The organism is Telluria sp. PB2R4 (genome assembly GCF_059685695.1).
Map to the genome: position 1 here is coordinate 285,563 of NZ_JCASIC010000003.1, position 56,187 is coordinate 341,749.

Sequence of the window (56,187 nt, forward strand, 5' to 3'; positions counted from 1 at the left end):
AGGCGCGACAGGCGGTCGACCAGCTCGGTCATGCGCTGTTCGTCGCGCTGCAGGCGGTCGGCCTGCTTGCGCTGGTCGGTCAGGCGCGTGGACAGGTTCTGCAGCAGCGCAGTGCGCTTGGCCTTTTCGTTTTCCAGCGTTGCTTTTTGTTCCTGCTGCTCGTCGGCGATTTCCTGCAGCTCCAGCTGGGCGTTCTCGACCTTGTCGCGGTTGGCCTCGACCTCCGCCAGGTTGGCGCGCAGCGAGTTCAGCAGTTTCGCCTGTGCCTGCGACACGTAGGCCATCATCTGCAGGTCGCGGTTGATGCGGTTCGGATTGTCTCCGGACAGCAGCAGCTTGATGCGGTCTTCGTTGCCAGCCACATAGTGTTCGCGCAGCAGTTGCGACAATTGTTTCTTTTGATTAACAATTGTTTGCTGCAGCCGCTCGCCCTCGGTCGACAGCTCGTGCAAGCGGGTGCTGGTGCTGTCCTGTTCCTCGGCCAGGTCGCGCAGCGCGCGATTGGCGTCGGAAATGGCGGCTTCGGACGCCGCCAGCTCGTCGGCGGCGTCGGCGCGCGCGTCCTCGGTGCGGGCGATGTCGCGCTTGATCGCTTCCAGCTTTTGCTTGATACCGGTGCGCTGCTTCTCCGCAGTCGTTTTCTGGCGGCTGCGTTCGGTCTGGCGCTGGGCGTGGGCGGAATCGGGCAGCGCGAGGCACAGCAGCGCGAAGGCGAGCGCACCGAGGAGCGCGCCGCCGGAAGACTTCGTGAATGGCAAACGCAAGCTTACTTCGCCTTCCCTTGGTTGGCCACGGCCGCCATGGCGGCGGCGATCGCATCCTGGTCACCCAGGTAGTAATGCCTGATCGGCTTCAGGTTTTCGTCCAGCTCATACACCAGCGGCTGGCCGTTCGGGATGTTGAGGCCGACGATGTCGCTGTCGCTGATGTTGTCGAGCATCTTGATGATGGCGCGCAGGCTGTTGCCGTGGGCCGAAATCAGGATCTTCTTGCCGGCGCGGATGGCCGGGGCGATTTCCTCGTCCCAGGCCGGCATCACGCGGGCGACGGTGTCCTTCAGGCATTCGGTCAGCGGGATTTGTTCTTTCGACAGACCGGCGTAGCGCGGGTCATTGAAGGAGGTGCGGTCGTCGCCCTCTTCCAGTGCCGGCGGCGGGGTGTCGTAGCTGCGGCGCCAGACCAGCACCTGTTCGTCGCCGAATTTGGCGGCGGTCTCGCCCTTGTCCAGGCCCTGCAGGGCGCCATAGTGGCGCTCGTTCAGGCGCCAGTCGTTCTTGACCGGCAGGTACATCATGTCCATCTCGTCCATGGCCAGCCACAGGGTGCGGATCGCACGCTTGAGCACCGAGGTATAGGTCAGGTCGAAGGTGAAACCGGCTTCCTTGAGCACGCGGCCGGCGCTCTTCGCCTCCTTGATGCCCTTCTCGGTCAGGTCGACGTCGGTCCAGCCGGTGAAGCGGTTTTCGAGGTTCCAGGTGGATTCGCCGTGGCGCATGAATACGATTTTGTACATAAGCTCTTCTCAAGAAAAAATGCGATTGAAATCCGGTCCGGCATCTATTTTATAATGCGCCGATTCAGTTCAACCAACGGAACCCTTGTGAAATTCATTCTCGATAATATCTTCATCGTAGCGATCGCTGTGATTTCGGGCGGCGCCCTGCTCTGGCCGGCCCTGGCTCCGCGCGGCAAGCGCGCCACCCCGCTGCAGGCCACGCAGATGATCAACCGCGGCAAGAGCCTCGTGCTCGACGTGCGGACGGCCGAGGAATTCGGCGCCGGTCACCTGCGCGACGCGAAACACATCCCGCTGGCAGACTTGGGCAACCGGATCGGCGAGCTGGAGAAGTCGAAGAACCGCACCGTGATCGTCGTCTGCCAGAACGGCGCGCGCGCCGACAAGGCGGTGCGCCAGCTCCAGGCGGCCGGCTTCGAGGATGCGCATGCGCTCGAAGGCGGCCAGACGGCCTGGGTCGCGGCCGGCTTGCCGGTGACTAAGTAACATACAAGCAATCAGGAGGAAGCACCATGACCGCACACGTCGTTCTGTACCACACCGCCAGCTGCCCATACTGCGTTCGCGCCGAGCGCCTGCTCGAAGCCAAGGGCGTGACCGACATCGAACGTATCCGCATCGACCTCGATCCGGAGCAGCGCCAGATCATGATGCAGCGCACCGGCCGCCGCACCGTGCCCCAGATCTACGTGGGCGACACCCACGTCGGCGGCTTCGACGACCTGTACGCGCTCGAGCAGGCTGGCCGCCTCGATCCGTTGCTGGCCGGACAGTAAGTACATACTCAGCCCCGTTTGACGGACTTTGGCTACCCTGCCCGTGGGGGTATTGATTCAGAATTGATTTTGATACAATTACCCTCGCGTTTGACCAAAGTACCGGGACGGCGCGTCCGTCCACCATCATTTAAAAACGAAAGCGTTCCATGTCCGACGAAAACCTGCAACCAGTATTCCAAATCCAACGCGTCTACCTGAAAGACATGTCGCTGGAACAACCGAATTCCCCGGCGATCTTCCTCGAGCAGGAAGCACCGACCATCGAAGTGTCGCTGGACGTCGGCGCCGAGTCGATCACCGAAGGCATCTACGAGTCGACCGTGACCATCACCGTCACCGCCAAGCTGAAAGACAAGGTCGCTTTCCTGGTCGAAGGCAAGCAGGCAGGTATCTTCGAAGCCCGCAACATCCCGGCTGACCAGATGGATCCGCTGCTGGGCATCGGCTGCCCGAACATCGTCTACCCGTACCTGCGCGCCAACATCGCTGACGTGATCAGCCGTGCCGGCTTCCCGCCGGTGCACCTGGCCGAGATCAACTTCGAAGCCTTCTACCAGCAGCGTCAGCAGGCAATGTCGCAGGCTGCTGCAGCGCCGGCACAATAAGTCGTTCCCATTCACGGGTGCCGCAACGCGGCGCCCGTGCCTCCGGCGCCCCGGTCACTCCGTCCTTCGGCCCGCCATGATTCGATCCCGTCTCCTTGCAAGCGTGCTCCTGCTGGCAGCACCGGCTGCGTTCGCCTTCGCCTTCGACTTCAAGAGCGTCGGCGCGGCCCCGGTGATCCTGTACGACACGCCGACACTCAAGGGCGCCCGGATGTACGTGGCGCCACGCGGCATGCCGCTGCAGGTGGTGTCGAGCTACGGCGACTGGGTCAAGGTGCGCGACGCCAATGGCGAGCTGGCCTGGACCGAGGCCAAAGGCCTGAGCCCGCGCCGCAACCTGGTGGTGCGGTCGCCCGGCGCCAAGGTGTTTGCCGGCCCGGACGAAACCAGCCAGGTCTTGATGACGGCCGACAAGGGCGTCGTGCTCGAACTGGTCGACCCGACCGCGATTACCTGGATCCGTGTGCGCCACCGCGACGGCATCGACGGCTACATGCGGTCGACCGACGTCTGGGGCCTGTAATTCGTGGCAAAAGATATGCAAGAACAGAAAACACCCTCCAAGATCACCGTCCTGGGCGCCGGCGCCTGGGGCACGGCCGTGGCCATCGCCCTGGCCGCCCGCCACGATGTGCTGCTGTGGGGCCGCAATGCCGCACAGATGGCCGAGACGCAGGAGGCGCGCGAGAACCTGCACTACCTGCCGGGCTATCCGCTGCCGCCGTCCCTGGCAGTGAGCGCCGATTTCGACGCCGCACTGGCGCACGTCATCGACGCATCCCCTGATGAAGCACCGCTGCTGATCCTGGCCTGCCCGGTGGCCGGCCTGCGCCCACTGCTCGGTCAGCTGAAGGGCCACGCCGTTCCGAACGTGGTCTGGCTGTGCAAGGGCTTCGAAGCCGGCACTGGCCTGCTGCCGCACCAGGTGAAGGACGAGGTGCTGGGCGAATCGATGCCCGGCGCGGCCCTGTCCGGCCCCTCTTTTGCCCAGGAAGTCGCACGCGCCCTGCCCTGCGCCCTGAGCGTGGCCTCGACCTCGGAAGCCTTGCGCGAGCGCGTGGTCGCCGCGGCGCATGGCAACAACCTGCGCGTCTATTCCTGCGACGACATGGTCGGCGTGGAAGTGGGCGGCGCGGTGAAGAACGTGATGGCGATCGCCACCGGCGCCTCCGACGGCCTGGGCCTGGGCCTGAACGCACGCGCGGCCTTGATCACCCGCGGGCTGGCCGAAATCACCCGCCTGGGCGTGCACCTGGGCGCGCAGCCCGGCACCTTCATGGGCCTGACCGGCATGGGCGACCTGATCCTGACCTGCACCGGCGACCTGTCACGCAACCGGCGCGTCGGACTGGCGCTGGCCGAAGGCAAACAGCTCGATACCATCGTGGCCGAACTGGGACACGTGGCGGAAGGCGTGCCGTGTGCGAAGTCGGTACGCGCGCTGGCGCACCGGCTGGGGGTGGACATGCCGATTACCGAGGCGGTGGCGGCAGTGCTGTTCGACGGGGTGTCGGCGACCGACATGGTGCAGCGCTTGCTGGCGCGCGATCCGAGGGATGAACTGGCTTAAGTCATTGGCCTGAATGTCAGGCCAGTCGCTGTCCCCGCCACTCAGTTCCCGGAGCCGCGCGGATCATTCGTCGGCCCGCCCGTCCGCACCTTTCCCAGCAAGATCGTCAGCAAGGCCACCGCATCCTGGTTGGCGCGGATCGCATGCGGCTCGCCGCCCGCCAGGTAAACCATTTCGTTCGGCCGCAGGATCGTGGTGCGGCCGTGGGCGTCGAATGCGATCTCGCCTTCCAGGCACACCAGGGTCATCTCGCCCTCGACCCGGTGCGATGGCATGGGCTTTTCCTTGGGTAGCACCAGCCGGATCAGTTCCATGTGCTCGGTCTTGACGAGCGCAATCGACGTGAAATGGGCGATGTCGTCGTCGCCGCGCTGCAAGGCGATGCGCTCGCCCGAAACTGCGTGTTGCAAGGCCATGTCGCCCTCCTTTAATCGGTTGATTCTTCTTCTTCGCGTACCACGGGCACCGTCCGCAGCCAGGTGACCAGCGCAAACGCGTCCTTCATGCCGCTCGCCAGCTGCGGCACCAGCAATTCCGGTGCATTCAGCAGCAGCGGCACCTCGACCCAGACAAAATAGCTTTTCAGCTTCAGGTACTCGACCAGCGGATGATTCGGGTCGACGCCCTTCGGGGGCCGCTGCAGGACGTCCTCGAACTGCAGGTCGCCATAGGTCGCGCGAAGATGCTTATTCTTCAACATTTTGCTGAAGCCTGTCGCATCGTTGACCACGTGTGCGCGGATCGCCTTGAGGCGGTGGGCCGGCGGCAGGTACTCGCCGGCGCCGAACAGCAGGTTGCCGTTGGCCTCGATGTGGAAGTAATACGTCGGCCCGCCGGCCGCGCTCGGGCGGCGCTTGTCGAGCGGCGCAATGCCGGCCGAGAAATGGGTTTTGTAGGGCCGCTTGTCCTTGGCGAAGCGGACGTCGCGGTGGATGCGGAACAGCGCCTTTTTCGGGTCGCAGCCGGCCACCTGTTTGTCGAAGGTTCCCAGCTCCTGGATCAGTTCCGTGACCACCTGCAGGAATTCGGCGCGCAGGATGTCGTAGCGTGGTTTGTTCCAGAGGAACCAGGGGCGGTTGTTGTTCTCGCTGAGCTCGCTTAAAAATTGTGTCAGGTCACGCAGGTGCATGGAGGGTCCGGAAAAAGCTTACTTGGGCTGGCGCGGGCGCTTGCCGACGGTGACGTCGAGCGTGGACTCACGGTTCTTGCGCAGGACGCGCAGCGGCGCCTTTTCACCCGGTTCCAGCTGGGCGATCAGGTTGAGCATCTCGCCGGTGTTGGCAACAGGCTTGCCGCCGACCGCCACCAGGATGTCGCCGGGGCGCATGCCGGCGCGGTCGGCCGGGCCGCCGCGCACCACGCCGGCGATGATCGCGCCGCTCGAGCGCCCGAGGCCGAAGCTTTCGGCCAGCTCGGGCGTGATGTCCTGCGATTCGATGCCGATCCAGCCGCGCACCACCTGGCCGTTCTTGACGATCGAGTCGAGCACCATCTTGGCAGTGCTGACCGGGATCGCGAAGCCGATGCCGACCGAGCCGCCGGTCTGCGAATAGATCGCCGAATTGATGCCGAGCAGGTGGCCATTGGTGTCGACCAGCGCCCCGCCCGAGTTGCCGAAGTTGATCGCGGCGTCGGTCTGGATGAAGTTCTCGAAGTGGTTGATGTGCAGGTTGTTGCGCCCCAGCGCCGAGATGATGCCGAGGGTGACGGTCTGCCCCACGCCGAAGGGGTTGCCGATGGCGAGCACCACGTCGCCGACGCGGGCGGCTTCCGGGTCGCCCAGCACCATCACCGGCAGCTTGCGCTCATTGATGCGGATCACGGCCAGGTCGGTCTCCGGATCGGTGCCGACGATGCGGGCCGCCGCCTTGCGCCCGTCCGCCAGCCCGACCTCGATGATGTCGGCGCCTTCGATGACGTGGTTGTTGGTCAGGATGTAGCCCTCGGCGCTGACGATCACGCCCGATCCGAGGCTGGCCAGCTGCTCTTCGGGCGGCATGCGGTCCCCGAAGAAGCGGCGGAAGAACGGGTCTTTCAGCAGCGGATGCGTCTCGCGCGAGGCCTTGCTGGTGAGGATATTGACGACGGCCGGCATCGCGCGCCCGGCGGCGTCGCGGTAACTGCCGCTGGCCGGCAGCGCCGGGCCCTGCAGCACCGGCACCGCGTTCCCGCCCGAGCCGAGCGCGAGCAGGGTGGGCGCGCGTTCCAGCCACTCCGGACGCATCACGGACATCACGAAATACAGCGCCAGCGCAACCGTGACGGCCTGCGCGAACAGCAGCCAGAAACGCCTGAAGGCACCCGGCTGGCGCCGCGGGCGCAGGCCAGGGGGCTTGAGTTCGTGCACGCTGTCGTTCACTGGATTACTTTCTTAAAGGATCAGCTTTCAATGCATCGCGGATGTCGCGCAGCAGCAGGATCTCTTCCTTCTCTGCCGGGGTCGGCGCGTCGGCCGGGCCGCGCACGCGATTGACGATGCGTACCATCTGGAAAATGATGAAGGCGAGAATGACGAAATTCAGCAAAATGGTCAGGAAATTACCGTAGGCAAGCACGGCGCCGGCCTTCTGCGCTTCCACCAGCGGCAGCGCGGTGCCCTGGCCATTCAGCGGAACGTAGTAGTTGGCGAAATCGAGGCCGCCCAACAACATGCCGATTGGCGGCATGATGATGTCCTTGACCAGCGAATCGACGATGCGCCCGAAGGCCCCGCCGATGATCACCCCGACCGCGAGATCGACGACGTTGCCCCGCATTACGAACGTTTTGAACTCTCCCATCATGGACATGCTCTCTCCTTTACTTGTTAATGAGTCATCCGATTTGATGATACCCCAAGCGGGTATGCTGCGGATGCACACCCGAATATTCGTGCCAGATGTGTCCGCTTGATAATTTTTTTCCAATCGGTATTGCCGTTCACATATAATTTTGTGTTGCTGGAAGCTCTTTATTGATTCTTAGGTTTCGTATTTTCACGGAGTGGGGTTGGTATGAGTATTGAAAAACAGGTCGATTCAGGCCGCCGCGGACTGCTCGTCGCGACTTGCGCCGCAGGTGGCGTCGTCGGAGTTTCCACGGCGGGAGTTCTCGTCAGTACCTTCCAGCCGTCGGAGCGCGCGAAAGCCGCCGGCGCTCCGGTCGAGGTTGACATCTCCGACGTCAAGCCAGGCGATATGAAAGTGGTCGAATGGCGCGGCAAGCCGGTCTGGATCCTGCGTCGCACGCCTGAAATGATGGCGACGCTGGACAAGGCCGTGCCCGAGCTGGCCGACCCGAATTCCGAAAAAGAGTATCAACTGCCCACCCCGGAATACGCCAGGAATGCCTGGCGCGCCCGCGAAGACCACAAGGAAGTGCTGGTCACGGTCGGCATCTGCTCCCACCTGGGCTGCTCGCCGTCCTCGCGCCTCGCCTCCGGGCCGCAGCCCAACCTGCCGGACGACTGGCCGGGTGGCTTCCTCTGCCCTTGCCATGGGTCGACCTTCGACCTGTCGGCGCGCGTGTTCAAGAACAAGCCGGCGCCGACCAACATGGACGTCCCTCCCTACATGTACCTGTCCGATAACAAGCTGGTAATCGGCAAAGACGAGAAAGGCGAGGCATAACATGGGCGCTCCATTCAAGGAAACGCAGGTTCCCGCCAACGCACCGGTCGGCGCCAAGGCGCTGGCCTGGGTCGACGACCGCTTCCCGCTGTCGAAGCTGTGGAACGACCAGTGGGGCAAGTACTACGCCCCCAAGAACTTCAACGTCTGGTACCTGTTCGGTTCGCTGGCCATGCTGATCCTGGTGCTGCAGATCGTCACCGGCATCTTCCTGACCATGCACTACAAGCCGGACGCCAACCTGGCCTTCGGTTCGGTCGAATACATCATGCGCGAAGTACCGTGGGGCTGGCTGGTGCGCTACATGCACTCGACCGGCGCCTCGATGTTCTTCGTCGTGGTCTACCTGCACATGGCGCGCGGCCTGATGTACGGCTCCTACCGCAAGCCACGCGAGCTGATCTGGATCTTCGGTTTCGCGATCTTCCTGTGCCTGATGGCCGAAGCCTTCTTCGGCTACCTGCTGCCATGGGGCCAGATGTCGTACTGGGGCGCCCAGGTGATCGTCAACCTGTTCGGCGCCATCCCCGTGATCGGCCCGGACCTGTCGCTGTGGATCCGCGGCGACTACGTCGTCTCCGACGCCACCCTGAACCGCTTCTTCGCCTTCCACGTCATCGCCCTGCCGCTGGTGATCCTGGGCCTGGTGGCGGCGCACCTGATCGCGCTGCACGAAGTCGGCTCGAACAACCCGGACGGCATCGAGATCAAGGACAACATCGGTCCGGACGGCCACCCGGTGGACGGCATTCCGTCGCATCCGTACTACTCGACCAAGGACTTCTTCGGCGTGTCGGTGTTCCTGCTGATTTTCTCGGCGATCGTGTTCTTCGCGCCTGAGATGGGCGGCTACTTCCTGGAGTACAACAACTTCCTGCCGGCCGACTCGATGAAGACCCCGCCGCACATCGCGCCGACCTGGTACTTCACGCCGTTCTACTCGGTGCTGCGCGCTACCACCGCCGACTTCATGTACGTGCTGATGGCCGCCATTGCCGCCTACGTCGTGTTCATCTGGCTCAAGTCGCGCCTGGCCTTCAAGACCAAGCTCATCGTGGCCGTCATCGGCCTGGTCCTGATCGTCGGCATGCTGCCGCAGGTGCTGGACGCGAAGTTCTGGGGCGTGGTGCTGTTCGGTTCGTCGGTGGTGATCATCGCCTTCCTGCCGTGGCTCGACCACTCGCCGGCGCGCTCGATCCGCTACCGTCCGGACTGGCACAAGTGGGTGTACATCGTGTTCGGGCTGTGCTTCGTGGCCCTTGGCTACCTGGGCACCCAGCTCCCGACCCCGGCCTACACCATCATCTCGCAAGTGGCGACCCTGCTGTACTTTGCGTTCTTCCTGTTGATGCCGTGGTGGAGCACGATGGGCCGGTTCAAGCCGGTCCCGACGCGCCTGACCTATTCGGCACACTAAGCACAGACCAGAGCACAAGGACACAACATGAAATTTGCGAAGAAACTGATCGCGGTCCTGGCACTGCTGCCGGGACTGGCATTCGCCGCCGAGGGCGGCTTCCCGCTCGAGCCGGCACCGGAGCGCAGCGACATGTCGTCGCTGCAGAACGGCGCCAAGCTGTTCATCAACCACTGCCTGAACTGCCACTCGGCATCGAGCATGCGCTACAACCGCCTGCGCGACCTTGGCCTGACTGAAGAGCAGATCAAGAACAATCTGTTGTTTTCACAAGACAAGGTTGGCGGCATGATGACGACGTCGATGCGCCCGGATGACGCCAAGGCCTGGTTCGGCGCCGTGCCGCCGGACCTGTCGGTGATTGCGCGCGCCAAGTCCTCGCCTTCGGGCACCGGCGCCGACTACCTGTACACCTACCTGCGCACCTTCTACAAGGACGACACCCGCCCGACCGGCTGGAACAACATGGTGGTGCCGAACGTGGCGATGCCGCACGTGATGTGGCAGGAGCAGGGCGTACGCGTGGCCAAGTTCGCGGACGTGCCTGATCCGCACGAGGCCGGCAAGACCATCCACAAGTTCGTCGGCTTCGAAGCGGTATCGCCGGGGACGATGAGTCCGCAGGAGTTCGACACCGCAACCGCTGACCTGGTTGCCTACCTGAGCTGGATGGCTGAGCCAGCGCAAGACACGCGCAAGAAGTTAGGCGTTATTGTGTTGCTCTTCATGACGCTTTTTGCCTTCCTGGCTTGGCTCTTGAACAAATCGTACTGGAAAGAAGTGAAGTAAATTCGCTTTCATTGCCCGGTTGGCTATAATACGGGCAATCATTTTTCGGGGTGAATCGCTAGGGCTTCCCAATGCGCTTCACCCCATTGTTTCTGAAGGAACTATAAACCATGATGGTTCTCTACTCCGGCACCACGTGCCCGTTCTCCCAACGCTGCCGCCTCGTCCTGTTCGAAAAGGGCATGGACTTCGAGGTGCGCGACGTCGACCTGTTCAACAAGCCGGAAGACATTTCGACCATGAACCCATACGGCCAGGTGCCTATCCTGGTCGAGCGCGAACTGATCCTGTATGAGTCGAACATCATCAACGAATACATCGACGAGCGCTTCCCGCACCCGCAGCTGATGCCGGCCGACCCGCTGATGCGCGCCCGTGCCCGCCTGATGCTGTTCAACTTCGAAAAGGAACTGTTCGTCCACGTGCACATGCTGGAAAGCGAGCGCAACAAGATGAACGACAAGAGCCACGACAAGGCACGCTCGGAAATCCGCGACCGCCTGACCACGCTGGCTCCGCTGTTCCTGAAGAACAAGTACATGCTGGGCGACGAGTTCTCGATGCTGGACGTCGCGATCGCTCCGCTGCTCTGGCGCCTGGACCACTACGGCATCGAGCTGTCGAAGACCGCGGCCCCGCTGATGAAGTACGCCGAGCGCATCTTCTCGCGCCCGGCCTACATCGAAGCGCTGACGCCGTCGGAGAAGGTGATGCGCCGCTGATGCACTGACGGGCCGCGTTTGGCCCGTCTTGCACGTCTCGTGATTCGGTACGCGCCAGTTTTTCGGACGCCAGACAGGCGAATCCGTTAAACTGGCGCGCACGAACAAGTTTGCTTTTTTATCACGTCCATGTCCGAGATTTCCACCAAGCCCTACCTCCTGCGCGCCATCTACGAGTGGTGCACGGACAGCGGATTCACGCCCTACCTCGCGGTCAAGGTCGATGCCGCCACGACGGTACCGATGGAATACGTCCGCAAGGGCGAGATCATCCTCAACATCAGCTACGGCGCCACCTCGGGCCTGAAGATGGACAACGACGCGATCCACTTCCGCGCGCGTTTCAACGGCGTCTCGCGCGAGCTGTACATTCCGGTGCAGAACGTGTTGGCGATCTACGCCAACGAGAACGGCCAGGGGATGGCCTTCGAGGTGAATGCGACGGCGGCCGATACAGCGTCTGCGTCGCCGGCTGAGGAGGCAACTGCACCGCCGGCGCTGTCGGCAGTGCCTGGCAAGGCGGAGACGCCGGCTGAAACCGTGGCGGAGCCGGCCGGCGATGATGAGCCGCCGAAGAAGGGCGGACGCCCGACCTTGACGCGCATCAAATAGCGTATAATCGTTGTTCTTCAGTACATAGCCGACTTAGCTCATCAGGTAGAGCAGTTGATTTGTAATCATCAGGTGGCGGGTTCGAGTCCTGCAGTCGGCACCAGTATTTTGCGTAGAAGCCCAGCCTTTGGCTGGGCTTTCGCATTTTTGGCTGCGTGGAGGCTGGGCTTACGCGACCTGCCCGCCGGCGGACAAATACGACGACAGGAATTTTTCGAACTTCACATATCGTTGCGGCGGATAGTGGTTCTCCTGCCCCGGTCCTTTCGGCAGCGCAGCCCAGATTCTTGCTACCTTCGGCATCACCTCGACAATCCTGCCTTCCTTGACCGCATCGATGATGCCGAGACTACGCAGGAGCTCGGCCGCGATCAGGTCCTGGGTACGCGGCGAAAAGTCTCGCAAGCCAAGCTTGGCGCCGTGGTGCTGCCAGGTCGGCCGCGTGATCTGGTACATGCCCGCCGCAGTCGACCTGCCGTCGATGCCCGGCCCCGGATGGGTCGACATGTCGGTGAAGCGCCAGCGGTCATCCGCCCTTCCCTTGAGCGCGCCGTACTTGAAGTCGTAGCCTCCACCCTCGGCCGCGGCGATCGCCTTCAGGAAGGCGGTAACGTTCGGGTGGGCGAGGTGTTTCGCGTTGGCTTCCAGAAGTGCTTCGCTGCGGGATAGTGCCCGGGGTTCGGGGTCGGGCGAAGCCTTGCGTTTTGCGTCGGACATGATTCCTCCCAACGAGTGCTCTGAACTCATCATAGGAAGCGGGCGCGCCCGGCAGTTGAGCAGGCACAGACCAAAGACGGACTGCGCCCACATTCCTTGCGAAAACACCTTGCAGCCGGGTACAAAAATCTGGCAGGAAACTGTGGCAAAATCCTGACTGCAATATTTGTTTGACCCCCATTTCACCCGGTGCTATAGTCGGGCAAAGCCGATGGTAACGTTTCCAACTTACCGAAAATAACGGCGCACACGGAGACACGATGTTCACACCACGCACCCTGGCGACAGCCTGCGCATGCGCCTGGCTCGGCCTTGCCGTGACGCCTGCCGCGCCCGCGCATGCTGCGTCGGTGCAGGCCGCTCCCAAGGCGGAAGTCATCCACTGGTGGACCTCGGGCGGCGAATCGGCCGCAGTGAAACAGGTAGCCCAGGCCTACCGCAATGCCGGTGGCGTCTGGATCGATACCGCGATCGCGGGCGGCGACCAGTCGCGCGCCGTGACCATCAACCGCATCATCGGCGGCGACCCGCCCACCGCGGCCCAGTTCAACACCTCCAAGCAGTTCCTCGATGTGATCGAAGCGGGGATGCTCAACAACGTCGATGGCGTCGCCCGCGCCCAGAACTGGGACCAGATGCTGCCCGCGCCGATCATCGACGTCATCAAGGTGGAGGGCCACTACTACGCGGTGCCGCTGAACATCCACATGCAGACCTGGTTCTGGTATTCGAAGGCCGCCTTCCGGAAGGCCGGCATCACGAAGGAACCCACGAGCATGGCCGAGTTCTTCGCCGCGCTCGACAAGCTGAAAGCGGCCGGCATCATCCCGCTCGCCCACGGCGGCCAGTCGTGGCAGGAGACCGTGCTGTTCTCGGCGATCCTGGCCAATATGGGCGGCAAGGAGCTCTACCTCAAAGCCATGCGCGACCGCGACCAGGCGACCCTGCTCTCGCCTCAGTTCCGCAATGTGCTGCTGGCGTTCAAGCGCCTGAAATCGTATGTCGATGCCGGCTCGCCGGGCCGCAACTGGAACGACGCCACCGCCCTGGTCATCAGTGGCCGCGCCGGCTTCCAGGTGATGGGCGACTGGGCCAAGGGCGAGTTCACCAATGCGGGGCAAAGCGCGGGCCGGCACTACGGCTGCATGGCCGGCTTCACGTCCTCCACGCCCTACCTGATCCAGGGCGACGTGTTCGTCTTCCCGCGCACCGACGATAGCGGCGCGGTGCGCGCGCAGCAGCTGCTCGCCCATGTCGTCTCGCAGCCGGCCCTGCAAGTGGCCTTCAGCAAGCTGAAAGGCTCGATCCCGGTGCGTACCGACGTCGACGCGGCTGAACTGGACCTGTGTGCGCAGAAGGGCATCGAGATCATGAAGGACCGCGCGCGCCAGGCCGGCGTCACCGAGGTCTACCTGACGCCGGACCAGAACGGCGCCATGCAGGACGTGCTCACCGCCTACTGGAACACGAACATGCCGGTCGAGCGCGCCCAGAAGAGCATCGCCAACGCACTCAAATACTGACCCCATGCTCACGCTGCGCGCCCACAAGATCAGTCCACACCTCGCCCTGCTGCCGATGGCACTGACGGTGCTGGTCGCCTACATCGGTGCGGCGCTGTGGACCCTGCGCACCTCGTTCACCGCCTCGCGTACCTTCCCGTCGGATAACTTCATCGGCGCCGCCCAGTACGTGCGCCTGTTCGACAACGAGCGCTGGCTGATCTCGCTGAACAACCTGGCCGTGTACGGCGCCTTGTTCATCGTCGCCTGCATGCTGCTCGGCTTCCTGCTGGCCGCTTTCATCGACCAGGACGTGCGCGGCGAAGGTATCCTGCGCACGGTCTTCCTGTATCCGTATGCGATGTCCTTCGTTGCCACCGGCCTGGTGTGGCAATGGATGCTGGCGCCCGGCGCTGGCATCGAGGGTGCGGTGCGCCGGCTGGGCTTCTCGAATTTCAACTTCGACTGGATCATCGACCAGGAGATGGTCATCTACACCATCGTCATCGCCGCCGTCTGGCAGGCCTCGGGCCTGGTGATGGCGATGATGCTGGCCGGCCTGCGCGGCGTCGATCCCGAGATCTACAAGGCGGCGCGGCTGGACGGCATCCCGGCCTGGCGCGTCTATCTGCAGATCGTGCTGCCGATGCTGGGGCCGACCGTGGCCACCGTGTTCCTGTTGCTGTGCACCGCCGTCGTGAAACTGTACGACGCGGTGGTGGCGATGACAGGCGGCGGCCCCGGCACCGCCAGCGAGGTGCCGGCCAAGTTCATCATGGACCACCTGTTCCTGCGGTCGAACGTCGGGCTGGCCTCGGCCGGCGCGGTCACCCTCCTGATCCCGGTGCTGGTCCTGCTGGCGCCCTACGCCTATGCGCGCAGCCGGAGAAAACGCGCATGAGCGACACCGTTCTCGAGGCTCCCGCTCCCGTGATGACATTCGCCGCCCCCGTCGCCCGCCGCAAGCGATTCAGCCCTGCGCGCATCGGCGTCTACGCCTTCCTGTTCAGCGCCGCGCTGTACTTCCTGCTGCCGCTGTACGTCATGATCATCACGTCCTTCAAGTCGATGGACGAGATCAGGAGCGGCAACGTGTTCGCCCTGCCGCTGTTCGCCACCGTCGAGCCGTGGCAGAACGCCTGGAGCCAGGTCAGCGGCGGCTTCTGGAATTCGGTGGCGATCACGGTGCCGAGCACCATCATCCCGATCCTGCTGGGCGCCATCAACGGCTATGCGCTGTCGTTCTGGAAGCCGCGCGGCGCGAACGTCCTGTTCGGTGTGCTGCTGGCCGGTGCGTTCATCCCGGTGCAGGTCATGATTTATCCGCTGGTATGGATGATGGCGCGTGCCGGCGTGTTCGGGTCGCTGCCCGCCATCGTGCTGGTGCACGTCATCTTCGGCATGCCGATCATGACCCTGCTGTTCCGGAACTACTACGCCTCGGTGCCGCACGAGCTGTTCCAGGCTGCGCGCATCGACGGCGGCGGGTTCTGGCGCATATTCCTGCAGGTAATGCTGCCGATGTCGCTGCCGATCGTGGTGGTGGCCGCCATCATGCAGGTCACCGGCGTGTGGAACGACTACATCCTCGGCCTGGTGTTCGCGGGCCGCGACAATGCGCCGATGACGGTGCAGCTGAATAACGTGATCAACACCACCACCGGCACCCGCCTGTACAACGTCAACATGGCCGCGACCATGCTGACGGCCGCGCTGCCGCTGGCGATCTACTTCATCTCGGGACGCTGGTTCGTGCGCGGTATCGCCGCCGGCGCCGTGAAAGGTTAAGCACCATGTCGAACGTCCACCTGCGCAAGCTATGCATCACCCGCGGCAGCAACCAGGTCATCCGCGACCTCGACCTGCACATCGAGCCGGGCGAGTTCCTGGTGCTGCTCGGGCCTTCGGGCTGCGGCAAGTCCACCCTGCTGCACAGCATCGCCGGCCTGATCGACCTGGCCGACGGCAGCATCGAGATCGGCGGGGTCGATATGAGCTACGCCGATCCGAGCGAGCGCGGGATCGGCATGGTGTTCCAGTCGTATGCGCTGTACCCGACCATGACGGTCGAGAAGAACATGTCCTTCGGCCTGCGCATCTCGGGCGCGCCGAAAGCCGAGATCCATCGCCGCGTCCAGAAGGCGGCCGAGATGCTGCAGCTCGAATCGTTGCTGGACCGTAAACCTGCCCAGCTCTCGGGCGGGCAGCGCCAGCGCGTGGCGATCGGGCGCGCCCTGGTGCGCGAAGCCGGCGTCTACCTGTTCGACGAGCCGCTGTCGAACCTGGACGCCAAGCTGCGCGCCGAACTGCGGCGCGAGCTCAAGCTGCTGCACCAGAACCTCGGTTCGACCATGGTCTACGTCACCCACGACCAGGCCGAGGCGATGACCCTGGCCACCCGCATCGTCGTCATGCAGGGTGGGCGCGTCCAGCAGATCGGAACCCCGAGCGAAGTGTACGAACGCCCGGCCAACCGCTTCGTGGCGGGCTTCCTCGGCTCGCCCTCGATGAATTTCATTGACGGCCGGCGCGAGGGCGGCCGCTTCGGCGCAGGGACGCTGGTCGTAAACCTGTCTTCGGACGGCGCGGCGGCATCCGGCGCGGTCACGCTGGCGGTGCGCCCGGAAGACATCCATATCAGCCAGGACGGCTCGCTGCAAGCGACCGTGACACTGGTCGAACCGATGGGGAACCACCAGGTCGTCTGGCTCGACTGCGGCGGCCACCCCTTGTCCTGCATCGTGCACGACCCGCAGCCGCTGGCGACCGGGCAGGCGCTGCGCGTCGACATCGACGCGGCACGGGTATCGCTGTTCGACCCTGCCAATGGCAATCGCCTTTGAGACAGGTGCGAGTGTCAGATGGATGCAGTATGCTTCAGTGCTCAGCGAATAACCAAGCGAATAACTAGATAACAGGACAAGGATCGTCAGTGGCAACCATCAAGGACGTAGCGCGTCTCGCCGGCGTTGGCCTGGGCACCGCCTCGCGCGTGGTCAGCGGCAAGGGATCGGTCTCGCCGGCCACGCTGGAGCGCGTGCGCAAGGCGATCGACGAGCTGGGGTTCCGGCCTTCGCACGCAGCGCGCGCCCTGCTGTCCGGCACCAGCCGGATGGTGGGCGTCTACATCCCGGTCCTGAGCGGCACCTTCTACACGCCGATCCTGCAGATCATCGACACCGAACTGCGCGCCGCCGGCCTGCACATGGTGGTGGCCTTCGGCGTCGGCCTGGGCGACGCCCGGCGCCAGGCCATCGAGGGCATCGAGTTCCTGATCGAGCGCGGCTGTGACGGCATCGTCATGATGACCAGCGCCCTCACCGACGATGACCTGGCTGCCCTGGGCGGCAAGCAGAAGCAGATCGTGGCGCTGAACCACGAGTTCAGCCAGATCCCGGACCAATGCTTCACGGTCGATCACACGCTGGGCGGGCGCATGGCAGCGCGCACCCTGCTCGACTACAAGCACCGCGATATCGCCGTCATCTCCGGCCCGGTGGCGCTGGCCGACAACGTGGCCCGCGTGGACGGCTTCATGCGCGAGCTGCAAGCCGAGGGCATCGACCCCGGCAAGGTCTGGCTCCTGGAAAGCGACTTCTCGCCCCAAGGCGGCTGGTCCGCGGCCAAGGCGCTGATCGATTCCGGCACCAAGTGCACCGCCCTGTTCTGCGCCAACGACGAGATGGCCGTGGGCGCGCTGGCCTACTTCCAGGAAGCCGGCATCAGCGTGCCGCGCGACCTCTCCGTGATCGGCTACGACGACACGCCGAGCGCCGCGTTCTCGGCGCCGCGCCTGACCTCGGTGCACATGCCGTGGCGCGAAATGACGCTCAACGGCCTGAACGCCCTGCTCAACCGCTGCTACGACCTGCACCGTCCGGTGACGCGTACCTTCCCGGTCAGCGTCACGCTGCGCGCGTCGCTGGCAAAAGTGCCCGGCGCGACACGGGGCAAGAAAAAATAAGCGGGATGGCCGTTCGCGGCCTTTTTTTTAGATTGCAATTGGAAAGCTTTCCAAATATCCTTGCGTAACAGCTCAACATACATCAGACCATGACAAAAGCTAACCGTCCCGAGCCGAGCGCACCTTCGCGCGGCGATTTCGCCTCCGACTTCTTGTGGGGCTGCGCTACCTCGTCGTACCAGATCGAGGGCGCCGGCCAGGAAGACGGCCGGGTCGAATCCATCTGGGACCGCTTCGCCGCCACCCCGGGCAAGATCAAGGACGGCTCCAGCGGCCTGGTCGCCTGCGACCACTACCACCGCTGGCCGGAAGACTTCGACATCGGCCGCGACATGGGGCTGAACGCCTACCGCTTCTCGATCGCCTGGCCGCGCATCTTCTCCGAAATCGGGGGCAAGCCGAACGACAAAGGCCTGGATTTTTATTCTCGCCTGGTGGACGGCATGCTCGAACGCGGCCTGCAGCCCTGGGCCACGCTCTACCACTGGGACCTGCCGCAGTACCTGCAGGACCGCGGCGGCTGGAACGAACGCGCCACGGTCGACGCCTACCTGGCCTTCGTGGATGCGATGACGCGCCGCCTGGGCGACCGCGTGCAACACTGGATCACCCACAATGAACCCTGGTGCACCTCGATCATCGGCAACTTCGAGGGCTGGCACGCGCCCGGCAATACCGACTTCAAGACCGCACTGCAGGTGGCCCACCACGTGCTGCTCTCGCACGGCAAGGCAGTGCCGCTGATACGCGCGAACGTAGCCAATGCGAAGGTGGGCATCGCCCTGAGCCTGCATCCGGTGCGCGCGGCCAGCAACAGTGCGGAAGACATCGCCGCCACCGAGCGCCATGACGGCCTGCGCTATCGCTGGTTCCTCGATCCGCTGTACGGCCGCGGCTATCCGCAGGCGACGCTCGACGCCATCGGCGACGCGGCTCCCGTGGTGCTGCCGGGCGACCTCGACGCCATCGCGGCGCCGACCGACTTCCTGGGCGTGAACTACTACTTCCCCGAGACCATCCAGCACGCGCCCGGCCACGCTCCCTTGAATGCGCAGGTGCTGCCGCCTGCGCCGGGCGCCGAGACCACCTACATGGGCTGGGAAGTGGCGCCGCAGGGCCTGGCTGAACTCCTGCTGCGCATCGAACACGACTACCGTCCGGGTCCGATGTACATCACCGAAAACGGCTCCTGCTATGCGGACGAGGTGAATGCGGACGGCGAAATCGACGATGTGCAGCGCCGCCATTACCTGATGCGCCACCTGGCTTCGCTCAACTCCGCCATCAAGGACGGCGTGCCGGTGAAGGGCTATTTCGCCTGGAGCCTGCTCGACAACTTCGAGTGGGCCGAAGGCTACCTGAAGCGCTTCGGGCTGACCCACATCGATTACACGACCCAGCAGCGACTCCTGAAAGGCAGCGGCAAGTGGTACCGCTCCTTCCTGCGCGACGAGTAAAACGACACCTATAAAACAGCGAGACGACCCAATGAAACCCATGCTTCGCAACCCGGCACTGGCGCTTGCCATCGCCCTGGCCTTATCTGCCACATCTTCGGCAACCGCCGCGCCACTGACCGACTGGCCAACGGTGCGCAGCGCCATCGCCAAGGATGCCGCACTCGAGCAGCGCGTGCGCGATATCGTCGGCAGGATGACGCTGGCGCAGAAGGTCGGCCAGATGACCCAGCCCGAGATCAAGAGCGCCACGCCGGAAGACGTGCGGCGCTATTACCTCGGCTCGGTGCTCAACGGCGGCGGCAGCTGGCCGAACGGGAACAAGCACGCCAGGGCGGCCGAATGGCTGGCGTTGGCGCAGCGCTACCACGAGGCCTCGATGTCCACAGACATGGCGGTCAAGGTGCCGGTGGTGTGGGGCACGGACGCGGTCCACGGCCACAACAACGTGTTCGGCGCCACCCTCTTCCCGCATAACATCGGCCTGGGCGCGGCGCGCAATCCGAAGCTGCTGGAAGAAATCGGCGCGGCCACCGCGAAAGCCACGCGCGCGAGCGGCATCGCCTGGGTATTCGGCCCGACCCTGGCCGTGGTGCGCGACGACCGCTGGGGACGCACCTACGAAAGCTATTCCGAAAACCCGGAAGTGGTGAGCAGCTACGCCGGTGCCTACGTGCGCGGAATGCAGGGCATGCTGAAGGATGACGCCAACACCATCGCCACCGCCAAGCACTTCATCGGCGACGGCGGCACCGAACATGGCAAGGACCGCGGCGTCAACAAGTCGAGCAAGTCGCAGATGATCAACATCCACGGCGCCGGTTATTATCCGGCGCTGCAGGCGGGCGTGCAGACCGTCATGTCCTCGTTCAATTCGTGGAACGACGTCGCCGGCGGCACCAACTACGGCAAGATGCACGGCAGCCGCGCCATGCTCACCGACGTGCTCAAGACGAAGATGGGCTTCGACGGCTTCGTCATCACCGATTGGAACGGCCACGGCGAAGTGCCGGGCTGCAGCAACGACAGCTGCGCCGCGGCGATCAATGCCGGCAACGACATGATCATGGTGCCGGACGACTGGAAGGCGTTCATCGCCAACACCATCAGGCAAGTGGAAAGCGGCGCCATTCCAATGTCGCGCATCGACGACGCGGTGAGCCGCATCATCCGCGTCAAGCTGCGCGCCGGCCTGTTCGACAAGAGCCCGGCCCAGAACGCCTACGCCGGCAAGGACGACGTGATGCAGCCGCGCGAGCTGGCCCGCCGTGCAGTGCGTGAATCGCTGGTGCTGCTCAAGAACGATCAGCCAGTGCTGCCGATCGCGCGCGGCAAGAAGATCCTGGTGGTCGGCAAGAGCGCGAACGACCTGTCGAACCAGTCCGGCGGCTGGTCGATCACCTGGCAGGGCACGGCCAATACCAATGCCGACTTCCCGAATGCGGATACCGTGCTGGCGGGCATCCGCGAGGCCGCAGGAAAAGACAACGTGACGTTCAGCGCCGATGCCAAGGACGTGGACGTCTCGAAGTTCGACGTGGTGGTGGCCGTGATCGGCGAGCGCCCGTATGCGGAAGGCGACGGCGACATCGGCCCCAACGGCACCCTGCGCCACAGCGGCCGCCATCCGGAAGACCTCGCCGTGCTGCAGGCCGTCGCCGGCAAGGGCAAGCCGGTGGTGACCGTGTTCGTTTCGGGCCGCCCGCTGTACGTGAACGACCTGCTCAACCTGTCGGACGTCTTCGTGGCCGCCTGGCTGCCGGGCACCGAGGGCAAGGGCGTGTCGGACCTGTTGGTGGCAGGCAGCAAGCGCCATGAGTTCACCGGCAAGCTGCCGTTCTCGTGGCCGAAGTCGGCCTGCCAGACGATTCTCAATGTCGGCGACAAGAACTATGCGCCGCTGTTCGCCTACGGCTATGGCCTCAAGGCCACCACCCGTTCCAAGGTCGGCAAGCTGGACGCCACCTATCCGGCGGGCGGCTGCGGTATCAGCAATACCTTCCCGGTGTTCACCCAGGCCGACCGCGCCAGCTTCCCGCTCGTCATCCGCAGCGGTCAAGAGCAACTGGTGCTGGGCGCCGACCTCAATGCGAGCTTCAGCCTGCCCGGCGTGAGCGTGCAGACGTCGCAGGTGAATACCCAGCAGGATGCCAAGCTGGTGACCTGGACCGGCCCCGCTATCGTCGAGGCGAAGGGCAGCCGGCCGATGGTGCTGCCGGCCAGCGCCGGCGCCAACGCGGCGCTGCGCTTCGACACCATCGTGTCCGCTGCGCCGGCCGGCAAGGTCACGATGCGCATGGGCGCCGGCACCCTCGACACCACGGCCCTGTACATGCGCCTGGCCGGCAAGGGCAAGCAGACCGTCAAGATCCCGCTGGCCTGCTTCCAGGCCAAGGGCACGGACCTGACCAAGGTGGACACGCCGTTCAGCGTCACCAGCGACGCCGGCCTTGCCGCCGCCTTCACCAACATCGAGATCGCCGGCGGCGCCGCGGGCGAAGCGGATGCGGTGCGTTGCGGGGAACTGCAATGAAGCTGCTGGCCGACATCGGCGGCACCAATGCCCGGTTCGCCCTGCAGTCGGGCGAGGGCTTCGATGACATCGAAGTGCTGGCCTGTGCCGACTACCCCAGCCTGGGCGAGGCCATGCAGGCCTATCTCGGCAAGGCGGCCGGGCGCGGGCTGGCGGTGGAACGTGTGCGCCATGCGGCGTTGGCGATCGCCAATCCGGTCGAGGAAGACCGGGTCAGCATGACCAACCACCACTGGAGCTTCTCGATCGAGGAGTTGCGCCGGCAGCAAGGTCTGGACACCACGCTGGTGGTGAACGACTTTGCCGCGCTGGCGATGTCGCTGCCGCACCTGGCGGCGGATGGACGCGAGCGCATCGGCGGCGGCATCGAGCTGCAGAACCGCCCGATCGGGCTGATCGGGCCAGGCACGGGACTCGGCGTCTCCGGCGTCATCCCCGCGGGAGACCGCTGGATTGCACTGGCCGGTGAAGGCGGCCATGTCAGCTTTGCACCGTCGACGAAAGAAGAAGTGGCGATCCTGGAAGCGCTGTGGGGAGAATACGGCCACGTGTCGGCCGAGCGCCTGCTGTCGGGGATGGGCCTGGAGCTGATTCACTGGGCGCTCACCGGCAAGCGCATCGACGCGCCCGGCATCACCGGGGCCGCGCTCGACGGCAGTTCCGCCGATTGCGCGAAGACCGTCGAGACCTTCTGCGGGGTGCTGGGCAGCGTGGCCGGCAATGTCGCGCTGACCCTGGGCGCGACCGGCGGCATGTATATTGGTGGCGGTATCGTGCCGCGGCTTGGTAAGCTGTTCACCGATTCGAGCTTCCGCGCGCGTTTCGAGGACAAGGGCCGCCTGAGCCCCTACCTCGCACGCATCCCGACTTACCTCATCACCGAGCAGTACCCGGCGCTGCGCGGCGTGTCCGCGATGCTGTCGGATCGGATCGCGCAAAACCTCGCGACACCGCACTAACAACGGAGACATCATGCAGAACATGGCACCCAATCCAGCCCCGCCAGTGGCGCAAACACTCGATGCCGAGCGCAATCCGCATACCGGCGCGCTCGTCATCGTCACCATCCTGTTCTTCATGTGGGGCCTGCTCACGTCGCTCAACGACGTGCTGATCCCGCACCTGAAGTCGATCTATTCGCTCACCTACCTGAAGGCGATGCTGGTGCAGTTCTGCTTCTTTGGCGCCTATTTCATCGTGTCGCTGCCGGCCGGCGCCCTGATCCGCAGGATCGGCTACCAGAACGGTGCCGTCACCGGCCTGATGATCGCGGCCGCCGGCTGCGCCCTGTTCTATCCGGCCTCAAAAGGCGGCTACGGCCTGTTCCTGTTCGCCCTCTTCGTGCTGGCGAGCGGCATCACGATCCTGCAGGTGGCGGCCAATCCCTTCGTCACCGTGCTCGGGCCGGCGCGCACCGCCTCGAGCCGCCTCACGCTGACCCAAGCCTTCAATTCGCTCGGCACCACGGTGGCGCCGGCGCTGGGCGGCATCCTGATCCTGTCGACCGTCGCGCTGGGCGCCGACCAGCTGGCCGCACTGCCGGCCGCCGAGCAGGCCGCGCACAAGGCGCAAGAGGCGGCCGCCGTGCAGGGTCCCTACCTGGGCCTGGCCGCGGCGCTGGCGCTGCTGGCGGTGCTGTTCGCGGTGGCCAAGCTGCCGAAGATCAGCCATGCGGATGACGGCAGTCCGGCAAGTGACGGCAAGGGCGGCGCCATGGCCTACCGCCACCTGGTACTGGGCGCGGTCGCGATCTTCCTGTACGTGGGCGCGGAAGTCAGTATCGGCAGCTTCCTGATCAACTTCCTCGGCGAGGGCAATATCGCGGGCCTGAGCCACGCCGACGCTGCGCAGTACGTCAGCCTGTACTGGGGCGGTGCGCTGGTGGGCCGCTTCATCGGCTTCGCCGTGATGCGCTACGTCAGCCCGGGCAAGTCGCTGGCCGTCACGGCGCTCGGCTCGATCGCGCTGGTCTTGAGCGCGACCTTCGGCGAGGGCGCGCTGGCGATGTGGGCGATCATCGCGGTCGGCCTGTGCAATTCGATCATGTTCCCGACCATCTTCAGCCTGGCGCTGCACGGCCTGGGCAAGTTCACCGGCCAGGGCTCGGGCATCCTGTGCATGGCCATCGTCGGCGGCGCGGTGGTGCCTTTCGTGCAGGGCATGTTCGCCGACACCATCGGCCTGCAGCCGTCCTTCCTGGTGCCGGCCGTGTGCTACCTGTTCATCCTGTACTTCGGGCTGAAGTATGCGAACCTGCACAAGCAGCCGGTGGCCGCCTGACGTTTGACCATCCGGTAAAAAAATAATGCCCGCTGATGCGGGCATTATTCATTCAGGTTGCGCCATCTACTCGATCTCGCGCCACCACCGCTTGCCGGCATGCGGCTGGGTCAGGTCGAGGGCTTCGCCCATTTCCGGCGTCGTCAGGGTCGCGCCTTTCGCTGCCGCCAGCGCGGCGATACGTTCCAGCGGATCCTGCCAGCGGTGCAGCGCCAGGTCGAAGGTGCCGTTATGGACCGGCAGCAGCCACTTGCCCTTCAGGTCGAGGAAGGCTTGCAGGGTTTCTTCCGGCTGCATGTGCACGTCGGGCCACTGCTTGTCGTAGGCGCCGGTTTCCACCATCGCGACATCGAACGGCCCGAAGCGCTCGCCGATCTCCCTGAAACCCTTGAAGTAGCCGCTGTCGCCGCTGAAGAACAGGCGCAGCTCGTCGTGCAGGATCACCCAGGATGCCCACAGGGTCGTGTCGCGGTCGCCCAGGGTGCGGCCCGAGAAGTGCTGGGCCGGGGTGGCGACGAAGCGCACGCCGTCGATTGTCGCTTCCTGCCACCAGTCGAGCTGGCGCACTTTGCTCCCCTCGATGCCCCACTCGACCAGGCGGTCGCCCACCCCGAGCGGCGCCAGGAAGTGGCCGGTTTTCGCGCTGAGGGCCATGATGGCGGCGTGGTCGAGGTGGTCGTAATGGTCGTGCGACAGGATCACGGCCTTGATCGGCGGGAGCTCGGCGATGCTGATCGGCGGCGCATGGAAGCGCTTCGGGCCGGCCCACTGGAACGGCGACGCACGCTCGGAGAACACCGGATCCGTGAGGTAGAACTCGCCGCCCAGCTTGAGCAGCATGCTCGAGTGACCGAGGCGGAACAGGGTCTTGTCCGGCGCGGCCAGCAGCGCGGCCCGGGTCAGTGGGCGCACCGGAACCGCCCCCTTGGGCATGGTGCCGGCCGGCTTGTTGAGCATGGCGTTCCACCACAGCCCCACCATTTCGCCGAAGCTGTATTCGCGCATCTTGATCGCGTTGCGGAACTTACCGTCCGCGAACTGGGGTGAACCGGTGTGCGGCGGGGCCGCAAAAGCGAGGCTGCAATAGGTCATGATGGCGGCGGCTCCAAGAATCAGGGTGGCGAAAAGAAGGCGCATGTTGGCTTTTTCAATAAATGTACACTACACAGTGTAGTTTCTATTTTTGAGAAAGTAAACCAGTCAGTGTAAAATTTACGCATGAACGCTCTCCGCCTTACCGACCTCAAGCGCAAGGCCATCGTCGCGGCTGCCGCGGCCCAGTTCCGCGCCCACGGCTTCGAAGCCACCAGCATGGACAAGATCGCCCTCGAGGCGAACGTGTCGAAGCGGACGGTGTACAACCATTTCCCCAGCAAGGAAGAGCTGTTTGCGGAAACCATCGTGCAGCTGTTCGAGAGCAGCGCGGCGCTGCTGGAACTGCCCTACCGCAGCGATGTCGGCTTGCGCGAACAGCTCACCGAGCTGCTACGCCTGAAAATGCGCACCCTGGAAGACCGCGACTTCCTCGACCTGGCGCGGGTGGCGATCGCCGAGGTGATTCACGCGCCCGAGCGCGCGCTGCCGGTGTTCACGCGCCTGAACGAGCGCGAGGAAGGGGTGACGGCCTGGATCCGGGCGGCCCAGGCCGATGGCCGCCTGAAACCGGGCGACCCCGCCTTTGCCGCCACCATGCTGCAGGGCCAGCTCAAGGCCTTTGCCTTCTGGCCGCAGGTGGCGATGGGCGCCGCTCCGCTGGCTCGCGCGCAGCAGGGGCCCGTCATCGAGGCGGCAGTGTCGATGTTCCTGGCTTACTTCGGCGCCGCGCAGTAGCGCTCCACATAGGCTTGGTGCGCAGGTAGGCCCGCCACGGTGCGGTCGATCTGCCCCTTGATCGCGCCCAGGAACTGCGTCAGCTCCTCGTCGCCCATCAGGTCGGCCGTCTGGTGGTGGCGGTAAGGCATGATGCCCTGCCCCAGCATCACCTGGATCCACGAGTTCTCGGCGAACAGTTCGTTCGGGACGCGGAACACGCGGCCGGTTTCGCGGAACAGGTCGATGCGGTGCTGCAGCGAGGCCGGCACGTCCATGTTGCGCGCGTCCCGCCAGTACGGGTCGACGCGGTTGTTGACCTTGTAGTGCAGGATGATGAAGTCGCGGATGTGTTCGATCTCGGTCGCCGCCTGCTTGTTGTACTCGGCCACGTCGCTCTCGACGATGCCGCTGGTCGGGAACATCTGCATCAGGCGGATGATGCTGCGCTGGATCAGGTGGATGCTGGTCGATTCGATCGGTTCGAGGAAGCCGCTCGACAGGCCCACCGCGACCACGTTGTTCTTCCAGACCTGCCTGCGCTGGCCCGGCGTGAACCGGATGACACGCGGTTTCATCAAGGGTTCGCCGGCGATGTTCCCCATCAGCGCCTCGATGGCCGCGTCTTCTTGCACGTAGCGGCTCGAGAACACGATGCCGTTGCCGACGCGGTGCTGCAGCGGGATGCGCCACTGCCAGCCGAAAGGGTGCGCGATCGAGCGGGTGAGCGGCACGGCGTCACCGCTAGAGGCGGTTTGCACGGCGGCGGCGCTGTCGTTGAACAGCCACTCCGACCAGTTCTCGTACTCGACACCCAGCGCCTGCCCGATCAGCAGGCCGCGGAAACCCGTGCAGTCGATGAACAGGTCGCCCTCGATGTCGGCGCCCGAATCGAGCGTGATCGAGCGTACGTGGCCCGTCATTGCACTGGTCGTGACATCGACGATCTTGCCTTCGATGCGCTGCACGCCAAAACGCTCGCTGAACTTGCGCAGGTAGCGCGCATAGGCGCTGGCATCGAGGTGGTAGGCGTAGTTCATGCCATTGCGCGGCAGATGCGCAAACTTGTTCTCTTGCGAGGCACGCAGCTCCAGACAGTAGTCGCCATACTCGCCGGCCAGGCCGCGCTCGCGGCCTTTGTGCCAGAAGTGCTGGAAGCCGGCAGTCCAGTGGTCGGTGCCGGTGAGGCCGAACGAGTGGATGTAATCCTCGTTCACGTTGCGCCAGTTTTCGAAGCTGATGCCGAGCTTGAAGGTGGCCTTGGTTTCGGCCATGAATTCCTGCTCGTTGATCTCGAGGAGTCCATGGAAGTTCAGCAGGGTCGGGATAGTCGCCTCGCCCACGCCGACGGTGCCGATTTCGTCGGATTCGACCAGGGTGATGTCGAGCCGCTTGCCCAGCACCTTCGATATGCAGGCCGCCGCCATCCAGCCGGCGGTGCCGCCGCCCGCGATGACGACCCGGCGCACGGGCTTGCCCATGCCGCTCATTGATTCTCCTCCCTTGTCCATGCTTGTCTCCTCAGCGGTTCATTCTTTTCAGTAGTTGGGCGCGGATGCTGCGCACGCTGTCGCCATCCATCGGCGCCAGCGCGCGGCGCGCGGCCGGCGCAATATGGGCGGCGGTCTCCTCGCCGGCGTCGAACACGTAGTGATGGAACAGCCCGGCCCAGGCCTTGCGCTGCTCGGGCGGCAGGTCACGCACACTCATCAATGCATGCATCAGGGCGTTCATAGGCGTGTCCATGTAGTCGGGCGACTGGCGCCACCAGTAATTCACCAGCACGTTGAAATCTTCCAGCGCCTGGATGTGGTGCCACCACATGCTGGGGATGAACAGCGCGTCGCCCGCCTCCATCTCGACCGTCAGCGCGTGTTCCATCGCGGCCGCGAAGCGCGGGAAACGTTCGAGGTCGGGCTTCAGGAAGTCGACCAGGCTGATGGCTTGCCCGGCCGGGGTGAGGTCGAGCGGGCCGATATACAGGTTGGCCACCTGTTCGGGCGGGAACAGGGTGAAGCGGCGCCGCCCGGCCACGACGCAGGCCAGGTTGTCGGGCAGGTCGTAGTGGGCGGCGATGCGGGTGCGGTTGCCGATCCAGATGGAGCCCAGGGCATCGCGCCCGCCGAGGTCGATGCGGTTCTCGTCGTGGAAGCCCGGCAGGCAGGTGTCGATGGTGGTCGAGCCGACGTAGATTGCCGGCTGCTTGTCGACGCCGCGGTAGCGTTCGAGCTCGGCCAGCACCTTGTCGAGACGCACCCGCACCGGCGCGAAATTGAAGCCGTCCATGGCCTCGTTGTAGAAGAAGCGGCCTTCGATCTCGGGAGGGCCGAGCATGGCGTTGACGCTGGCGTCGCGGTAGAAGCGGCGCAGGTAAGCGTCGGCCGCGGCAGCCGACTCGCGCGCCGCCGCCACCATCGGCCACTGCGCCACCAGCCCACGCAGCACCACCGGTTCGGTGGATGCGAGTATGCCGGGACCGAGGTCGCGCGGCGTCAGGTCGGCGAGCTCGCGAATCGGCCGGGCTGCGGGCAGTCTAGGTGCGGGCGGCACGGCGGGCATTCTTGCGGTCGATCAGCGTGCGGAAGTTCGACAGCGACGCGATCTGGAAGTAGATGGCGGCGAGGTGCCCGGCCTTGTGCAGGCGCTCGAGCGCCGCGGTGCCAAGTGCGGCCAGGCGCTCTTCATTGATGGTGTAGAAGCCGGCCAGGCGGTTCTGCGACCCGTCGTCGAGCGTGATGTCGAGCGAGAAGCCTTCGATCAGCTCGTGCTCGACCAGCGCTTCCATGAAGGCCGCGTTGGATCCCATGCCTTCGTGGATGGTGAGCAGCACCGAGTTGATGTTCTCGAGGTAGGGGCTCATGCCGCCGTGCGGCAGGAAGATCGGCTCGCCCTCGCTCGTGCTCACGCGCGGACTGTCGATGTCGATGTGGATCATCAGCTCGTCGCCTTCGCGGCCGATCAGGAAAGGCAGGCGTTCCACCAGCAGCGGGATGGTGGCGGCATTCCATCCGCCCTCGTCCACGAACAGGTTCTCGCCATCCTCGAAGCCGAGCAGGGCTACCGGCTCGAAGGCCTGCGCCTCGTTCTCCTTGCGGAAGATGATCGGGTAGTAGGCCTGCAGCAGGCGGAACTCGGCCGGGAAGGTCGGGACGATGGCATGGTGTTCGTCCATGTCGCGGCCATGGCGGGTGATGATGCGCAGGTCCTTGTGATCGATATTATTCAGCAGTACGGGATTGGCCATTGGCGTTGTCTCTTCTCGTTATCGTATTGTTGCGTTGTCGTCTCAGCCGCGCGGCAGCCCGTGGCGCATGATGTGCGCGATCAGCGTGCGATTGTCCGGCAGCGCGGGCAGCAATCTGCGGGTCAGGTCGGCCGCCTGGCGCAGGAAACCGTCCGCCATGGCGCCATCCGGCTCGCCGGGCCGGGCGCGGCGTTCCGGCCCGGGCGTGGGCTGGAAGCCCATCCCGTACAGGACATACTGGTAGCTCGCGGCCGGGAACACTTCCTGGATGCGGTTGAAATCGTAGCGCGAGGGCGGGCGGTGCTGCCACAGCGCCAGCAGGTCGGCCAGCCGCCCTGGAATGGTATCGCTGCCGCGGTTGTCGCGCCAGTACCCGCCGACGTCTTCGGCGCCGCTGCGGCGGCTCAGCACATAGTGCAGCTTGAGGAAGTCGATTACCCGCTCCCAGCGGTAGGTGAAGGTCTCGTTGAAGCGAGCGGCGCAGATGTCCATCTGCGCACGCGTGGCCGGCATCTCGTCGGCCAGCATCGCGGCCGACAGTTCGACCATGGCGAGCGCCGACGCTTCCAGCGGCTCGATGAAGCCGGCCGAGAGACCGATGGCGACGCAGTTGCGATGCCAGAAGCGCTCGCGGTAGCCGGGCTGGAAAGACAGCTTGCGCGGCGTCGGGATGTCCGCCGGACCGCCGGTGGCGCGGATATAGGCGCGCAAGGCACGTTCCGCTTCCTCGTCGCCCGTATGTGCGCTCGAGTACACGTGGCCGATGCCGCGCCGGGTCGGCAGGCCGATGTCCCAGATCCAGCCGGCCTGCTGCGCAGTGGAAGTCGTTTGCGAGGCGATCGGATCATCCTCGTTGGCATACGGGACCTGGCTGGCTAACGCGCTGTCGTTGAACAGGACGCCGCGCTGGGAAAGGAAGGGGACATCGTAGTGCTTCCCGAGCAGCAGCGACTGCATCCCGGTGCAGTCGACGAACAGGTCACCCGCCAGTTCGCCGTGCACCTTGGTGTGCAGGGCGGCGATGTCGCCGTTGTCGTGAGAACGGATGCCGGTGACGTGGTCCGGCACAAAATGGACACCCAAGCGTTCGAGGCAGTGCTTCTTTAAAAACAGGCCGAACTTGCCGGCGTCCAGGTGGTAGCCGTAGTTGGCCACCGCGGCGAATTCGGGTGTGGCGGCCTGCTTGGGCGCGCGCCCGTGCACGCACAGGTGCGGCTGGGAGCTCACCAGGTCGGCGAAGGGAACGTCCCTGTGGCGCTCGATCCAGCGGCCGGCGACGTCGGCATCGCCCCAGCCCTGGGGCAGCACGAAGGGGTGGAAATAATAGTCGCTGTCGCTGCCGGTCACCCAGCGGTTGAAGCGCGAGCCCTGCTTGAAGGCCGCGTCGCATTCGCGGAAGAAAGCGGATTCTGACAGCCCGGCCGCGCGCAGGGTGTCGCGCATGGTCGGCCAGGTGCCCTCGCCGACGCCGATCGTCGGCACATCGGGCGATTCGACCAGCGTCACGCGCAGTCCGCCGGCCTCGCGCGCCTGGAAGCTCGATGCAAGGACGGCGGCCGTCAGCCAGCCGGCCGATCCCCCGCCCACGACGACGACGTGCCTGATGGTGGCGTTCACCATATTTGTTTCCGCAAAAAACTAATACAGGCCAGTCTAACCTGAAAAAGCCGCCAGCGGACCGTGGCGAAGCCCACGATCCGCCGGGGTTCGATCAGAACTTGTAGCGGGCCGACAGCATGTAGCGCGGACCCGACTGCTCCACATACAGCGCCTGGCGCTCGTTACGGCCATGCACGCGCCGGATCTCGTCGGTCAGGTTGATGCCTTCGAACTGGACGCTGATGTTGCGGCTGACGTTATAGCCGATGCTCAGGTCCAGCTGGCCGTAGGCTTCGACATAGTTCGGGTTCGGCCCGGCGCCGTCGAAGGTCGACGACAGGAACTTGTCGCGCCAGTTGTAGGCCGCGCGCACATTCCACTTGTCGTTCTCGAAGATACCCACCAGGTTGGCCGAGTCGCTCAGGCCGACCAGGGCGAACTGCTCGCCGATGCTGGCGTTGTTGTACTGCAGTCCCGAATCGACCTTGGTGTAGTTCGCCTGGACACCGAAGCCGCTGCTGCCGAACATATGCTGCACGTTCAGCTCGAGGCCGCGCAGGCGCGCCTGCTTCTGGTTCGAGTAGCTGGTGATCCTGAAGTTGGCGACCGGATCGTTCGGCTGGCCGACGATGGTGCCGGTGGCGTTGCCGGACGCGTCATCCGCGCCACGTGTCACGCCGGGACGGCCGGCGAAGTTGCGGAAGATGTAGTTGCGGATGCAGGTGGTGTCGGCACTTGCGCAGCCGTTGGCCAGCGCCGCGTTCCAGTAGGCGCCGCCCACCGGGGTGCGCAGGCCGAAGGGCTGGGCGACGACCTGCGACTGGCCGGCGTAATTTTCAAGGCGCTTGCGGAAGTGGCCGAGCGAGACGAAGCTCGACTTGTTGTAGTACCACTCCCAGGCCAGGTCGATGTTCTTCGACTTGACCGGCAGCAGGCCCGGATTGCCCTGGCGGCCGGTGCCGCCCTCGACACGTGCCAGGGTGTCGAGCACCTGGCCGCCGGTCAGCTGGTCGTAGCGCGCGCGGCCGATGGTTTCGCCGTAGCTGAAGCGGCCCTTCATGTCCGGACGCAGGTCGATGTCGGCGTCAAAGCTCGGCAGCACGTGCTTGTACTTGCCGGTCAGGGTGGTGAAGGCCGGCGCGCCGAAGGCCACCGGGAATTCGTTCTGCGAGACCCAGCTGATCGAGGTTGCCGATGGCACCAGCGCGGTCGAGGTGACGTCGGTCTTCTCGTAGCGCACGCCGATCGAGGTATGGATCGGCAGGGCCGTATCCCAGTCGGTGTTGAACTGCAGGTACAGGCTCTTCGACTTTTCGCGGGTGCGCTGGTCGGTGTCGTAGGTGGTCTTCGGCAGGTACAGGTCTGGACGGCCCGAGGCCTTGGCCGCGAGCTGGCGCACCTGGTCGAAGTTGAAGGTATAGAAGGTATTGAACAGGTTCGGGTTGTCGCTGCCGTCGATGTTATCGAAGTACTGGCGCAGGCTCTCGGCGTGGAAGTTGCTGGCCGGGTAGTCCGCCGGCACGGTGGCGCCGCCCCAGGTATCGCGCTGCTGCACCGAGAAGGCCGAGCGGTTGCTGACGTCGGTGTGGCCCAGGCCGAACTTCAGTTCGGAGGCTTCCAGCATCTTCCAGCTGCCATGGGTCTGGACCTGCTTCACTTCGCTCTTGACATAGCCGTTCTCGAAGACCGAACCGGTGACTTGCTGCGGCGCACGGGCGAAGTCGGCGCCCTTGATGCTCAGGACCGGCAGATCCTGCGAGAAGTCGACGCTGGTGTCGCCGCGGCTGAAGCTGGCGGTTCCCAGGACGTTGGAAGAGCCGAACGGGCTGTCCGGCATCGATTCTGCGGTCGACTTGTGGGCGTCGAGCTCGAAGCGAAGGTCGCTGTTGACGCGCCACGCGGCATTGAAGCCGAGCGACTTGTTCTCGGTCTTGGTGGCGAAGTCGGCGCCGCCCATGGCGATGTCGCTGTTGTTACCCGGGATGAACTCGGTATACACCAACGGCGCGGCGACCGGACCGTCGGTCCAGCTGCTGCTCGACGGACCGAAGTTGAACCAGGCCGACACGTCCTGGCGGCGGGTCTGGATCTTGTTTTCCGAATAGGTGTAGTCGAGGGTGGTGGTCAGGGCCTTGGTCGGTGCGAACTGGAACACCAGCTGGCCATTGGTACGCTGGCGCTGGATGCCGCTCATGGCGTAGTTCATGTTCTGCGGCACCTGGTACAGGTCGCTCGGGTCGGGGCGGTTGGTGATGTTCTCGGAACCCGGGGTGCCTGGCTGCGGAATGGTGCCCCAGTTGTTCTCGTCGCCGCGGAACGGGCCCTTCCAGCCGTTGCCGACGGACGCCACGTTGTAGCCCAGGTTGCGCTCCTGGTAGCTGGCCGACAGGCCAATGCCGAAGCGGCCGTCGGCCGAGGTGTTGCTGTAGATGCCCGACACTTCGGGAGTGACCTTGCCGCCGCGCTGGACGTCTTCCGGCAAGTTCTCGGCCGACCGGTCATGCACGCCCTTGATGCCGATACTGGCCTGCAGGCCCGGGCGCGACAGCGGACGCGCGGTCAGCACGTTGATGGTGGCGCCGATACCGCCGGTCGGGGTCTCGGCACGCGCCGATTTATACACCTGCAGCTGCGAGATCGCTTCCGAAGCGATGTTGGCGAAGTCGTAGGCGCGGCCCGGACGGTCGCCCAGGCTCGAGGTCGGCATCTGGCGGCCGTTGAGCAGCACCAGGTTGAAGTCGGGGCCGACGCCGCGCACGGTCACTTTCGAGCCTTCGCCGATGCTGCGGTCGATCGACACGCCGCTGATGCGCTGCAACGATTCGGCCAGGTTGGTATCCGGGAACTTGCCGATGTCTTCGGCGACGATGCCGTCGACGAAGCCCTGCGCATTGCGCTTGAGGGCCATCGACGATTCGAGGCTGGCGCGCAGGCCGGTCACGACCACGGTCTGGACGCCGGCCGGCGAGGATGGGGTGCTGGCTTCTTGAGGTGTGATGGCTGCCGGGTCGGTGCTCGCGGCAGCCCCAGGGGTCGAGGCGACTTCCTGGGCGTACGCCGGGATGAATGCGGCGCAAGCGCTGGCGACTGCCAGGCTCATCAATGTCTGTCTAGCCTTGGGGTAATACATGGTGCTCTCCTGTTTTTTTTAAAATGACCGTCACCCAATCCAACGGTGTCTCCACTACCTGTGCCGGCTGAATCCAGGCTGTGCGCTGCCGGCGCTCATGCTGTCGTCCTGTTGCCTGTCCTGCCGTCCCTGATGCTGCTGTCGTCGATGCTGCTGTCCCGGATGTCGTCCCTATGTCTGGGCACCTCCTCGGCGCCACGCGGCGTAGCGAGAGCATGCGGCCAGTGCCGATGTCCTCGCTGCCGGGTAGCGGGTAAAGCGTTGCGCGTCGCGCTTGTTCATCGGTAATCGCTCAGGCTCGCATCTCGCGATGCTTCGTTGATCAAGCAATTTGTCGGACCTATGGAAACGTTTCCATGCAAGTTGTTTGAATATTAGGGTTAGCAAAAAAAATTGTCAACGGAATATTCCATGTAGGTATGAGACGAAATGCGGCTGATTTACAACACCGGCGTTGCGCCAGAGGGACCGTAAGGCGGCGCGTGCTCGCGTGCTTCGGATGCAGGGCGATTGACAGCGAAAATTGGCCAATGCTATAGTCGGCTTGACATTCTGGTAACGTTTCCAATATCAAGGGGATTGCGATGGTACGAGCGCGTCACGCTGGCCGCGCCGGCCTGGCTGGTCTGGTGCTGATCCTGGGTCTGCATGCCGGCTCTGCCGCTGCCCAGACAGCCAAAGCCGGCCCGGCATTCGCCTGGCCGCAGGGCGCACGCGCCGCCGTCAGCCTGGCCTATGACGACGCCCTCGATTCACAGCTCGACCATGCCATCCCCGCGCTCGACAAATACAGCCTCAAGGGCAGCTTCTACCTGACCCTGTCGAATCCGGCGGTGGCGCGGCGCCTGGAGGAATGGCGCGCGGCCGCGCGCCGCGGGCACGAACTCGGCAACCACAGCCTGTTCCATCAATGCGCGCGCAGCAAACCCGGACGCGACTGGGTCGAGCCACACCGCAACCTCGATACCACGAGCGTGGAGCAGATGCGCGACCAGGTCCTGCTGGCCAATACCATCCTGGCGGCGATCGACGGGCGCCGCGAGCGCACCTTCACCGTTCCCTGCGGCGACACCTTGGCCGGCGGACGTGACTACCTGCCTGCGGTCGGCGCCAGCTTCGTGGGGATCAAGCTCACTGGAGGCACGGGCGTCATCGATGCGATGCGCAGCCTCGATCCGCTGGCGGTACCAGTGGCGGCCCCAGTCGGCAGCAGCGGCGCGGAGCTGATTGCCATCGTCAGGCAGGCGATGGCGCGCGGGACCATGGTGAACTTCACCTTCCACGGCATCGGCGGCGATTACCTCGGCGTGTCTACCCAGGCCCACGACGAACTGCTGCGTTTCCTGGCCGCCCAGCGCCAGCTGGTCTGGACCGATACCTTCATCAACATCATGCAACACGTCAGGCAACAGCAGGCCGCACCCCGCGGCCCATGACGCCACAAGGAGAACCATGAAACCGATCCGCGCTTTCACCACCGCTTGTTGCGCCTTGCTTGCGCTGGCCGCCACCGGCTGCGCCACGCCGCCCGCCGGCACTGCCGGCTGGACGCTGGCGTGGAGCGATGAATTCGACGACGCCCAGCTCGATCGCACGAAATGGGTGGCCGAAACCGGCGGACATGGCTGGGGCAACCAGGAGCTGCAGCATTACACCGATCGGCTGGAAAACGCCCGGGTGCTGGATGGGATGCTGGTCATCGAAGCGCGACGGGAAGCTTACGGCGGCAGCGACTACACGTCCGCGCGCCTGAAGACCGCCGGGTTGATGGAGCAGATGCACGGCCGCTTCGAGGCGCGCATCAAGCTGCCGCGGGGCCAGGGCATCTGGCCGGCGTTCTGGATGCTGGGCGCGAATATCAAGCAGGTCGGCTGGCCGCGCAGCGGCGAAATCGACATCATGGAGAACATCGGCAAGGAGCCGTCCATCGTGCACGGCACCCTGCATGGGCCGGGCTACTCGGGCGAGAAGGCCTTCGGCGCTCCTTCGCCTTTGACGAGCGGCATCTACGCTGATGATTTCCACGTGTATGCGGTGGAATGGGAGCGCGGTGAGATCCGCTGGTATCGCGACGGCATCCTGTACCACACGGCGCGTCCGGAACTGGTCAAGGGCGAATGGGTGTTCGAGCATCCTTTCTTTGTGCTGCTGAATCTGGCCGTGGGCGGTGAGTGGCCCGGCAATCCGGACAGCAGCACGGTACTGCCCCAGCAGATGCTGGTGGACTATGTTCGCGTTTATCGGCGCGCCACGCCCCTGCGCTAGACGGAAGCGGCGCGGGCCATGCGCGCCATCCCGGCTTTTTACGCTCCAGACCGCGGATTGCGCAGTTCATCGCAATCGCCCCAGGTGCGTGGCGACAGCGGCCTATAGTGCTTCCATCGCCACACTACCGGAGAACAAGCATGAAAAAACTGTTGAGTGCCGCCGCCGTCGCCGCCACGCTCGCACTGGTCGCCAGCCCAGGCCTTGCCAATGATGTCGTCCGCGAAAACCGCAGCGTCGATGCCAAGATCACCAAGGTGAAGCTGGATGGCATTGTCGACCTCGTCGTGCGCCAGGGTAATACGCCTTCCCTCGTCGTGTCGGGCGACCGCCGCTTCGTGCAACGCATTACGACCTCGCAGCGCGGCGACACGCTGGAGATCGGTACCGATTCCTTCAACACCCGCCGTGGCGAGACGCATGAGAAGCTGCGCGCCGAACTGACCGTGCCCAACCTGGCCGAATTCACGTCGCAGGGCGTGGGCGCGAGCACTGTCAGCGGCTTTTCGGGCAATTCGATCCAGGTTGCCCTCGACGGCGCCGGTTCGGTGACCATGAACAGCAATTATCGCAACATCGATGCCCGCCTGGGCGGCGTCGGCGGACTCGCCCTGAACGGGGTGCGCGCCGAACGCGTCGACCTCAGCCTGCGCGGCGCCGGCCGCATCAGTGTAAACGGCGAGAGCAAACTGCTGCGCGCCAAGCTGGCCGGTGTCGGCAGCCTGGAAGCACAGGGCCTGCGCGCAGAATCGGTCGACCTCGACATGAGCGGCCTCGGTGGCGCGACGGTACACGCAACCCGTGCGGCCGACGTCGACCTGAGCGGCATGGGCTCGGCCACCGTGTACGGCAACCCGGGCAGCCGCAACGCCAACACCAACGGTATGGGCAAGGTCAGCTGGAAATAAAGCTGCAAACTCAGCTGAAACGAGGCCCTAGGGATTCACGCGTTCCCGGACCACCATGCTGTTCCGCACTTCCTTCACCCCCGACACCTCGCGGGCCAGCTGCGCCGCCCGCGCAGCGCTCTCGGGTGAGTCGACGAAGCCGCTGAGCTGTACGGTTCCCTTGTAGGTCTCGACCTGGACTTCGGTTGCCTTGACCGTCGGGTCTGCGGCAAACGCAGTCTTGACGCTGGTGGTGATGGCGGCATCGTCGATGTATTCGCCGGTGCCGCGGCTCGTTCCCGAAGGCGCGCAGGCGGTGAGGATGGCCAGCACGACGCCGAGCAGGATCAGTTGGATGCGGTAGGAAAGATTCATGGAAAGCTCCCGTGAGAAGGCAGATGAGCCGATTCTCCCGGGGGCCACACAATGGCGTTTGATGCCGGCCAAACGTGCGAACGGACCTTTTTTTAATCAGGTTGGTTCAATGCCAGCACCGGAGCGACCGCATCCGCCGCCGCGGGCCGCAGCGCGAACCCACGCCGCGCGATGTCACGCCCTAGCACCACGCGCAGGTTGGCAGGCGCGCAGCTGGCCACTTCCTGCAGCTGCGCGCTGCCGAAGCGGCTCGCCAGGCGTTCGGCGGCCTCGCGGTGGGCTGCTTCGAATTCGATCCGGGTCTGGCGTACGCCAAAGCCCGGCTGGTTCGACAGGCGCGCCACTTTCAGCCCGCTCGTACCGACCTGGCGCGCCAGCATGCGCGCCATGCCCGTTACACCATTTCCATTACGCACTTCAACGAGCGCGAGGACCGGCGTACTGCCGCCCGGCATGACCGGCGCCGGCAATGGCCTGGGCACCGGCGCGCTCACCGGCAGCGGATGCCGCAGCTCGAGCATCCCATCCCGCCCGACATGCAACTGCACCTGGCGCCAGCCGCCTTCCTCGCGTTCCGGCGTCTTGAGGGCGCGGTCGATCGCCGCGACCCGGGTCTGGCCGCCGGCGGCGGCATAGTCAGCGCGCAGGTCGTTGGCGCGCAGGGCCTCGGCCTGGCTCAGCATCTGCTGTGCGCGTTCTTCCTGTCCCAGCTTGCGCAGGGTTTCGCCGAGCAGCTGCCACGAGCGATGGTTCAGCGGGTCGAGCAGGCAGGCCTTCTCCAGCGTGGCCAGCGCGTTGTCGTAGTCCCCTTTGAGGAAATAAGCATGCCCGAGGTTGCTGAACAGGTAGGCCTTGCCCGGACCGGAGGACAGGGTCAGCGACTCCGTCAGCGCGCGCCATAACGCGATCGCGGTGTCGAACTCGCGCTGCTCCGCATACAGCGTCGCCAGGCCGTTGCGGGCGTTCACGTGTCCGGGCGCTGTCTGCAATGCGGCCTGATAGGCGGCGCGCGCTTCGCCGTAGCGGCGTGCCAGGTGATGGTTGCGGCCGGCCAGGTAGGTGTTGTCCGCGACCGGCGCGGCGCCGTCGAAAGCGGGGCCGCCACCGAACGGTGCGCATGCCGTCAAGCCGGCGCCGGCGGCGCACAGCAGCGCCAGGCGGTTGAATAAAGTGGTTCGCATCATCAACTCCTTCGTGTTCAATTCCCGCTGGTCATTTTGCCCAGCGTTCGCGAGATCTGGATGACGGCCGGGCCGAGCAGGACCATCATCAGCATCGGGAAGATGCAGAAAATCAGGGGAAACAGCAGCTTCAGGCCGATGCGGGCCGCGCATTCTTCGGCCACCACGCGCCGCTTGTGACGCAGGCTGTCGGAATGGACGCGCAGCGAGTCGCCGACGCTGGTGCCGAAGCGCTCGGACTGGATCAGCATTGCCACCAGCGTGTCGACATCCTCGACGCCCGAACGCAGCGCGAAGTTGCGCAGCGCTTTCTCCTTGCTGAAACCGGCACGAATTTCCATCAGGACGAGCTGCAGTTCCTGCGCCAGCACCGCGCTCTTGATGTGGATTTCGCCTGCCACCTTGACCAGCGCGCGCTCCAGGCTCAGGCCTGCTTCGACGCATACAGTGAGCAGATCGAGCGCATCGGGGATGGTTTCGAAAATCTCGCGGCGGCGACGTTGCACGATGCGTTCGAGGACGATGTTCGGCAGGTAGTAGCCGAGCGCGGCCATGCTCAACAGCAGGGCCATCAGGCGCCAGCCGGACAACGCGTTGCTATAGATGATGGCAAGCGGCGTCATCAAAGCAGGCAGCAGCAGCGCCAGCGCGGTCTTCGACGCGAAATACAGCGCCGGAGCGGACGGGTTGCGCCAGCCGGCGTTCATGAAGCGTGTGCGCAAGCTGGATTTTTCCCACCCCTCGTCGGGTACCGACAGCTTGCTCAGCGGCTTGGCCGCGCTGGCGACGCGTTCGACCCAGCCGCCGCTGGCATCGAGCTGGCTCTGCTCTGCATTGCCCAGGAACCGGCGCAGGCGCTCGCGCAGCGCCAGCGGTGCGAACAGCACCAGGCCGAGCCAGGCCAGGCTGGAGACGACGCACAGGACGACGAGCAGGAAAATCAGCTGGGAGGATGTCATGGTCACCTCTGAATGGAATGCGGGCCGGGCTCAGATGCGGATCCGGATGATCTTGCGCATCCAGAGGACCCCTATCAGCATCAGGCCAAGGCCACACCAGATCATGCGCATGCCTTTCGGGTCGCTCGTGAGCATGTTGATGTACTTCGGATTCGTCAGCATCATCATGGCCAGCACGGCAAACGGCAGCAGCGTCAGGATGACCGCCGACATCCGCCCTTCCGCCGACAGCACCCGCACGTGCGCCACCAGTTTCAGGCGAGCACGGATGATCTGGCTGATGTTTCCCAGGATTTCAGCCAGGTTGCCGCCCGATTCGCGCTGGATCAGGACCGCGATGATCAGGTAGCGCAGGTCGGTCAGCGGAATGCGGGCGGCCATGGCGTGCAATGCCTCGTTCATCGGTACGCCGTAGTTGATCTCCTCGCGGGCGATGCGGAACTCGCCGCTGAGCGGCTCGGGCAGTTCGTTGCCGACGATCTGGAGCACGTTGCTGAACGAGTGGCCGGCACGCAGGGCGCGTGCGATGAAATCGGCGGCATCGGGCAGCTGCTGCTCGATGCGGATCAGGCGCCGCTGGCGTGCGCGGCGCAGCAGCATCCACGGCACACACAGGCCGAGCAGGGCCGCCGCCACGTGCAGCGCCAGCGGCAACTGCCATCCGAACGACGCCAGGCCGGTAGCCGCCATGCAGCCGACCGACCACGCCAGGAACTGCCCGACCGTGTTGCCGGTACCCGACTGCACCAGCAGGGCATCGACCCGGTGCGCCAGCGGGATGCGGTGCAGGATCACGTCGAAGGCCGCGTTACGACTATAGGGACGCTGTTTGAGAATCGAGATCCGCTCGCCGCTACGGCTGGACGAGCCGGACATCACCTGCAGCCGGTGGGCGATGCGGCGCGCCGCCGCGCCGTGCGTGCCCATCCACCACAGGTAGGTGCCCTCGATCGCGAGGACCGCGGCCGCGAACAGGAATACTACGAAAGCGTAGAACAGCGCATCCATGCTGCCTCCTCAGTCGAAGGTCCGGTCAGGATCGAAGGCGTCTTCCGGCACCGGTACGCCATACATCTTCAGGCGGTCGGCGAAGCGCGGACGGACCCCTGTGGCGCTGAAGCGGCCGATCACCTTGCCGTCCGCATCGACGCCCTTTTGGTCGAAACGGAAGATTTCCTGCATCGAGATGATCTCTCCTTCCATGCCGGTGATCTCCTGCAGGCTGACCACCTTGCGCGTACCGTCGGTCAGGCGCGTCGCCTGCACCACCACCGTCACGGCCGACACGATCTGCTGGCGGATTGCGCGTGCGGTCAGGCTCACGCCGGCCATGCTGACCATGTTCTCCAGCCGCGCCAGTGCGTCGCGCGGGGTATTCGAGTGGATCGTCGCGAGCGAGCCTTCATGGCCGGTGTTCATCGCCTGCAGCATGTCGAGCGCCTCGGCGCCGCGCACCTCGCCCAGGATGATGCGGTCGGGCCGCATCCGCAGTGCATTGCGGACCAGGGCGCGCTGGGTCACCTCGCCCTTGCCTTCGATGTTCGGCGGACGGGTTTCCAGGCGCACCACGTGCGGCTGGCGCAGCTGCAGCTCGGCTGCGTCCTCGATCGTCAGCACCCGCTCGGTGGCCGGAATGAAGCCGGAGATCAGGTTCAGCAAGGTTGTCTTGCCGCTGCCGGTACCGCCCGAGATCAGGATGTTCACCTTGGCCGCACCGAGGCTCTCCAGCACCCGCAGCATGGGAGGCGTCAGGCTTTTGTAGTCGAGCAGGTTCTGCACCGTCAGCGGCGTGGAGCCGAAGCGGCGGATCGAGAGCAGCGGGCCGTCCACTGCCAGCGGGGGAATGATCGCATTGACACGCGAGCCATCCGGCAGGCGCGCGTCGACCATCGGACTCGACTCGTCGACGCGCCGCCCCACGCGCGAAACGATCTTCTCGATGATCTTGATCAGGTGGGCATTGTCGTGGAAAGTGATGTCGGTGAGTTCGAGCTTGCCGCGCCGTTCGACATACACCTTGCTGGCGGTATTGACCAGGATGTCGGAAACGGTCGGGTCGGTCAGCAAAGGTTCGAGCGGGCCGAAGCCGAGCATTTCGTGCTGGATGTCGAGCACCAGGTGGTGACGCTCGTGCTGGTTCAGCACGATGCGCTCCTCTTCGATGATGCGCTGGATCAGCAAAGCCAGTTCGTGCTTGAACTGCTCGGCGGTGAGACGCTTGAGGCGTTCGAGGTCGATGCGGTCCAGGATCATCTGGTGCATCAGTTTCTTGAGCTCCTGGTAGGCGTGGTTAGCGACTTCCGGCACGACTGCACCGGACTGCCGCTCCTGGCCGGAACTCGCTAGGCGTTCACGTAAGGACATGGGTGGCTCCGAATGGTTCTGTTTTCTGTGAGTCAGTCGTCGGCTTCGCCGCGGCCGAACAGGCGGTCGAGCAGCCCCCGGCTCTCCTGGACGCGGCGTGTCGTCACCAGGTCGACCATGTCGGCCAGGCTGCGCGCGGCAGCGCTCGAGCGTGACAGCTGCAGCACCGGCACCCCCTGGTTGACCGAATCGGTGACAGCGACGTAGTCGTTGGGGAAGGTATGCACCACCTCGCAGCCGAGCGCCGCGTGCAGGTCTTGCAGGCGCAGCTTGCCGCCCTTTTCGTAGCGGTTGACGATCAGACGGATGTGATCCAGCACGTAGCCGAGCGAGCGGAAAATGTCGAGCAGGCGGCGCGCATCGCGGATGTCGGGCAGCGCCAGCTGCAGCACCGGATAAATGGTGTCGGTGACGTCCAGCGCGCGCAGCGACACCGCGTCGATCTGGCGGCCGACGTCGAGCAGCACGTAGTCGTAGTGCTGGCGCGCGACGCGCAGGATGGTGTCGATGTGCTCCGGCTTCGCTTCCCTGGCATGGGCGGCATCGTCGGCGGCGGCCAGCACGCCGAAACCCGGCGTCACATGCACCACGCAGGAGTCGAGAAACGGCCCATCCACACGGGCGATCTGCGCGCAGACGTCGGACAGGGTCATGGTCGGCTTCTGGTCGGACACGTACAGTGCGGCGTCGCCGAACTGGCCATGCAGGTCGATCAGCAGCACCTTCTTGGCGGCCAGGGTGGCGAGGGCATAGCCGAAATTGGTCGAGATGAAGGTGGCGCCGCTGCCGCCCTTGCAGGCGATGAAAGCGAGAATCTTCCCGTCGCGCAGGCCGGACACCCCGGCAGCGGTCGATATGCGGTCCATCGACTCGTGAAAGGCGCGGTGCACCAGCGGCAGCTGCAACACTTCGCGCACGCCGGCGCGCATGGCATGGATCAGGAGGTCCGCATGGTGCTGGTCGGTCAGCAGCATCAGGTGAGCCTCGGGATACTGGCGGCCGAGGCGCTCCAGCAAGGGGGCTTCGGAAGGCTCGGTTTCGGTAGCGTCAACGATGACCAGCTGGGGGCTGTCGGCTTCGGGCCGGTCGAGTGCATCGCGCAGGCTGGCGCGGACAGCCCCCAGGTTCAGCGGCGGTACACGCGCAGCTCCCTGGGAGGCAATCTCCGCATAGAGCTGGCTGTCGCGGCTGATGAGTAACGCTTTCATGGTGGGCCTCGTGGCTGGCGCATCGTGTCAATGGTGGCGACAGGCGTTCATCGAGCGCTGCCGGCAGTGATGAAGAGGGGCGCCGGCGCCGTTTCCGGCTGCGCGAAACTACGCTGGTAGCGCTCGTGCGCGCCCTTGGCTGCACGGCCGTCCATACCGGTGGCGGGATTCTGGTTGGCAGCCGCTGCGGGATCCAGCACCTGGACTGCCAGGTTGGCGCGGGTGGCCATGCCAAACTGCCTGTCCCACTCCGGGGTGGTGTACGCGCAGCCTTGCAGACCGGCGCCAAGGGATGCCAGCGCGAGCGCCAGCGACATCGAGCGGATCGTCGTCACGATAGCCTCCTATTTGAGTTCGAAGCCGCCGGCGGTCTGCGCGGCGGGCGGCGCGGCCTGCGGTGTGGACGCGGCTGCCGTGGTCGAGGCCGGCGCTGCGCCTTCGAGGCGGCCGCCGAGCAGCACTTGACCGCGTGACGGAATGCCTACCTTGTCGGTCGGCAGCGCGTAGCCGGCGCCCGCGATCGGCTTGACCAGGCGCGCGGTGATCACGAACACCAGTTCGGTGCGGTCCTGCTGGTAGTCGGTGCTGCGGAACAGCGCGCCCAGGATCGGCACCTCGCCCAGCATCGGCAGTCCTTTCAGGTTGGCCACCAGGTTGTTCCTGACCAGGCCGCCGATGGCGAAACTCTGGCCGTCGTGCAGCTGCACGGTGGTGCTGGCGCGGCGTGTGGTCACCAGGGGCAGGATCGCGGCGCCGGTAATGCCGGCAGCCGACACGCCGACCCCTTCGCGCGACAGTTCGGACACCTCAGGCGCCACCTGCAGGTTGATGCGCCCACCCGCCAGCACGGTCGGAGTAAAGCGCAGGCCGACACCGAATTCCTTCTCTTCGAGTGTGATCCTGTTGTTGTCCTGGGCGACCGGGATGTAGAACTTGCCGCCGGCGAGGAAGGTACCCTCCTGGCCGCTGATGGCGAGCACGTTCGGCTCGGCCAGTATGCGCACCAGGCCGTCCTGCTTGTTGGCGTCGGCCACCAGCCGGCCGCCCCGCGTGGTAAGGGTCTCCTGGCCCGGCAGGGTGCGGCCGCTGAGGAAGTTCGATACCAGCGTCGTGGTCCAGCTGCCGCCGCCGAAACTGAAGCGGGTACTGGCTTCGAGCCGTTCGAGCAGGGTCTTGGACACTTCGGCAATCTTGACTTCGAGCTGCACCTGCTGGGGCGCGCTGACATTGAGCAGGTTGACCACCCGGGTCGACGCGGCCGAGGCATTGCCGCCGCTGCTGGCGCCGTTGTTAGCGAGGGGAACCACGCCGTCGGTTTCGTTGTCCTTGGCAGCGGACGGCAGCTGGCGCAGCGGCCGCCGCACATAGGCGCCGGCCAGCTCCACCGCACGCGCCATCGCCCCGGCGTCGCTGACGGTACCGGTCAGCACCAGTGAATCGGCGGCAGCCATCACCCGGATGTCCTTTTCCTCGGGCATGGCGGCGGCCAGGGTCGCCTGCAGCACGGCCGGATCCATTGCGACGACGATGTCGACCACGCTGCAAAGGCCACTTTTTCCCTGCACGATCATGTTGGTGCTGCCCACGTCGACCCCGGCGATATACAGCGTGTCGGGCGATACCAGCATCGCCTGCACGATCGCGGGGTTGCCCACGCTGCGGTTGACCACCCGCTCGGGCAGGCGCAGCAAGGTGGACTTGCCCATGTTGAGCGCCATCGTGGCGGGGCGTGCGGCTTCGCCGGTACAACCCATTGGCGACTGGGAGCGCGCCTCCTGCGATTTGGCGGGTGCCGTGCGCGCCGGCTTGGCGGAAGCAGCGCCTTCTGCTTTTGCGGGTGCGCCTGCGGCTGCAGGGGCGGCATGGGAAGGCGCGGTGGCGGCCAGCGCCAGGCCAGCGGCAAACCTTGCGAAATTAAGGCGTCTATTCATGGCATCCATCCGGATCGGTAAAGGTCAGAAGCATTCCTGGGAAGCGTGCAGGCCATTGATGACCTTGATGCAGTCGCGCCGCGGCGCCGCTGCAGGGGCCGGCCGCGGCGCCTGCGCCTGCGGCCGTGGCGTACGCACCGGCATGGCCACCTGCCGCACCTGGGGCGCCGGTGCCGGCAGCAGGTTCTGCTTGGTAGCGCCCAGGGTCTGGGCCGGGGCCGGGTCGACCTGGTTGCGCAGCGCCAGCGACAGGGTGCCGACACTGCGCGCCAGGTCGAGCTTTTCGGCCTGCTCGGGCGTGACTTCGAGCGTGACGGCATTCACGACCTTGGGTTTGGTTTCGTCGCGATTGACTTCCTGTGCCACCGCCAGCACCAGGATCCGTTCCAGCACGATCTTGGAGATGTTCTGCTCGCGCGGCCGGCCATCCTGTGCCTGCGCGTCGGTCTCGGTGCTGACGATGATGTCGACAAAATTACCAGGCAGCGCGAAGCCGGCTACGCCGATCACGTCGTTGACACGCACCGTGATGGCACGCTTGCCCTCGGTGATCAGTGCCGACAGACCGCCCACTGTGCCGGCTGGCGCCAGCTTGGCCTCGCTCAGCGGCTCGCCCATCAGGATGCTGGACTTGAGCACCCGGCCACCGAGTTTCTGCGGATCGTCGAACGCAGTTTTCGGCACGCTGTGGGCCGGCCATTCGACCAGCTTGAGCATCTCCGGTGTCAGGCGCTGGCCAATGGCGATGTCGGCCCCCGCCACCACGATGCGGCCGGAGCTTTTCGACGGCTGTTTCAGCAGCCAGCTCGAGGCCAGCAGGACGGCGGCCACGCCGAACACGATCGCGAGCGCCATCACGATCACGGCACGCTTGTTTTTCATCGGGCATCTCCCAGGTTACCGGGTTCGAGCGCCGCGCAAGAACCGAACAGGCTGCTCCACGCCTGGGCCACGCTGTTCACATCGAGACGTGGCGCGTGGCCGGCGAACCCGGCGAAGTCGGCAATCCGGCCCAGCAGCTCATGCGGCCAGGCTGCCAGCAAAGGACGCCGGGTGCGGCGGTGCAGTTCGTTGATCAGGTAATCGATCGCGCCTTCGTCGGCGTCGATGCCGCGCAGCCGGCACTGGCGCCACAGTTGCGCGCGGTAGCCTGCTTCGGAGAGCGGGCCCACCGGAATCCGGTAACCGACACGGCGCATGCAGGATTCATCCAGCACTGCCTGCGGCGCCAGGCTCGTGACCAGCACCAGGGACACGTCGAATGGCAAGGCATGGCTGGCCCCACCAGGTACCGCCACATGGTCGGCGCCGCTCTCGAGCGCGCCCAGCCAGCGGTGCAGCACCTCGGAAGCCGGAACCCGCTGCCGGCCGATGTCGTCGAGCACCAGCAGGCCGTTGTTGGCCAGCAGATGCGGCGGCGCGCGCAGCACCCCGTTGGCGGCGTCGGTGCGCATGTCCAGCATGTCGCCCGTCAGTTCGGCACCGACGTGCACCAGCGGGCGCTGGCACAGCGTCCAGCGCGCGTCGCAGCTGCGCCGGTCATCCAGGGTGCGCGGCTGCAGCGGCGCAGGATGCAACTCCGGATCGTAGATCTGCACGATCTCGTGGTTGACCAGCACCGCGTAGGGAATCGCCACCGGCTCCTGGCGCAGCCGCGCGAACTTGCGCGCCAGCGTCGTCTTGCCGCTGCCGGATGGCCCATACAACATCAGCGGGCGGTTCGAATGCAGCGCCGCACCGATCAGGTCGCGCACCGCGGGGTCGATGCCGTCTTCCGCCAGGTTCGCCTGCAGCTCTGCGGGTGTGACGCGGGCGGCGTCGGGCTGGCGCAGCGACTGCTGTTCCACGATACGGCGGTAGGCGTCGAGCGTGACCGGCGCCGGTCCGATGTAGCGTGATTCGGCCAGGTACTCGGCAGCGGCGCGCTGTCCGAACCCGGTCAGCTGGTACTGCACATCGATGTCGGAATCGCCTTGCCATGCCACCTCGGCCAACTGCTCCGCGACCAGCCCTTGCAGTACTTCGCGCACCACGCTCACCGCCAGGCGCAGGCGTCCGGTCAGCAGCGACAGCGGAATCTTGCCGCTGGCATGCATGATCTTGACGGTGAGTGCGGTGACCAGGCGCGCTTCAAGGCCGGTATCGCGTACGTTGCGCGGCTGACGCGGCAGGATGGAGGCCGGCTCATCCCCAGTTCCTCCTCCGCCTGCTTCGGCGGACATTGGACCGGTGGCCGAGGCACTTGATCTAGGTGCTAAAAACACTTCCATAAGGAAACCTCCTGATGAGGTGCGGATATTTCTTACATTTGTTAAATTGATTCTAACCATCGCCCCTCCCCCCCCGTTTGACCTCCGGCAAGGAAGCGGACTTGACAGAAAGTTCAGGTGTAGCGGGTTGCCAGGACGTAGATCGTGGCGGCTGCGATCGCCACGCCGTAGGGCATCGAACCGGCACTTGCCGGCTTTACGTCGCGCATGGGAGGACGTCGTAACGCGGCTTGCCATACGATGTCTCGCATGCTCACCAGCGCGAGCCGGAAGCGGCCGCGGAACAGGACGAGGACGAGGGCCATCACACCGCCGGCACACCAGGCCAGGACCCCGATGTGCAGTGCGGCGGCCGGGCCGGTGAACGCGCCCACCGTTGCCATCATCTTCACATCGCCGGCAGCCATCCCGCGGACCAGGTAGAAAGGAAGAAATATCAGCAGCCCGACGGCGGCGCCGGCAACGCAGGCCAGCAGCGCCGCGCCGGGTTCCGGCGACACCGCGTGCAGCGACAAGGCGGCCACAAGGGCCGTCAACAGCAGCAGGTTCGGGATTCGTCGGCTTGCGAGATCGTTGACCGCGGCGGCGGTCACCAATAACAGCAAGCAGGTGTCGAGATAGGGTGCGACAAGCATGACCGGCTCCCCAAGAAAAAAAAAAGCCCCCAGGGCCGAGTGGTCCTGGGGGCACCAGCAAAGCTTAGAACTTGGCGAATTCCGCGACAATACCGGTGAACAGATCGCTCAGGCCAGTGCCCAAGGCACTGGCTGCCCCGACGATCGCAACGCCGACCAGCGCTGCGAGCAGGCCGTATTCGATTGCCGTCACACCGTCTTCGTCAGCAATGAACGTTTTGATGGCGTTGGTGATGGTGCTCATGATGAACTCCTTATGGTGGTTGATAGGACTTTGCTTCAGGGTCTTACTGACAGACGGGGCCCCGTCTTCTGCTGCTTTCGACTGCGTCTGTCAGTGAGTTCACTGTACCGAATAGTGCCCTGCAGCAAGTTGATGCCGGGCAAGTTTTCCATACGGAAACGATCGGGTCGGTATGCGTTTGCGTGCACGCAAACCGCCGTGCTCGTTCCGTTATCAAAAAAGATAAATATTGTTAAGAATAGTTGCCTATCGTACAAAAACACATTATGCTGTTTCGCTTGCTCGCTTAAAAAAGCGGCACCGGCATCAGTAAGCGGCCGTGCCCTCGCCTGACTCAGTTCCACTCAGTTTCTGAAAAACCGACATGGATTCCCTGCTGCGACACATGGTGGACATGACTGGCCACCGCGATCACACGATGCTCGACATCTCCGTGATTTCAGCGGTACAGGAACTGGCGGGTGCGCTGCAAAGCCGTGTCTTGAGCATCACCACGGTCTGCGGCCAGAAATTCGTCCGCTCGCGCGCCTGCATCCAGGCCGGCGGGGTGGCATGTCCCGAAGAAGTCCATGACGGCGCCAGTCCAGGCGAACCGATCACGGCCTTTCCCGAGCTGGCGCACTGCCTCGAGCACCACGATTCGCGCGCCGAAGGCGTGGGCGCCGATGGCCTGCGCCGCCTGTGGCTGCCGATCTGGTTCGGCGACCAGACCCACACCTGCCTCGAGATCACGCACGAGCGCGGCTTCACCGCCGAGTCGATCCACATGATCAGCGGCATCGTCAGCGTCTACCGCAACTTCCAGAACCTGCTCGACTACAGCGAGCGCGACTCCCTCACGGGTCTGCTGAACCGCAAGACCTTCGACGACCAGCTGGCGCGCATGCTGCATTGCGCCGACGCCGAGCCGCTGGTGCCCGGCCAGCCTGAACGCCGCCAGCACGGGGCCGAAGAAAAGCAGTGGCTGGCCGTGGTCGACGTCGACCATTTCAAGGGCGTGAACGACCGCTTCGGCCACCTGTACGGTGACGAAGTGCTGATCCTGGTCGCCAATCTGCTGCAGTCCTCGTTCCGTTCGCAGGACCGGGTGTTTCGCTTCGGCGGCGAAGAGTTCGTGGTGCTGCTGCGCTCGACCACGCTGGAGAATGCGCGCAAGATCATCGACCGCTTCCGCATTAACGTCGAGACGCACGTGTTCCCGCAGGTGGGACAGGTGACCGTGAGCGTCGGCTTCACCAGCATCAGCGCGGCCGATTCGCCGGTTGTGACGCTCGGCCATGCGGACCAGGCGCTCTACTTCGCCAAGGCCAATGGCCGCAACCGCGCCTGCCTCTACGAAGAGCTGGTGGCCAGCGGCCTGCTGCAAACCATCGCCACCAACGACACCGCCGAATTTTTCTAATTGCCTGGGGCCTGCCGGGCCTGCGCGAATTCCAGGGCGTCTTCCAGGCGGTCGTCGCCCCAGAACATCTCTCCCGCCACGATGAAGGTAGGCGCACCGAAGATGCCGCATGCACGCGCGGCCGCGGTCTGGGCGCGCAGCGCCGCCTTGTTGCCCTCCCCTTCCGCTACGCGCAGGACCGCCGCCGGATCCGCCACCAAGCCTTCGAGGGCGGCCAGCACGCTGTCCGCGTCATCGATCCCCGCGTCCTGCGACCAGTTGCGCAGCATGATGCGGCGGCAGAATTCCCCCATCCAGATTTGTTGCGCACCGAGCAGCGCGACCCGCATCGGCAACACGGCCCGGCGCGGGAAACTGGAGGGCCGCGTGAAGGGGATGCCGTATTTCGTGGCGCGCCGCGCCATGTCGCGCCAGACGTACTCGCCTTTCTCCTTCTGTTCCGCGAAGGGCGAGCTTTGCCAGCCGAGCTCGCGGAAGATCGGCCCCAGCAGGAAGGGTTTCCAGTGCAGCGGCACGCCGGCGCGCGCTGCGAGCGCCTCGATTCGCATCAGCGACAGGTAGCTGTAGTTGCTCCCGAACTCGAACCAGAATTCGATGGGTGGATGCATGGCTGCTTGTCTCGCTTGTTCGGTATAGTGTTCGATGAGTATGCAGCCAAAGGCTGAGCACGACAATCGGAGGAATCGGGCAATGGACAAGGTATTGATCGTGACGGGCGCCGGACGCGGAATCGGCGCCGCCATCGCCAGGCAGGCCGCGGCCGCCGGCCATGCGGTGGCGGTCAACTACCGAAGCGACGCAGTGGCGGCGCAGGCGCTGGTGGCGGCCATCCGCGAGGCTGGCGGGCAAGCCGCCGCGATCCAGGCCGACGTCGCGGTCGAAGCGGAGGTTGCGCGGCTGTTCGCGCGCACGGAGGCTGAACTCGGCGCGCCGGCCGCGCTGGTCAACAATGCCGGCATCACCGGACGCATCGCGCCCTTCATGACGACCTCGCCCGCCACCATCGAGGCGGTATTCCGCACCAACGTGTACGGCAGCATGCATTGCTGCCGCGCGGCGATCGACGCATTCCGGCGCAAGGGTACGCGCGGCGTGATCGTCAACCTGTCCTCGATCGCGGCCAGTACCGGCAGCCCGCGCGAGTATGTGCACTACGCCGCCAGCAAGGCGGCAATCGAGGCGTTTACGCTGGGACTGGCGCGCGAAATGGCGCCGGAAGGCATCCGGGTGTGCGCCGTGGCGCCGGGGTCGACGCTGACCGGCATCCATGCCGCGGCGGGAGAGCCGGACCGGCCCTTGCGCGTGGCGCCGGCCATCCCGATGGGGCGTCTGGCCACGCCGGACGAGATCGCGGAAGCGGTACTGTGGATGCTGTCGCCCGCCGCCTCCTACGTCACCGGGACGACCTTGCGCTGCGCCGGCGGGCTGTAAGCCGCGGCGCGCAGCGCCTGGACATCAGGCGATGTTCATGAACTGCAGCGGGTTGACGTTCCACTTCTCGGCCGACTCGTGGCGCAGGATCTTGTCGCCGCCGCCAAAGCCCAGCGCCTTGGACAGGTCGAGAGTCTGCGGCTTGATATAGCCCTGGCTCTTGGTACTGAAGAACACGTTGACCTTCGGCGTAAGCAGGCTGGTCTCGTGCGGCTCGATCACCACGCCGAGGCGGCCGGATTCCAGCAGCACCAGCGTGCCGACCGGGTAGATGCCGACGCAGCGCATGAACTCCTGGGCCAGGGTCGGGTTGAAGTGGAATTTGCTCCACTCGTAGATCTTGCGCAGCGCTTCGGCCGCCGGCATGCCCTTGTGGTAGCAGCGGTCCGAGGTGATGGCGTCGTAGACGTCGACGATCGCCGCCATCTGCGCCAGCTCGCTGATGCGGCCCTCGTCCTGCTTGTCCGGATAGCCGGTGCCGTCGCGCCGCTCATGGTGGTGCAGCGTGATGTCGAGCGGGATCGCGCCGATCTCCGGCGTCTTGACCAGGATGTCGTAGCCGTCGCGCGGATGGCGCTTGATGACGTCGAATTCCTCGTCGGTCAGGCGCCCCTGCTTGTTCAGGATAGCGTCCGGCACCAGCGCCTTGCCGGTGTCGTGCAGCAGGCCGCCCAGGCCGGCCTGGTAGATCGTGTCCTCGTCCATGTTGCGCGAACGGCAGAACGCGACCAGCAGCGCGCACACGCTGACCGAATGCAGGAAGGTGTAATCGTCCTTGTTCTTGATGCGCAGGAGGCCCAGCAGGGCGCCGGAATTACGCAGGATCGATTCGGTCACGCTTTCGACCACCGGCCCCACCTTGTCCAGCTCGACCGCCTTGCCAAGCCGGGCGTCGGCCATCACGGTGCGCACCAGGCCGGCGGCCTGCTTGCGGATCTGGGCGGCGCGCTGGAGCTCCTCGCCCAGCGACACCCGGGTGACGATCCGCGGTGTGGTGGCAATCGCGGTCACCTCCGCTTCGGTGGCGGCTTCGGCCTGCGCCAGGGTCGGCGCGTCGTTCACGTCCAGGCCCTTGCTGCAATCGATGACGACGCCGCGGATCTTGGCGTTGCGGATCTTGTAGATCTCGTCCTCGGTCGTCAGCACGAAACGGTTGCGTACGAACGGATGTTCCATCCAGCCGCAATCGAGGTCGTGGATGAACATCCCGATCTTCAGCTGTGACGCGTCCACCTTCTTCAACATGTCTCTTCTCTGCTCTGTAATAATATTGGCGCCATTTCGCGAACATGCAGTATAGCAAGATTGTTACCGAGAAATTACTGCATATCATCATTTGTTGCACCACAAACACAACCTCGAATGGAACTTCGCCAGCTCCGCTATTTCGTTGCCATCGTTGACCACGGTTCGCTGTCGCGCGCCGCGCTGGTCCTGCATGTGGCGCAGCCGGCATTGACGCAGCAGTTGCGCCAGCTCGAGGAAGAACTGGGGGCGCAGCTGGTGCACCGCTCGGCCCACGGGGTCGTCAGTACCGATGCGGGCAAGATCTTCTACGAGCATGCGCAGGCGATCCTCAAGCAGGTGGCCGATGCACGTTCGGCGGTGGTCCAGTCCACCACGCGGCCCTCGGGCAGCGTGTCGCTCGGCCTGCCGCACAGCATATCGGGTGCGCTGGCGTTGCCCTTGCTGAAGGAGAGCCGCGCCAGGTACCCGGAAATCACCTTGCAACTGACCGAAGAGATTTCGGGCAGCCTCACCGAGCAGCTGAAGTCGGGGCGCCTCAACCTGGCGGTGCTGTTCGACGAAGTCCCGGCCGGGCACTTCAACGCGACGCCACTTGTCGAGGAAGACCTGATGTTCATCTGCCGCGCCGGCTCTGCTTTTGCCCCGGGCACAGCACGCTTGAGCCTGCAGGAAGCGCTGGCGAGCACCCTGATCCTGCCGGCGCGCCAGCACGGCGTGCGGCCGCTGGTCGAACAGGTGGCGCACGGAGCCGGCCTGGCGCTCGGCCACATCCTCGAGATCAACTCGCTGGCCATCCTGCGTTCCGCCCTGCTGGCGGACCTGGGCGCCACCCTGCTTCCGGTCGCGCCCCTGCTGGCCGATATCGAGCGCGGCGCGATGGCCGCCTGGCCGGTGGGCGGCCCGGCCGTGACGCGCCATGTGACCCTGTGCGCTTCGCGGAACATCCCGCTCACGAATGCTTCCGCAGCGATCGCGAAGCTGGTACGCGAGGTCACCGAGGACCTGTGCGCGCGCGGCGCCTGGCCGGGTGCGCGGCTGAGCGCGCGTTGACCATATAACGGTCATCAGTTTTTCTTATACCCCTATCCGCATTCCCTATTGGCCCTGGCTGGCCTGAGTCCCTACACTCCAGCGCTTAAAAATGCGCCCCTGCCTACCCGGCGGCGGCGCAACAGCACGAACCACACAATGGAGACACCATGCCAGATACCGTCACGCCACAAGCGGCGACGCCGGACTATTCGTCCCGCCTGACCACCGTTACCCTCGACGACAAGTACACCGCCAGGACCGGCAACATCTTCCTGTCCGGGATCCAGGCCCTGGTGCGCCTGCCGATGATCCAGCGCGAGCGCGACGCCGCCGCCGGCCTGGACACCGCCGGCTTCGTGTCCGGCTACCGCGGTTCGCCGCTCGGCGGCCTCGACGAGACCCTGTGGAAGGCGAAACATCACCTGGAAGCGAACCACATCCAGTTCGTGCCCGGCGTGAACGAAGACCTGGCCGCCACCGCCGTCTGGGGCACCCAGACCGTCGACCTGATCGGACCCGCCAAGTACGACGGCGTGTTCGCCATGTGGTATGGCAAAGGCCCGGGCGTGGACCGCTGCGGCGACGTCTTCAAGCACATGAACCACGCCGGCACCGCGAAACATGGCGGCGTGCTGCTGGTGGCCGGCGACGATCACGGGGCGTACTCCTCGACCCTGCCGCACCAGTCCGACCATATCTTCTCGGCCTGCATGATCCCGGTGCTCTACCCCTGCAACGTGCAGGAATACCTGGACCTCGGCGTGCACGGCTGGGCCATGTCGCGCTTCTCGGGCTGCGCAGTCGCCTTCAAGGCGCTGGCCGACACGGTCGAATCGAGCGCCTCGGTCGACGCCAATCCCTTCCGCGTCGACGTCAAGCTGCCGCAGGACTTCGCGATGCCCGAAGGCGGGCTGAATACGAAGCTGTCGTCGGTGCCGCTGGGCCAGCAGGCGCGCGCCCAGGAAGCGCTGATGCAGGACTACAAGATCTACGCAGCGCTGGCCTACGCCCGCGAAAACAAGCTCAATCGCACCACCATCGACAGCCCGGACGCGAAACTCGGCATCATCGCTTCCGGCAAGTCCTATCTCGACGTGCTGGAAGCACTGGAAGAGCTGGGCATCGACGAAGCCATGGCCGCCAAAATCGGCCTGCGCCTGTACAAGGTCGCGATGATCTGGCCGCTGGAGCCGGAAGGCGTGCGCGAATTCGCCCAGGGCCTGGAGGAAATCCTGGTGGTCGAAGAGAAGCGCCAGGTGGTCGAGTACCAACTGAAGGAACAGCTGTACAACTGGCGCGATGACGTGCGCCCGCACATCGTCGGCAAGTTCGACGACAAGGGCGAGTGGGTCGCGCCGCGCGGCGACTGGCTGCTGCCGCCCAAGGCCGACTTCTCGGTGGCGCAAGTCGCGCGCGTAATTGCGGGCCGCATTGCGCGCCTGGTCAGCGACGAAGCGACGCGTGACCTGATCAAGGCGCGCCTGTCCTTCCTGGAAGCGAAGGACGCCGTGTTGCAGAAGGCGATCACCACGCCCTTCCGCCCGGCCTTTTATTGCTCGGGCTGCCCGCACAACAGCTCGACCAAGGTGCCGGAAGGCTCCTTCGCGCTGGCCGGCATCGGCTGCCACGTGATGGCGACCTCGATCTACCCGGAGATGAACAAGCTGACCACCCACATGGGCGGCGAAGGCGCGCCCTGGATCGGCCAGGCCGCGTTCTCGAAGGTGCCGCACGTGTTCCAGAACCTGGGCGACGGCACCTACTTCCACTCGGGCTACCTGGCGATCCGTGCCGCCGTGTCGGCCAAGGTCAACATCACCTACAAGATCCTGTACAACGACGCGGTCGCGATGACCGGCGGCCAGCCGGTCGACGGCACCACGTCCGTGCCGCACATCGCCCAGCAGATGGCGGCCGAGGGCGTGAAACGCATCGCGCTGGTGACCGAAGACCTGTCGCGCTACGCGGACCGCTCGAACCTGCCGGCAGTCGTCACCCTGCACGACCGCAAGCACATGGACGACATCCAGCGCGAACTGCGCGAACTGCCGGGCGTGACCGTCATCATCTACGACCAGACCTGCGCCGCCGAGAAGCGCCGCCGTCGTAAAAAGAATGAATTCCCCGACCCGAACCAGCGCATGGTGATCAATGAAGCCGTGTGCGAAGGCTGCGGCGACTGCGGCATCCAGTCGAACTGCGTCTCGATCCTGCCGAAGGAAACGGAATTCGGCCGCAAGCGCCAGATCGACCAGTCCTCGTGCAATAAAGACTACTCCTGCGCCAAGGGCTTCTGCCCGAGCTTCGTCACCGTCGAAGGCGGCACGCTCAAGAAGAGCAAGGCCGGCGTATCGAAGCAAGGCGCCGATGACGGTTGGGGCTCGCTGCCGGAACCGACGCTGCCGGGCATCGAGCATCCGTACAACATCCTGATCAACGGTATCGGCGGCACCGGCGTCATCACCGTCGGCGCGCTGATGGGCATGGCGGCCCACCTGGAAGGCAAAGGCGCGTCGGTGCTGGACATGACCGGCATGAGCCAGAAGAACGGCTCGGTGACCTCGCACGTGAAGATTGCAGCGACCCCGGACCGCCTGCGCGCGCAGCGCATCGCCACCGGAGAAGCGGACCTGATCCTGGGCTGCGACATCCTGACCACCGGCGCCGCCGACGCGGTCTCGAAAATGCGCCCGGGCCGCACCCTGGCCATCGTCAACCTGCACGAGCAGCCGACCGGCACTTTTGCGCAGCAACGCGACTGGGAATTCCCCTCGGGCGACGTGCGTGCGCTGATCCTGGAAGCGGTGGGCGGCGCGTCCGGCGTGGATTTCGTCGACGCCACCAGGCTGGCCACCGCGCTGATGGGCGACTCGATCGCCACCAACTTGTTCCTGATGGGTTA

At 65.2% G+C, this 56,187-nt stretch carries 54 protein-coding genes and 1 tRNA gene (2 of these 55 only partly in view); 28 read left to right on the forward strand and 27 right to left on the reverse strand.

The features are described from left to right. On the reverse strand, positions 1-758 hold the 5' portion of the coding sequence (locus tag AC56LU_RS07410; protein WP_497175133.1) for a murein hydrolase activator EnvC family protein. The gene continues 685 nt to the left of window position 1, outside the view; 758 of the gene's 1,443 nt are visible here — the first part of the coding sequence; its start codon is at positions 756-758; its stop codon lies beyond the left edge, outside the window. Positions 759-766: 8 nt separating this feature from the next. After that, entirely contained in the window at positions 767-1,513 is a 747-nt protein-coding gene (gene gpmA, locus AC56LU_RS07415; protein WP_497174946.1) for a 2,3-diphosphoglycerate-dependent phosphoglycerate mutase, read from the reverse strand. Positions 1,514-1,600: 87 nt separating this feature from the next. Here gpmA and AC56LU_RS07420 point away from each other — a divergent pair, with 87 nt between their 5' ends. From AC56LU_RS07420 to AC56LU_RS07440, 5 genes are all read left to right on the forward strand, one after another. Beyond that, on the forward strand, positions 1,601-2,002 hold the full coding sequence (locus tag AC56LU_RS07420) for a rhodanese-like domain-containing protein (protein ID WP_497174947.1): 402 nt from the start codon (positions 1,601-1,603) through the stop codon (positions 2,000-2,002). A gap of 26 nt (positions 2,003-2,028) precedes the next feature. Then, positions 2,029-2,292: a glutaredoxin 3 gene (gene grxC / locus AC56LU_RS07425; RefSeq protein WP_497174948.1), complete on the forward strand. Its 264-nt coding sequence runs from the start codon at positions 2,029-2,031 to the stop codon at positions 2,290-2,292. A 149-nt stretch (positions 2,293-2,441) separates the two neighbouring features. Next, positions 2,442-2,900, forward strand: a complete 459-nt coding sequence (gene secB / locus AC56LU_RS07430; protein ID WP_497174949.1) for a protein-export chaperone SecB — start codon at positions 2,442-2,444, stop codon at positions 2,898-2,900. Positions 2,901-2,976: 76 nt separating this feature from the next. Further along, positions 2,977-3,423: an SH3 domain-containing protein gene (locus AC56LU_RS07435; RefSeq protein WP_497174950.1), complete on the forward strand. Its 447-nt coding sequence runs from the start codon at positions 2,977-2,979 to the stop codon at positions 3,421-3,423. A 15-nt stretch (positions 3,424-3,438) separates the two neighbouring features. Then, positions 3,439-4,470, forward strand: a complete 1,032-nt coding sequence (locus AC56LU_RS07440) for an NAD(P)H-dependent glycerol-3-phosphate dehydrogenase (protein WP_497174951.1) — start codon at positions 3,439-3,441, stop codon at positions 4,468-4,470. 41 nt (positions 4,471-4,511) lie between these two features. On the opposite strand, the gene AC56LU_RS07445 is transcribed toward AC56LU_RS07440, so the two are convergent. The 4 genes from AC56LU_RS07445 to mscL all read right to left on the reverse strand — a co-directional run bounded on the left by AC56LU_RS07445 (position 4,512) and on the right by mscL (position 7,259). Next, entirely contained in the window at positions 4,512-4,886 is a 375-nt protein-coding gene (locus AC56LU_RS07445; protein ID WP_497174952.1) for a cupin domain-containing protein, read from the reverse strand. Between the two features lie 11 nt (positions 4,887-4,897). After that, positions 4,898-5,599, reverse strand: a complete 702-nt coding sequence (locus AC56LU_RS07450) for a DUF2461 domain-containing protein (protein ID WP_497174953.1) — start codon at positions 5,597-5,599, stop codon at positions 4,898-4,900. Positions 5,600-5,617: 18 nt separating this feature from the next. Then, entirely contained in the window at positions 5,618-6,703 is a 1,086-nt protein-coding gene (locus AC56LU_RS07455; protein ID WP_497175134.1) for a Do family serine endopeptidase, read from the reverse strand. A gap of 130 nt (positions 6,704-6,833) precedes the next feature. Continuing rightward, on the reverse strand, positions 6,834-7,259 hold the full coding sequence (gene mscL / locus AC56LU_RS07460) for a large conductance mechanosensitive channel protein MscL (protein ID WP_497174954.1): 426 nt from the start codon (positions 7,257-7,259) through the stop codon (positions 6,834-6,836). Positions 7,260-7,463: 204 nt separating this feature from the next. On the opposite strand from mscL, the gene petA reads away from it, so the two are divergent. The 6 genes from petA to AC56LU_RS07490 all read left to right on the forward strand — a co-directional run bounded on the left by petA (position 7,464) and on the right by AC56LU_RS07490 (position 11,721). Further along, positions 7,464-8,078 carry a ubiquinol-cytochrome c reductase iron-sulfur subunit gene (gene petA / locus AC56LU_RS07465; RefSeq protein ID WP_497174955.1) on the forward strand — a complete coding sequence of 205 codons (615 nt, stop codon included), beginning with the start codon at positions 7,464-7,466 and terminating at the stop codon, positions 8,076-8,078. A 1-nt stretch (position 8,079) separates the two neighbouring features. Further along, the gene (locus AC56LU_RS07470; protein ID WP_497174956.1) at positions 8,080-9,495 is read left to right on the forward strand and encodes a cytochrome b; all 1,416 of its coding nucleotides are present in this window, start codon (positions 8,080-8,082) and stop codon (positions 9,493-9,495) included. A 27-nt stretch (positions 9,496-9,522) separates the two neighbouring features. Beyond that, the gene (locus tag AC56LU_RS07475) at positions 9,523-10,284 is read left to right on the forward strand and encodes a cytochrome c1 (protein ID WP_497174957.1); all 762 of its coding nucleotides are present in this window, start codon (positions 9,523-9,525) and stop codon (positions 10,282-10,284) included. Between the two features lie 110 nt (positions 10,285-10,394). Next, positions 10,395-11,006: a glutathione S-transferase N-terminal domain-containing protein gene (locus AC56LU_RS07480; protein WP_497174958.1), complete on the forward strand. Its 612-nt coding sequence runs from the start codon at positions 10,395-10,397 to the stop codon at positions 11,004-11,006. 129 nt (positions 11,007-11,135) lie between these two features. Continuing rightward, positions 11,136-11,618 (forward strand): ClpXP protease specificity-enhancing factor, encoded by a 483-nt coding sequence (locus AC56LU_RS07485; protein WP_497174959.1) that lies wholly within the window; start codon positions 11,136-11,138, stop codon positions 11,616-11,618. Positions 11,619-11,645: 27 nt separating this feature from the next. Continuing rightward, a tRNA-Thr gene (locus AC56LU_RS07490) sits at positions 11,646-11,721 on the forward strand. 65 nt (positions 11,722-11,786) lie between these two features. On the opposite strand, the gene AC56LU_RS07495 is transcribed toward AC56LU_RS07490, so the two are convergent. Then, the gene (locus AC56LU_RS07495; protein WP_497174960.1) at positions 11,787-12,335 is read right to left on the reverse strand and encodes a glycoside hydrolase family 24 protein; all 549 of its coding nucleotides are present in this window, start codon (positions 12,333-12,335) and stop codon (positions 11,787-11,789) included. A gap of 260 nt (positions 12,336-12,595) precedes the next feature. Between AC56LU_RS07495 and AC56LU_RS07500 the strand changes: the two genes are divergently transcribed. The 9 genes from AC56LU_RS07500 (at position 12,596) to AC56LU_RS07540 (ending at position 24,071) form a co-directional block, all read left to right on the forward strand. Then, positions 12,596-13,858 (forward strand): ABC transporter substrate-binding protein, encoded by a 1,263-nt coding sequence (locus AC56LU_RS07500; protein WP_497174961.1) that lies wholly within the window; start codon positions 12,596-12,598, stop codon positions 13,856-13,858. A 4-nt stretch (positions 13,859-13,862) separates the two neighbouring features. After that, positions 13,863-14,738, forward strand: coding sequence for a carbohydrate ABC transporter permease (locus tag AC56LU_RS07505; protein WP_497174962.1), 876 nt, complete (start codon positions 13,863-13,865; stop codon positions 14,736-14,738). Further along, complete coding sequence (locus AC56LU_RS07510; protein WP_497174963.1) at positions 14,735-15,625, forward strand: carbohydrate ABC transporter permease; 891 nt, start codon at positions 14,735-14,737, stop codon at positions 15,623-15,625. Before AC56LU_RS07505 ends, AC56LU_RS07510 begins: the two co-directional genes overlap by 4 nt. Positions 15,626-15,630: 5 nt before the next feature. Continuing rightward, positions 15,631-16,680, forward strand: coding sequence for an ABC transporter ATP-binding protein (locus AC56LU_RS07515; protein WP_497174964.1), 1,050 nt, complete (start codon positions 15,631-15,633; stop codon positions 16,678-16,680). 89 nt (positions 16,681-16,769) lie between these two features. Next, positions 16,770-17,801, forward strand: a complete 1,032-nt coding sequence (locus tag AC56LU_RS07520) for a LacI family DNA-binding transcriptional regulator (RefSeq protein WP_497174965.1) — start codon at positions 16,770-16,772, stop codon at positions 17,799-17,801. Positions 17,802-17,890: 89 nt separating this feature from the next. After that, a complete protein-coding gene (locus AC56LU_RS07525) occupies positions 17,891-19,258 on the forward strand; it encodes a GH1 family beta-glucosidase (RefSeq protein WP_497174966.1) in 1,368 nt (455 codons plus the stop codon). Between the two features lie 31 nt (positions 19,259-19,289). Beyond that, positions 19,290-21,791, forward strand: coding sequence for a glycoside hydrolase family 3 protein (locus tag AC56LU_RS07530; protein WP_497174967.1), 2,502 nt, complete (start codon positions 19,290-19,292; stop codon positions 21,789-21,791). Continuing rightward, complete coding sequence (locus tag AC56LU_RS07535) at positions 21,788-22,750, forward strand: glucokinase (protein WP_497174968.1); 963 nt, start codon at positions 21,788-21,790, stop codon at positions 22,748-22,750. Before AC56LU_RS07530 ends, AC56LU_RS07535 begins: the two co-directional genes overlap by 4 nt. A gap of 13 nt (positions 22,751-22,763) precedes the next feature. Further along, the gene (locus AC56LU_RS07540) at positions 22,764-24,071 is read left to right on the forward strand and encodes a sugar MFS transporter (protein ID WP_497174969.1); all 1,308 of its coding nucleotides are present in this window, start codon (positions 22,764-22,766) and stop codon (positions 24,069-24,071) included. A 66-nt stretch (positions 24,072-24,137) separates the two neighbouring features. Here AC56LU_RS07540 and AC56LU_RS07545 read toward each other — a convergent pair whose 3' ends face one another. Beyond that, the gene (locus AC56LU_RS07545) at positions 24,138-25,208 is read right to left on the reverse strand and encodes an MBL fold metallo-hydrolase (RefSeq protein ID WP_497174970.1); all 1,071 of its coding nucleotides are present in this window, start codon (positions 25,206-25,208) and stop codon (positions 24,138-24,140) included. Positions 25,209-25,289: 81 nt separating this feature from the next. On the opposite strand from AC56LU_RS07545, the gene AC56LU_RS07550 reads away from it, so the two are divergent. Continuing rightward, a complete protein-coding gene (locus AC56LU_RS07550; RefSeq protein WP_497174971.1) occupies positions 25,290-25,901 on the forward strand; it encodes a TetR/AcrR family transcriptional regulator in 612 nt (203 codons plus the stop codon). On the opposite strand, the gene AC56LU_RS07555 is transcribed toward AC56LU_RS07550, so the two are convergent. The 5 genes from AC56LU_RS07555 to AC56LU_RS07575 all read right to left on the reverse strand — a co-directional run bounded on the left by AC56LU_RS07555 (position 25,880) and on the right by AC56LU_RS07575 (position 33,853). Further along, on the reverse strand, positions 25,880-27,391 hold the full coding sequence (locus AC56LU_RS07555; protein ID WP_497174972.1) for a tryptophan halogenase family protein: 1,512 nt from the start codon (positions 27,389-27,391) through the stop codon (positions 25,880-25,882). The genes AC56LU_RS07550 and AC56LU_RS07555 overlap by 22 nt on opposite strands. A 10-nt stretch (positions 27,392-27,401) precedes the next feature. Next, positions 27,402-28,439, reverse strand: a complete 1,038-nt coding sequence (locus tag AC56LU_RS07560; protein ID WP_497174973.1) for a cupin-like domain-containing protein — start codon at positions 28,437-28,439, stop codon at positions 27,402-27,404. Beyond that, entirely contained in the window at positions 28,414-29,124 is a 711-nt protein-coding gene (locus AC56LU_RS07565) for a SapC family protein (protein ID WP_497174974.1), read from the reverse strand. Before AC56LU_RS07565 ends, AC56LU_RS07560 begins: the two co-directional genes overlap by 26 nt. A 42-nt stretch (positions 29,125-29,166) precedes the next feature. Then, entirely contained in the window at positions 29,167-30,744 is a 1,578-nt protein-coding gene (locus AC56LU_RS07570; RefSeq protein WP_497174975.1) for a tryptophan halogenase family protein, read from the reverse strand. 91 nt (positions 30,745-30,835) lie between these two features. Then, on the reverse strand, positions 30,836-33,853 hold the full coding sequence (locus AC56LU_RS07575; RefSeq protein WP_497174976.1) for a TonB-dependent receptor: 3,018 nt from the start codon (positions 33,851-33,853) through the stop codon (positions 30,836-30,838). 584 nt (positions 33,854-34,437) lie between these two features. Here AC56LU_RS07575 and AC56LU_RS07580 point away from each other — a divergent pair. From AC56LU_RS07580 to AC56LU_RS07590, 3 genes are all read left to right on the forward strand, one after another. Continuing rightward, complete coding sequence (locus AC56LU_RS07580) at positions 34,438-35,289, forward strand: polysaccharide deacetylase family protein (RefSeq protein ID WP_497174977.1); 852 nt, start codon at positions 34,438-34,440, stop codon at positions 35,287-35,289. A gap of 16 nt (positions 35,290-35,305) precedes the next feature. After that, positions 35,306-36,118 carry a glycoside hydrolase family 16 protein gene (locus AC56LU_RS07585; protein ID WP_497174978.1) on the forward strand — a complete coding sequence of 271 codons (813 nt, stop codon included), beginning with the start codon at positions 35,306-35,308 and terminating at the stop codon, positions 36,116-36,118. A gap of 140 nt (positions 36,119-36,258) precedes the next feature. Beyond that, the gene (locus AC56LU_RS07590) at positions 36,259-37,026 is read left to right on the forward strand and encodes a GIN domain-containing protein (protein WP_497174979.1); all 768 of its coding nucleotides are present in this window, start codon (positions 36,259-36,261) and stop codon (positions 37,024-37,026) included. A 27-nt stretch (positions 37,027-37,053) separates the two neighbouring features. Here AC56LU_RS07590 and AC56LU_RS07595 read toward each other — a convergent pair whose 3' ends face one another. The 12 genes from AC56LU_RS07595 to AC56LU_RS07650 form a co-directional block, all read right to left on the reverse strand. After that, the gene (locus AC56LU_RS07595; protein ID WP_497174980.1) at positions 37,054-37,380 is read right to left on the reverse strand and encodes a BON domain-containing protein; all 327 of its coding nucleotides are present in this window, start codon (positions 37,378-37,380) and stop codon (positions 37,054-37,056) included. 92 nt (positions 37,381-37,472) lie between these two features. Further along, entirely contained in the window at positions 37,473-38,561 is a 1,089-nt protein-coding gene (locus AC56LU_RS07600) for a tetratricopeptide repeat protein (RefSeq protein ID WP_497174981.1), read from the reverse strand. 17 nt (positions 38,562-38,578) lie between these two features. Further along, positions 38,579-39,520 (reverse strand): type II secretion system F family protein, encoded by a 942-nt coding sequence (locus AC56LU_RS07605; protein WP_497174982.1) that lies wholly within the window; start codon positions 39,518-39,520, stop codon positions 38,579-38,581. Between the two features lie 30 nt (positions 39,521-39,550). Further along, on the reverse strand, positions 39,551-40,528 hold the full coding sequence (locus AC56LU_RS07610; RefSeq protein WP_497174983.1) for a type II secretion system F family protein: 978 nt from the start codon (positions 40,526-40,528) through the stop codon (positions 39,551-39,553). Between the two features lie 9 nt (positions 40,529-40,537). Continuing rightward, positions 40,538-41,884 carry a TadA family conjugal transfer-associated ATPase gene (locus tag AC56LU_RS07615; RefSeq protein WP_497174984.1) on the reverse strand — a complete coding sequence of 449 codons (1,347 nt, stop codon included), beginning with the start codon at positions 41,882-41,884 and terminating at the stop codon, positions 40,538-40,540. Between the two features lie 32 nt (positions 41,885-41,916). Beyond that, on the reverse strand, positions 41,917-43,092 hold the full coding sequence (locus AC56LU_RS07620) for a CpaE/TadZ family protein (protein WP_497174985.1): 1,176 nt from the start codon (positions 43,090-43,092) through the stop codon (positions 41,917-41,919). A gap of 47 nt (positions 43,093-43,139) precedes the next feature. Beyond that, positions 43,140-43,427 (reverse strand): hypothetical protein, encoded by a 288-nt coding sequence (locus AC56LU_RS07625; RefSeq protein WP_497174986.1) that lies wholly within the window; start codon positions 43,425-43,427, stop codon positions 43,140-43,142. Between the two features lie 9 nt (positions 43,428-43,436). After that, entirely contained in the window at positions 43,437-45,023 is a 1,587-nt protein-coding gene (locus AC56LU_RS07630; protein ID WP_497174987.1) for a type II and III secretion system protein family protein, read from the reverse strand. Positions 45,024-45,047: 24 nt separating this feature from the next. Next, positions 45,048-45,905, reverse strand: coding sequence for a Flp pilus assembly protein CpaB (cpaB, locus tag AC56LU_RS07635; protein WP_497174988.1), 858 nt, complete (start codon positions 45,903-45,905; stop codon positions 45,048-45,050). Further along, entirely contained in the window at positions 45,902-47,245 is a 1,344-nt protein-coding gene (locus tag AC56LU_RS07640; RefSeq protein WP_497174989.1) for an ATP-binding protein, read from the reverse strand. Before AC56LU_RS07640 ends, cpaB begins: the two co-directional genes overlap by 4 nt. A gap of 161 nt (positions 47,246-47,406) precedes the next feature. Then, a complete protein-coding gene (locus AC56LU_RS07645; protein ID WP_497174990.1) occupies positions 47,407-47,928 on the reverse strand; it encodes an A24 family peptidase in 522 nt (173 codons plus the stop codon). Positions 47,929-47,992: 64 nt separating this feature from the next. Next, positions 47,993-48,172: a Flp family type IVb pilin gene (locus AC56LU_RS07650; protein ID WP_497174991.1), complete on the reverse strand. Its 180-nt coding sequence runs from the start codon at positions 48,170-48,172 to the stop codon at positions 47,993-47,995. Between the two features lie 364 nt (positions 48,173-48,536). Between AC56LU_RS07650 and AC56LU_RS07655 the strand changes: the two genes are divergently transcribed. After that, a complete protein-coding gene (locus AC56LU_RS07655; protein WP_497174992.1) occupies positions 48,537-49,574 on the forward strand; it encodes a GGDEF domain-containing protein in 1,038 nt (345 codons plus the stop codon). Here AC56LU_RS07655 and AC56LU_RS07660 read toward each other — a convergent pair. Then, the gene (locus tag AC56LU_RS07660; protein ID WP_497174993.1) at positions 49,571-50,182 is read right to left on the reverse strand and encodes a 2-hydroxychromene-2-carboxylate isomerase; all 612 of its coding nucleotides are present in this window, start codon (positions 50,180-50,182) and stop codon (positions 49,571-49,573) included. The two genes, AC56LU_RS07655 and AC56LU_RS07660, sit on opposite strands and share 4 nt — an antisense overlap. A gap of 82 nt (positions 50,183-50,264) precedes the next feature. Between AC56LU_RS07660 and AC56LU_RS07665 the strand changes: the two genes are divergently transcribed. After that, positions 50,265-51,005: an SDR family oxidoreductase gene (locus AC56LU_RS07665; protein ID WP_497174994.1), complete on the forward strand. Its 741-nt coding sequence runs from the start codon at positions 50,265-50,267 to the stop codon at positions 51,003-51,005. Positions 51,006-51,029: 24 nt separating this feature from the next. Here the strand turns inward: AC56LU_RS07665 and AC56LU_RS07670 are convergent, their stop codons facing one another. Then, the gene (locus AC56LU_RS07670; protein WP_497174995.1) at positions 51,030-52,250 is read right to left on the reverse strand and encodes an HD-GYP domain-containing protein; all 1,221 of its coding nucleotides are present in this window, start codon (positions 52,248-52,250) and stop codon (positions 51,030-51,032) included. A gap of 117 nt (positions 52,251-52,367) precedes the next feature. Here AC56LU_RS07670 and AC56LU_RS07675 point away from each other — a divergent pair, with 117 nt between their 5' ends. Then, positions 52,368-53,303, forward strand: coding sequence for a LysR substrate-binding domain-containing protein (locus AC56LU_RS07675; protein ID WP_497174996.1), 936 nt, complete (start codon positions 52,368-52,370; stop codon positions 53,301-53,303). Between the two features lie 149 nt (positions 53,304-53,452). Then, positions 53,453-56,187, forward strand: the 5' portion of a protein-coding gene (locus AC56LU_RS07680) for an indolepyruvate ferredoxin oxidoreductase family protein (RefSeq protein ID WP_497174997.1). It continues 823 nt past the right edge of the window; 2,735 of the gene's 3,558 nt are visible here — the first part of the coding sequence; its start codon is at positions 53,453-53,455; its stop codon lies beyond the right edge, outside the window.

Bases quoted from the DNA above. Each gene is read 5' to 3' on its own strand.
- gpmA (WP_497174946.1), bottom strand. From the start codon at position 1,513: ATGTACAAAATCGTATTCATGCGCCACGGCGAATCCACCTGGAACCTC.
- grxC (WP_497174948.1), top strand. From the start codon at position 2,029: ATGACCGCACACGTCGTTCTGTACCACACCGCCAGCTGCCCATACTGC.
- secB (WP_497174949.1), top strand. From the start codon at position 2,442: ATGTCCGACGAAAACCTGCAACCAGTATTCCAAATCCAACGCGTCTAC.
- AC56LU_RS07435 (WP_497174950.1), top strand. From the start codon at position 2,977: ATGATTCGATCCCGTCTCCTTGCAAGCGTGCTCCTGCTGGCAGCACCG.
- AC56LU_RS07440 (WP_497174951.1), top strand. From the start codon at position 3,439: ATGCAAGAACAGAAAACACCCTCCAAGATCACCGTCCTGGGCGCCGGC.
- AC56LU_RS07445 (WP_497174952.1), bottom strand. From the start codon at position 4,886: ATGGCCTTGCAACACGCAGTTTCGGGCGAGCGCATCGCCTTGCAGCGC.
- AC56LU_RS07450 (WP_497174953.1), bottom strand. From the start codon at position 5,599: ATGCACCTGCGTGACCTGACACAATTTTTAAGCGAGCTCAGCGAGAAC.
- AC56LU_RS07455 (WP_497175134.1), bottom strand. From the start codon at position 6,703: ATGTCCGTGATGCGTCCGGAGTGGCTGGAACGCGCGCCCACCCTGCTC.
- mscL (WP_497174954.1), bottom strand. From the start codon at position 7,259: ATGTCCATGATGGGAGAGTTCAAAACGTTCGTAATGCGGGGCAACGTC.
- petA (WP_497174955.1), top strand. From the start codon at position 7,464: ATGAGTATTGAAAAACAGGTCGATTCAGGCCGCCGCGGACTGCTCGTC.
- AC56LU_RS07470 (WP_497174956.1), top strand. From the start codon at position 8,080: ATGGGCGCTCCATTCAAGGAAACGCAGGTTCCCGCCAACGCACCGGTC.
- AC56LU_RS07475 (WP_497174957.1), top strand. From the start codon at position 9,523: ATGAAATTTGCGAAGAAACTGATCGCGGTCCTGGCACTGCTGCCGGGA.
- AC56LU_RS07480 (WP_497174958.1), top strand. From the start codon at position 10,395: ATGATGGTTCTCTACTCCGGCACCACGTGCCCGTTCTCCCAACGCTGC.
- AC56LU_RS07485 (WP_497174959.1), top strand. From the start codon at position 11,136: ATGTCCGAGATTTCCACCAAGCCCTACCTCCTGCGCGCCATCTACGAG.
- AC56LU_RS07495 (WP_497174960.1), bottom strand. From the start codon at position 12,335: ATGTCCGACGCAAAACGCAAGGCTTCGCCCGACCCCGAACCCCGGGCA.
- AC56LU_RS07500 (WP_497174961.1), top strand. From the start codon at position 12,596: ATGTTCACACCACGCACCCTGGCGACAGCCTGCGCATGCGCCTGGCTC.
- AC56LU_RS07505 (WP_497174962.1), top strand. From the start codon at position 13,863: ATGCTCACGCTGCGCGCCCACAAGATCAGTCCACACCTCGCCCTGCTG.
- AC56LU_RS07510 (WP_497174963.1), top strand. From the start codon at position 14,735: ATGAGCGACACCGTTCTCGAGGCTCCCGCTCCCGTGATGACATTCGCC.
- AC56LU_RS07515 (WP_497174964.1), top strand. From the start codon at position 15,631: ATGTCGAACGTCCACCTGCGCAAGCTATGCATCACCCGCGGCAGCAAC.
- AC56LU_RS07525 (WP_497174966.1), top strand. From the start codon at position 17,891: ATGACAAAAGCTAACCGTCCCGAGCCGAGCGCACCTTCGCGCGGCGAT.
- AC56LU_RS07530 (WP_497174967.1), top strand. From the start codon at position 19,290: ATGAAACCCATGCTTCGCAACCCGGCACTGGCGCTTGCCATCGCCCTG.
- AC56LU_RS07535 (WP_497174968.1), top strand. From the start codon at position 21,788: ATGAAGCTGCTGGCCGACATCGGCGGCACCAATGCCCGGTTCGCCCTG.
- AC56LU_RS07540 (WP_497174969.1), top strand. From the start codon at position 22,764: ATGCAGAACATGGCACCCAATCCAGCCCCGCCAGTGGCGCAAACACTC.
- AC56LU_RS07545 (WP_497174970.1), bottom strand. From the start codon at position 25,208: ATGCGCCTTCTTTTCGCCACCCTGATTCTTGGAGCCGCCGCCATCATG.
- AC56LU_RS07550 (WP_497174971.1), top strand. From the start codon at position 25,290: ATGAACGCTCTCCGCCTTACCGACCTCAAGCGCAAGGCCATCGTCGCG.
- AC56LU_RS07555 (WP_497174972.1), bottom strand. From the start codon at position 27,391: ATGGACAAGGGAGGAGAATCAATGAGCGGCATGGGCAAGCCCGTGCGC.
- AC56LU_RS07560 (WP_497174973.1), bottom strand. From the start codon at position 28,439: ATGCCCGCCGTGCCGCCCGCACCTAGACTGCCCGCAGCCCGGCCGATT.
- AC56LU_RS07565 (WP_497174974.1), bottom strand. From the start codon at position 29,124: ATGGCCAATCCCGTACTGCTGAATAATATCGATCACAAGGACCTGCGC.
- AC56LU_RS07570 (WP_497174975.1), bottom strand. From the start codon at position 30,744: ATGGTGAACGCCACCATCAGGCACGTCGTCGTCGTGGGCGGGGGATCG.
- AC56LU_RS07575 (WP_497174976.1), bottom strand. From the start codon at position 33,853: ATGTATTACCCCAAGGCTAGACAGACATTGATGAGCCTGGCAGTCGCC.
- AC56LU_RS07580 (WP_497174977.1), top strand. From the start codon at position 34,438: ATGGTACGAGCGCGTCACGCTGGCCGCGCCGGCCTGGCTGGTCTGGTG.
- AC56LU_RS07585 (WP_497174978.1), top strand. From the start codon at position 35,306: ATGAAACCGATCCGCGCTTTCACCACCGCTTGTTGCGCCTTGCTTGCG.
- AC56LU_RS07590 (WP_497174979.1), top strand. From the start codon at position 36,259: ATGAAAAAACTGTTGAGTGCCGCCGCCGTCGCCGCCACGCTCGCACTG.
- AC56LU_RS07595 (WP_497174980.1), bottom strand. From the start codon at position 37,380: ATGAATCTTTCCTACCGCATCCAACTGATCCTGCTCGGCGTCGTGCTG.
- AC56LU_RS07600 (WP_497174981.1), bottom strand. From the start codon at position 38,561: ATGCGAACCACTTTATTCAACCGCCTGGCGCTGCTGTGCGCCGCCGGC.
- AC56LU_RS07605 (WP_497174982.1), bottom strand. From the start codon at position 39,520: ATGACATCCTCCCAGCTGATTTTCCTGCTCGTCGTCCTGTGCGTCGTC.
- AC56LU_RS07610 (WP_497174983.1), bottom strand. From the start codon at position 40,528: ATGGATGCGCTGTTCTACGCTTTCGTAGTATTCCTGTTCGCGGCCGCG.
- AC56LU_RS07615 (WP_497174984.1), bottom strand. From the start codon at position 41,884: ATGTCCTTACGTGAACGCCTAGCGAGTTCCGGCCAGGAGCGGCAGTCC.
- AC56LU_RS07620 (WP_497174985.1), bottom strand. From the start codon at position 43,092: ATGAAAGCGTTACTCATCAGCCGCGACAGCCAGCTCTATGCGGAGATT.
- AC56LU_RS07630 (WP_497174987.1), bottom strand. From the start codon at position 45,023: ATGAATAGACGCCTTAATTTCGCAAGGTTTGCCGCTGGCCTGGCGCTG.
- cpaB (WP_497174988.1), bottom strand. From the start codon at position 45,905: ATGAAAAACAAGCGTGCCGTGATCGTGATGGCGCTCGCGATCGTGTTC.
- AC56LU_RS07640 (WP_497174989.1), bottom strand. From the start codon at position 47,245: ATGTCCGCCGAAGCAGGCGGAGGAGGAACTGGGGATGAGCCGGCCTCC.
- AC56LU_RS07645 (WP_497174990.1), bottom strand. From the start codon at position 47,928: ATGCTTGTCGCACCCTATCTCGACACCTGCTTGCTGTTATTGGTGACC.
- AC56LU_RS07650 (WP_497174991.1), bottom strand. From the start codon at position 48,172: ATGAGCACCATCACCAACGCCATCAAAACGTTCATTGCTGACGAAGAC.
- AC56LU_RS07655 (WP_497174992.1), top strand. From the start codon at position 48,537: ATGGATTCCCTGCTGCGACACATGGTGGACATGACTGGCCACCGCGAT.
- AC56LU_RS07660 (WP_497174993.1), bottom strand. From the start codon at position 50,182: ATGCATCCACCCATCGAATTCTGGTTCGAGTTCGGGAGCAACTACAGC.
- AC56LU_RS07665 (WP_497174994.1), top strand. From the start codon at position 50,265: ATGGACAAGGTATTGATCGTGACGGGCGCCGGACGCGGAATCGGCGCC.
- AC56LU_RS07670 (WP_497174995.1), bottom strand. From the start codon at position 52,250: ATGTTGAAGAAGGTGGACGCGTCACAGCTGAAGATCGGGATGTTCATC.
- AC56LU_RS07675 (WP_497174996.1), top strand. From the start codon at position 52,368: ATGGAACTTCGCCAGCTCCGCTATTTCGTTGCCATCGTTGACCACGGT.